The organism is Paenibacillus sp. DCT19 (assembly GCF_003268635.1).
GTDB lineage: Bacteria > Bacillota > Bacilli > Paenibacillales > Paenibacillaceae > Paenibacillus.
In genome coordinates, this window is record NZ_CP029639.1 from 75,172 (window position 1) to 132,842 (window position 57,671).

Sequence of the window (57,671 nt, forward strand, 5' to 3'; positions counted from 1 at the left end):
CGACAGATGGAGGGCGGTACACCGCAATGACACACGTGATGACAACATACGCCGACTGGACAGAGTGGGTCAAACAAGGCTGGACCATGCTGCCATATATGATGAAGTCGGATGATGAGCCGAATCATGGCGGTTTACCGTTAACCTGGGAAGAGGCTTGGCAGCAGGCCTCACCTTATGCGATGGTGTTAGAGAATGGAAAGGGCGGAAGATACACATTTCTTGGACTACATCCCGTTTCCGTTATCTCTGGCAAGGGCAGCGAAGCAATCGTCTATGACCTCGAAAAAGGAGATACAACCACGGAGAGCGGCAAGCCGCTTGATGTGTTGAAACGATGGTCAGCAGCCTACCGCGCTCCTAAGGTAGAAGGAGCACCAGATTTCGGGGGTGGCTGTGCTGGATATCTCAGCTATGATATAGCTCGATCTTTAGAGAAGTTGCCAACGATTGCTGAGGATAATCCAGAGCTACCGGACTACTGGTGGATGCGCTTTGAGGAAATCTGGGCGTATGATCACGAGCTGCAGGCTTTGTTCTGTATGGTTCATATGGCAATGCCGGAAGATCGAAGTGAACAAGCGTTATCTACGTTGTACGTTAAGGCCGAACAGCGTGCAGTCTTGATGCAAGAGCGTTGGTTGAACATATGGACAGCTGCACAAGGTGAGCATCAATTGCAAGTCTCAACGGAGCGGAAGCAGCGACTGCTCATGTCACAGAAGGAAGACGTATCGCATCTGGAAACGGAAGGTTGGAAGACAGCATTTCCCCAGCACCAGTTCGAACAAGCTGTGCATCAGGTGCAGGAATATATCCGGCAGGGAGATGTATTTCAGGTGAACCTGTCATTACGACAGGAAAAGCAGCTGAATACCAAGGCAGAGCATATCTATGAATGGCTACGTCTCGTAAACCCATCCCCATACATGGGGATGTTACGCAGTCCTGAGTTTCAACTGGTGAGTGGTTCTCCGGAGCTGCTCGTTAAGGTGGACAATGGCAAAGTCAGCGCGCGTCCCATAGCCGGTACTCGCAGACGTGGACGGGACGAGGGTGAGGATGAGCTGATGGCTTCCGAGTTGCTGAACAGCGACAAGGAACGGGCTGAGCATATTATGCTGGTTGACCTGGAGCGCAATGATATAGGGAGAATTGCAGCCTATGGATCGGTGCATGTTCCAGAGCTGATGACGATTGAGAAATACTCCCATGTGATGCATCTGGTGTCTCAGGTTGAGGGACGCTGGCAACGGGTTTATCTGCTTTTGATGTCATTGCGGCTACATTCCCAGGTGGGACGATTACCGGAGCGCCTAAGGTGCGTACGATGGAGATTATTGAGGAGCTGGAGCCAGTACGTCGTGGGCCATACACAGGTTCGATCGGATGGATGGATTACAGTGGCAATATGGAATTGAACATTGTTATTCGTACACTGGCGATCAAAGACAACGTAGGATACGTACAGGCAGGAGCAGGCATTGTTATTGATTCAGATCCATATCGTGAATATAAGGAATGCCGTAATAAGGCTAGAGCGATGATGAGAGCTGTGCAGTATAGCGAGGAATCCTTACAGGTAGAGAAGTCGCTAGAAATAACGGAATCGGTCTAATTGGTTTTAAACTAAAAAATTGAAGCAACCGTCACCGCGTTGACGGATGAATAGGAGGAGCAGGCATATGATACTGGTTATCGATAATTACGATTCCTTCACGTACAACCTGGTTCAATATCTTGGTGAACTAGGTGAGACTGTAGAAGTACGTCGCAACGATGAAATTGATCTGGCAGGTATTGAGGCCTTGGCACCTGATCATATTCTGATCTCTCCAGGCCCGTGCACTCCAACTGAAGCAGGGATCAGCTTGGCTGTTATTGATCACTTCAAGGGTAGCATTCCGATCTTTGGCGTATGTCTGGGACATCAATCCATTGGACAGGCCTTCGGCGGTAATGTGATTCGAGCAGATCGAATGATGCATGGTAAGACATCCGAGATGCATCATAACGGTACATCCGTCTTTGCTGGATTACCGTCACCTTTTACAGCTACACGTTACCATTCCTTGATTGTTGAGCGCAGCAGCTTACCAGACTGCTTAGAGATCACAGCAGAAACTGCTGAAGGTGAGATTATGGGATTGCGCCATAAAGAGTATGCGATAGAAGGCGTTCAGTTCCATCCAGAATCGATTATTACAGATCACGGTCATCAGATGTTACGTAACTTCTTGTCCGGGCGGGTGACCGTATAACATGAACTATGCCGCGATCAACGGAGACGTAATCCATATGGCGGCAGCCGTGATTCCGGTAACGGATCACGGCTTTTTATATGGACTTGGTTTGTTTGAGACATTTCGGACGTATCGTGGCGTGCCGTTTCTGCTGGAGCAGCATTTAGAGCGAATGGCTGCTGGATGTCACGAACTAGGTATTCCTTTTACGGTAACGCCGGCAGAGGTAACAGATTGGATTCAGCGTTTGTTACAAGCAAATGAGTTAGAGGATGCTTATGTGCGTTATACCATCTCAGCGGGTGAAGCTCCTCTTGGATTACCATCAGGAGATTATATTCAGCCCAATCATATCTTGATGGCCAAAGAGTTACCTCCCCTATCTCCCTCTCTCTATGAGCAGGGCAAGATGCTTCAATGTTTGACGACACCTCGCAATACGCCTGAAGGGAATGTTCGCTTCAAGTCGTTACATTATATGAACAGCATTCTTGCCAAACGGGAGTTGAATGGATATGGTGCACCAACTCAGGGCGCAGAAGGGCTGCAATTAACACGTAGCGGCTATGTGGCTGAGGGGATCGTAAGCAACGTATTTTGGATGATGCAGGGTGTGCTGTGCACACCAGCAATTGAGACGGGTATTTTACCAGGTATCACTCGTGCTGTTGTGTTGCAGTTAGCATTACAGCAAGGTATTCCTTGTAAGGAAGGATTATTTCGCTGGGATGAGCTGCTGCAAGCAGACGAGGTTTTCCTGACAGGGTCAGTAACGGAGCTTGTGCCTGTCACGGCTTTGCGTGATCAACATGGAACGGAAACCATCATTAGCAATGGACAAATAGGCTCAGTTACAGCCTTACTTCTGGGTATGTATCGAGAGAAAGCGGGGTATACTTCATGACACTTACGCCAGTTATATATGAACGAACTTATTCATTTGGCCCAGCTGAATTGAAACTTGGAGAACGGACATTAATTATGGGCATCTTGAACGTCACGCCTGATTCATTCTCCGACGGTGGGCGTTACAATCATGTTGATCTCGCTGTGGCTCATGCCATACAGATGATAGAGGACGGCGCCGATCTGATCGATATCGGTGGGGAATCTACGAGACCAGGATCACAGGTTGTGAGCTCCGAGGAGGAATTAAACCGGATTATTCCGGTAATTGAAGCGTTGCATCAGCAAGCTCCGCATATTCCGATATCCGTGGATACCTACAAGGCGGATGTAGCTCGACAGGCTATCCTGGCAGGAGCACATATCATCAATGATGTGTGGGGAGCAAAAGCCGACCCGGCTATGGCACAAACAGCAGCGGAACTTGGTTGCCCTCTGATGTTGATGCACAATCGACAGGAACGAGACTACTCCAATTATTTGCAAGATGTTGTGCAGGATATCGAGGAAAGTGTGCAGATTGCCCTGAAAGCAGGTGTACATCAGGATCAGATTATCATTGATCCGGGAATCGGCTTTGTAAAGGATCTGAAGGAGAATCTCACCTTGATGTCTTCATTAGCTATGCTGAACGAGCTAGGTTATCCTGTTCTACTAGCAACTTCACGTAAGAGGTTCATCCAGAACACCTTGGGGGTTAAGTCCGATGATGCAGTAGAGGGCACAGCTGCAACTGTAGCTTTTGGCATTGCACAAGGCTGTCAGATGGTACGTGTCCATGATGTAAAATCAATTCGTCGGACGGTAGATATGTGTGATGCCATGTTATATGCATCTCCAGGTTTGCGAAGAAAATAAGCCAGCTATATAGCAAGGGATTGTGTTTTTATTATACAAGGATAGGCGGTTATATAATGGATAGAATGGTGCTGCACCGGATGGAGTATTACGGATATCACGGGGTATTTGAGGAAGAGCGGAAGCTTGGACAGCGTTATTATATTGATCTGGAGATCGATATGGATTTGGGCGAGGCTGGACGTAATGATGACTTAACCAAAACAATCAATTATGCAGAGATTCATGAATTAGTGAAGCATGATGTCGAAAATACATCATTCCAGTTAATTGAAGCTTTAGGTGAGCATATTGCATCTTCTTTACTAGACACTTATACTATTATCAATGCATTGACAGTCAAAGTGACGAAGCCACATCCACCATTTGATATTCATTTTGGGGGCGTAACGGTAGAGCTTCGCCGCACAAGAAAGTGAGAACCGATCATGATTGCACATTCGACCTCTGATTCTTCAGAGGCTTATATTGCTTTAGGGGCCAATTTGGGCGACCGCGAGCAGACGTTGCTTGAAGCGTTAACGCTCTTGGATGCACATCCGCATATATCTGTTCTGCGCTGTTCTGCGCTCTATGAGACGGATCCTGTAGGGTATGTGAACCAGCCTGCGTTTCTTAATATGGCTATAGCTGTAACGACACAATTAACACCGGAGCAATTGCTCACGGAATTATTAGATGTTGAGAACCGGCTTGGACGTGTTCGTGATATTCGTTGGGGTCCTCGTACCGTTGATCTGGATCTACTCTGGTTCGCTGGAGAGACACGGGAGACCGAAGTACTTGAACTGCCTCACCCACGCATGGGTGAACGGGCATTTGTGTTAGTTCCTTTATCAGACGTTGTCATGAAGAATGAGCCCTCAGGCTTGTTTGACTTTGTACATGCATCGTTGTCTGTTCTCGATGGAAAGGATGGAATACAGCTTTGGAAAACGTGCAATTGGCCAATCGAATCCGGGCATTCCGGAAGCTGAAAGGTTTGACACAACAAGAGCTTGCCTCGAAGACACGCATCTCACTGGCGACGCTTGGAACCATTGAACGTGGTAATCGCAAAGTATCCGAACAGGAGCTGAATCGGATTGCAGAGATGCTGGGGATCAGTGTATCGGAGATAAGAGGCGATTAAGTCATCACTACTTGTGCCTTTGAGGGCATAACCATATAGGACTATGAATTATCGTTGATTTTATAGAGCACTTTTGATTCGTATAGATCAATTATGATCAAACGCCATGTGTACGAAATACAACCCGGAGTACAAATAACTACAACATTACGGGACTCAAGTAGAGTCCTCTACGGTTTGATGAGGAGTGTAACGACTAACATGCTGAAAATTGGTGGCATTGAAATGAAAAACCAGGTCGTACTTGCGCCGATGGCTGGTGTATGTAATCCGGCTTTTCGTTTGATTGCGAAGGAATTCGGAACAGGCCTCGTATGTGCGGAGATGGTCAGTGGTAAAGCCATCGTGCATGGCAATCAGCGCACACGTGAGATGCTGTTTGTTGATGAGCGTGAGAAACCATTAAGCCTGCAAATCTTTGGAGGCGATCGCGATTCACTTATCGAAGCAGCCAAAATCGTGGACAAAGAAACGAATGCAGACATTATCGACATTAACATGGGCTGTCCTGTGCCTAAAGTGACGAAATGTGATGCAGGTGCAAGATGGTTACTCGATCCAAATAAAATCTACGAAATGGTCTCCGCTGTCGTGGATGCTGTTGAGAAGCCAGTGACGGTTAAGATGAGGATTGGCTGGGATAGTGAGCATATCTTTGCGGTTGAGAATGCACTTGCGATTGAACGTGCTGGAGGTCAAGCGGTAAGTGTGCACGGAAGAACACGGGAGCAGCTCTATACAGGTACGGCGGATTGGTCACACATTAAGGATGTAAAAGAGGCTGTTTCGATCCCGGTAATTGGGAACGGCGATGTATCTTCACCGGAGGATGCCCGCCGTATGTTAGATGAAACAGGATGTGACGGCGTGATGATTGGTCGTGCTGCCTTGGGGAATCCATGGATGTTATACCGTACGATTCAATACTTAAGCACGGGTGAATTACTCCCTGACCCGAATGGCGAGGAGAAGATTCGTGTTGCAATCCTGCATATGGATCGCCTGATTGCATTGAAGAACGAGACGGTTGCTGTACGTGAGATGCGTAAACATCTAGCTTGGTATCTGAAAGGACTGAAAGGTTCCGCTAGGATCAAAGATATCATTATGGAAGGTACCAAACGTGATGAGATGGTGCAAATTTTGGAGGATTTTGTAGGTAGACTGAAGTTGGAAGGTAACCTAGAAACTGAACCCGTTGCAGCAGGTAATGCATCCTAAACTCGGATTGTAAAACGTTTACAGATATAAGGGGCGTAACATTGACTTTTCGAGACCGTTCCCCTATAATTTCACAGTATAAATTCGCCATGTGCGTCATAAGGTTAGTGCATCAGGAGGACGTTCTGTTTCTCCGGAGAACTTCATATAGTTTCTAAGATGTATGTGGGCGGAGCTCTGTGAACAAACGGCATGGATTCCGTTGCCATGCAATCAAATTATTCCCATGACAGGAGAATCGGTTGAGATGAGCGATAAGGAAGTTATCCTTACACCAGAAGGACTCAAGAAGCTGGAAGAAGAACTGGAAACACTAAAATCAGTGAAGCGCCGTGAAGTGGCTGAACGGATCAAAGTAGCCATCGGTTATGGAGATATCAGTGAAAACTCCGAATATGAAGATGCTAAGAATGAACAGGCTTTTATCGAAGGTCGTATCATTACATTGGAGAAATTGCTGCGTAACGCTCGAATCATTAACAGCGACGAGATCGACACAGATGCTGTAAGTATCGGTGCAACCGTTACTGTAGAAGATCTCGAGTTCGGTGATATCACAGAATATACTATTGTAGGAACTGCGGAATCTAATCCGCTTCAGAACAAAATTTCAAACGAAAGCCCTGTTGGTAAAGCAATTTTGGGTAAGAAAAAAGGTACAGTTGTTGATGTGAGCGTACCTGCTGGCGTAATTCAATATAAAATTGTAGATATTAAAAAGTAATGATAGCAATGAAGCAGTAGGACACGAAAGACAAAAGCTTCCTTAGGGAAGCTTTTTCATCATATGAGGGTTACACCTGCAATGTAAATAAGGAGATGAATACAGATCATGACGGATGAAGTCTTGAATCAGGAAACCGAACTTAGCGAGCTTTTGCAAATTCGCCGCGACAAATTGGACGAGCTCCGCAAATTGGGAATTGATCCTTTTGGCCAAAAATACGTGCGTACCGAAGAAGCCGGTTCTATTTTGAAGAAGTATGAAGAACTGACTAAGGAAGAGCTGGAAGAGAAGCAGATCGAAGTCAGTATTGCCGGACGGATTATGGCGAAGCGGGGAATGGGTAAGGCAAGCTTTGCGCATATTCAGGACCTGAGCGGCAGAATCCAGATCTATGTTCGTCAGGATACCGTGGCAGAGGACAAATACGCCGCATTCAGCCTGCTGGATCTCGGTGATATTGTTGGGGTTAGCGGTGTGATCTTCAAAACGAAAACGGGCGAAACTTCCGTTAAAGTGAAAGATCTAGAAGTGCTCTCCAAATCCCTCTATCCGCTACCGGACAAATTCCATGGCCTCACTGATGTAGAGCTGCGTTATCGTCAGCGCTATGTTGATCTAATTATGAGCCCGGATGTGCAACAGACGTTCATTTTACGTTCCAAAATCATTCAGTCCATGCGTCGTTATTTGGACTCTCTGGGATATCTGGAAGTGGAAACACCGACCTTGCATACGATCGCAGGTGGTGCTGCGGCTCGTCCGTTTATCACGCATCACAATGCGCTGGATATGGAATTGTACATGCGGATCGCAATTGAGCTTCACCTGAAACGCCTGATTGTTGGCGGATTGGAGAAAGTGTATGAGATTGGCCGTGTATACCGTAATGAAGGGATGTCGACACGTCACAATCCGGAATTCACGATGATTGAATTGTATGAAGCATATGCTGACTACAAAGATATCATGCATTTGACAGAGAATCTGGTTGCACATATTGCTCAGGAAGTATTGGGTACGCAAGTAATTCAGTATGGAGAGCATGAAGTGAATCTTAAGCCAGAATGGCGCCGGGTTACGATGGTAGATGCGGTTAAAGAAGTGGTGGGTGTAGACTTCTCCGTGCATATGACGGATGAGGAAGCACACAGTTTGGCGAAGGAGCATAACGTTCCGGTGGAGAAGCATATGACATTTGGTCATATTCTGAACGCTTTCTTCGAGCAGTTTGTAGAAGAAACGTTGATTCAGCCAACTTTCATTATGGGACATCCGCTTGAAATTTCGCCACTGGCGAAGAAAAGCGATGTAGATCCACGCTTTACGGATCGCTTCGAGTTGTTCATTGTTGGACGTGAGCATGCGAATGCCTTCACTGAGTTGAATGATCCGATTGACCAGCGTCAGCGTTTTGAAGCACAGATGCTTGAGAAGGAACACGGGAATGATGAGGCACATGAGATGGATGATGACTTCATTCGTGCGCTCGAATATGGTATGCCACCGACAGGTGGACTGGGCATCGGGATTGACCGACTGATCATGTTGCTCACAAACTCACCATCTATTCGGGATGTACTGCTCTTCCCTCATATGCGTCCACGTACACAAGATTAATAGAGGTAGTTCAAAAAGTCTCACCTTCTTGGTACTGAAAACCGCCCTTTTTGAACACACACTAATAAGGAACGTTCTATGCGTTCATAATAGAAGAGGAACCTGCCGTTCAGTTTAAGCTGAGGCAAGTTCCTCTTTAGGTTTACATAGAAGGATCGTTAGAGCGAAGGAAACATCATGATATTTTCTTAGCCTTCATATGAAGATGAAGCTAGCTCTAGCAGGACTTTTATCGCTCAGCATGCTTGTATTTTGTTAAAAGAGGTGCCCTTCATGAAGTTCAGGCTTCACTTCCCTAAATTTCTATCCCCTCCGTTGATTCTGGTTGGTGGTTTTATACTTATCATCTCCATCGGAACAATTTTGCTAATGCTTCCGATCTCTAATCAGAGCGGCGAGCACCTGGCATTCATTGATGCGTTGTTTACGGCTACCTCTGCGGCATGTGTGACCGGACTGGTTGTTGTAGATGTAGGGACAACCTTCAATTTATTTGGTCAGATTATTATTATGGTGCTTATGCAGCTCGGCGGACTGGGCTTTATGACCATTGCTACATTGTTTGCATTGGTTATGGGTAAGCGTATTTCACTTCGGGATAGGTTACTGCTCAAAGAGGCCATTAACGCGGATAGTATGGAAGGTATCGTACGTATCATTCGTAAAGTGCTGATCTTTTCTTTTACCATTGAGGGAGTGGCGGCAGTTATACTGGCACTACGTTGGGCAACAGAGATGCCTGTGATGCAGGCTGTATATTATGGCGTATTTCACTCCGTTTCGTTGTTTAATAATGGTGGGTTTGATCTCTTTGGTAATAGCTTTCAGTATTATACGGGAGACTGGTTGTTCAACCTAACGGCTTCTATTCTTGTTGTCTCGGGTGGACTCGGCTTCGTGGTTCTGAATGATCTATTCGAATATCGCAAACGTCGCCGTTTATCGCTACAGTCCAAGTTGGTGCTATCTGTATCCGGTGCATTGATCGGAATCGGAGCTATTGTCCTATTTATCTTTGAATTCACTAATGGACATACTCTGGCACCGCTGAGTTGGAGCGAGAAGGTATATGCGGCCATATTCCAGTCGGTTTCGACCCGTTCATCTGGCACAAGCACCATTGATATTACAGAGATGAGACAGGCGACGCAGTTCTTCTTCATCCTATTGATGTTTATTGGGGCTTCACCAGGATCAACTGGTGGTGGGATCAAAACGACAACATTTTTAATTATGATCGGTGCCGTATATGCCATGATTCGTGGAAATAAAGATATCGTGTTCTTCCGTCAACGTGTTCCGAAGGAACTGCTTATGCGGGCATTGACCATTATTATGGTTTCCTTAATCATCTTCATGGTCGTTGTCATGCTGTTATTGACGACAGAGGATGCGCCGTTTCTCGCGCTTATGTTTGAGGCTGCCTCGGCAATTGGGACGGTTGGACTTACAGTGGGTGTTACTCATGAGTTAACCGATTGGGGCAAAATCATTATTACATTTACCATGTTTGTTGGCCGTATTGGGCCGTTAACGATTGCTTATGCGCTCCGTCCGCGCAAAGAGAAGAAATTGTACCGTCATCCAGAAGGACGAATCATTATCGGATAATGAAAGAAACCGTCAGACAAGTGGTCTAGCCGTTATTAGGGATAACATGGCTTGTACCAATATGTCTGACGGTATTTTTGGTTTACATGGCAGAATGTATTGAATCATATGATGGTGTGGGAGCATGATTGTTTGATAACACGGGATACAAGGTGCAAGACATAAAAACGAAAGGGCTAAACAAAGTAAGAGCTTGTGAATGGTAACTTACGGCTCTTGTGACCCGCATAAGGAGGCAAGATGCAATGTGAGGACGTCATCCATAACCTTCGCATTCATCGATTCAGGTCTGAGGATGGCGTGAATGCCTAATCCATCGACTAGTGCATACAATCGTTCGATCTCAAGCTCTACGTTTAGGTCTGGGTTTGTTAACCCAAGCTCCATCAGATGAGTAATGACATAAGTAACCATCCGCCGGAGTTCGTTATAGACATTATCCGCAAGCGACTTGAGCGCCGGATCTGTTTTGGATTTTACAGTAAAAGCGAACCATACCTCCATCTCTGCAAACTTCTCGTCTGTATTAGGCAAAAGTTCTAATAATATCTTCTTCATATCCTCCAGTGGAGAACCGGTGAGTGACATCTGATGATATCGGTGTGTAACTCGTTCAGATACCAAATTCATAGCATATAGGAGCAAATCAGATTGCGTAGAGAAGTAATGACGCATTGAACCTGTAGATAGGTTAGCTTCTTTTGCAATATTACGAACAGAGGTGTGCTCCATACCATCCCTGCGTATGACGCGCCATGCCGCTTCGGCAACAAGTAAACGTTGTTTATCGTGATCAACTATTTTAGGCATGTCCTAAGTATATCATTGTTGCTTATTATAATACAATCGTGTTAAATTTTTTTTAGTACAACAGTGATAAAAAAGGGGCGGTGAAACCTTGATTGCTTATTTTATTATAGGGTGTGAGATTGCCTTCTGGGTGTTTGTGGCTGCGGGCTTGAGTGTCCGATATCTACTTGGGATGAAAAGAACGGGAATTGCTCTTCTCATGGCAACACCTATAGTAGATGTATTGTTATTAGTGGCAACGGTCATGGATCTTCAACGTGGAGCAACGGCGAGTACAATTCATGGTATTGCAGCAATCTATATAGGCGTGAGTATAGTGTATGGGCATCGCATGATCGCTTGGGCGGATCGGTACTTTCTCTATTGGTTCAAAGGCGGGGAGAATCCTCGAGGTCAGAAGGTTTATGGCAGGGAGCATGCCAACCGTGAGATTCAGGGATGGTTCAGACATTTAGCCGCTTGGTGTATTGGGTGTTTGTTTCTATATATTATGATTCTGTGGATTGGTGATGCAGATCGCACGGAAGCATTCTCAGGTCTTATAAAAATCTGGGGAATGATATTAGGGATCGACTTTATTATTAGCTTCAGCTATACGTTATGGCCACGCAAGATACCTCTTGAGAAAATGAAGTAACATTTATGATGTGATCTAAAGAGAGGTTCGATAAGCGATTAACCTTATAGAAGACAGATACATCTTCGAACCTCAATACATTTAATACACGTGAAGCTAACTTTGAAAAACAACTGATGTATATTTCTGAGGATAGAGCGGGAGTATAATATCTGTGTTTGTAGAGGGCATTTTAGAGTGGTATGTCTTATTTTAAAAATTTCTTCAAAAAAAGCTTGCGTTCCAGATCTGTACATGGTATATTCTAATTCCGGCCAAGAAAACACGAGAAACACGGTGCGGCAAGCAAATGAAATAAGCTTCGAAAGAAACTTAAAAAAAGAGCTTGCAAAGTTGGTTCGGATGTGATAAGATATAAAAGTTGCTGACGAGAAGTGATGTCGGTGCTGAAATAAGTTTGATCTTTGAAAACTGAACAACGAGTGAGTAACGATCTTGCTTGCAAGATCGACGCTAAGAAATCAGTACATGTCTTCGGACTGGATGATTTCGAAGCACAAATGAGATTTTTAATCTCGTCAGATTCAAAATGAGCTAATCGCTCTTTTCAATACTTTATTGGAGAGTTTGATCCTGGCTCAGGACGAACGCTGGCGGCATGCCTAATACATGCAAGTCGAGCGGACTTGAAGAGAAGCTTGCTTCTCTGATGGTTAGCGGCGGACGGGTGAGTAACACGTAGGCAACCTGCCCTCAAGCTTGGGACAACTACCGGAAACGGTAGCTAATACCGAATACTTGTTTTCTTCGCCTGAAGGAAACTGGAAAGACGGAGCAATCTGTCACTTGAGGATGGGCCTGCGGCGCATTAGCTAGTTGGTGAGGTAACGGCTCACCAAGGCGACGATGCGTAGCCGACCTGAGAGGGTGATCGGCCACACTGGGACTGAGACACGGCCCAGACTCCTACGGGAGGCAGCAGTAGGGAATCTTCCGCAATGGGCGAAAGCCTGACGGAGCAATGCCGCGTGAGTGATGAAGGTTTTCGGATCGTAAAGCTCTGTTGCCAGGGAAGAACGCTTAGGAGAGTAACTGCTCCTGAGGTGACGGTACCTGAGAAGAAAGCCCCGGCTAACTACGTGCCAGCAGCCGCGGTAATACGTAGGGGGCAAGCGTTGTCCGGAATTATTGGGCGTAAAGCGCGCGCAGGCGGTCATTTAAGTCTGGTGTTTAATCCCGGGGCTCAACCCCGGATCGCACTGGAAACTGGGTGACTTGAGTGCAGAAGAGGAGAGTGGAATTCCACGTGTAGCGGTGAAATGCGTAGATATGTGGAGGAACACCAGTGGCGAAGGCGACTCTCTGGGCTGTAACTGACGCTGAGGCGCGAAAGCGTGGGGAGCAAACAGGATTAGATACCCTGGTAGTCCACGCCGTAAACGATGAATGCTAGGTGTTAGGGGTTTCGATACCCTTGGTGCCGAAGTTAACACATTAAGCATTCCGCCTGGGGAGTACGGTCGCAAGACTGAAACTCAAAGGAATTGACGGGGACCCGCACAAGCAGTGGAGTATGTGGTTTAATTCGAAGCAACGCGAAGAACCTTACCAGGTCTTGACATCTGAATGACCGGTACAGAGATGTACCTTTCCTTCGGGACATTCAAGACAGGTGGTGCATGGTTGTCGTCAGCTCGTGTCGTGAGATGTTGGGTTAAGTCCCGCAACGAGCGCAACCCTTATATTTAGTTGCCAGCACTTCGGGTGGGCACTCTAGATAGACTGCCGGTGACAAACCGGAGGAAGGTGGGGATGACGTCAAATCATCATGCCCCTTATGACCTGGGCTACACACGTACTACAATGGCCGGTACAACGGGCTGCGAAACCGCGAGGTGGAGCCAATCCCAACAAAGCCGGTCTCAGTTCGGATTGCAGGCTGCAACTCGCCTGCATGAAGTCGGAATTGCTAGTAATCGCGGATCAGCATGCCGCGGTGAATACGTTCCCGGGTCTTGTACACACCGCCCGTCACACCACGAGAGTTTATAACACCCGAAGTCGGTGGGGTAACCGCAAGGAGCCAGCCGCCGAAGGTGGGATAGATGATTGGGGTGAAGTCGTAACAAGGTAGCCGTATCGGAAGGTGCGGCTGGATCACCTCCTTTCTATGGAGAATCGTTTCCCGTAGCGGAAACATTCAAATATGCAGCTTCGCTGCAAACTACTCACTCGTTGCTCAGTTTTGAGAGCTCAAACTCTCAAACAGCTTGCTTTTGCATGGAGCTTGTTCTTTGAAAACTAGATATCGAAACGAAAGTAAATGCGAATTAGAACATTCCTTTTTAGCTGAACTTGTGTAAACAAGTTTCAATAAAAACGGTAGATTGCTGGAGCGAGTGATCGAAATGGAGCGACTTTTGGATTTGGACGTAGTCCAAACCAAGCGGAGCGACAGTTCGAACACGAGCGAATGGTTAAGCTACTAAGAGCACACGGAGGATGCCTAGGCGCTAGGAGCCGATGAAGGACGTGGCGAACAACGAAACTGCCTCGGGGAGCTGTAAGCAAGCTTTGATCCGGGGGTGTCCGAATGGGGAAACCCAGCTGGGGTAATTTCCAGTTACACCTAACTGAATACATAGGTTAGTGTGAGGCATACCAGGGGAACTGAAACATCTAAGTACCTTGAGGAAGAGAAAACAATAGTGATTCCGTCAGTAGCGGCGAGCGAACGCGGAACAGCCCAAACCAGAGAGCTTGCTCTTTGGGGTTGTGGGACGTCTCACATGGAGTTACAAAGGAACCGGTTAAACGAAGAGGTCTGGAAAGGCCCGCCAAAGAAGGTAAAAGCCCTGTAATTGAAAGTCTGTTCCCTCCGAGACGGATCCCGAGTAGTGCGGGGCACGTGAAACCCCGTATGAATCCGGCAGGACCATCTGCCAAGGCTAAATACTTCCTAGCGACCGATAGTGAAGCAGTACCGTGAGGGAAAGGTGAAAAGCACCCCGGAAGGGGAGTGAAATAGAACCTGAAACCGTGTGCTTACAAAAAGTCAGAGCCCGTTTTAGGGGTGATGGCGTGCCTTTTGTAGAATGAACCGGCGAGTTACGTTCCCGTGCAAGGTTAAGGTGAAGAGCCGGAGCCGCAGCGAAAGCGAGTCTGAATAGGGCGACATAGTACGTGGACGTAGACCCGAAACCGGGTGATCTACCCCTGTCCAGGGTGAAGGTGCGGTAACACGCACTGGAGGCCCGAACCCACGCACGTTGAAAAGTGCGGGGATGAGGTGGGGTAGCGGAGAAATTCCAATCGAACTCGGAGATAGCTGGTTCTCCCCGAAATAGCTTTAGGGCTAGCCTCGGAAAACAGAGTCGTGGAGGTAGAGCACTGATTGGGTGCGGGGCCCGCAAGGGTTACCAAGCTCAGTCAAACTCCGAATGCCATAGACTTACTTCCGGGAGTCAGACAGTGAGTGCTAAGATCCATTGTCAAAAGGGAAACAGCCCAGACCATCAGCTAAGGTCCCCAAGTGTGTGTTAAGTGGGAAAGGATGTGGAGTTGCACAGACAACCAGGATGTTGGCTTAGAAGCAGCCACCATTTAAAGAGTGCGTAATAGCTCACTGGTCGAGTGACTCTGCGCCGAAAATGTAACGGGGCTAAACACACCACCGAAGCTATGGCTTGATGCTTGCATCAGGGGTAGGGGAGCGTTGTATAAGGGTTGAAGGTGTACCGTAAGGAGCGCTGGACATTATACAAGTGAGAATGCCGGTATGAGTAACGAAAAGATCAGTGAGAATCTGATCCGCCGAAAGCCTAAGGGTTCCTGAGGAAGGCTCGTCCACTCAGGGTAAGTCGGGACCTAAGGCGAGGCCGAAAGGCGTAGTCGAAGGACAACAGGTCGAAATTCCTGTACCACCGTAAGCCGTTATGAGCAATGGGGGGACGCAGTAGGGTAGTGACGCAGGCTGATGGATGCCTGTCCAAGCAGTGAGGCTGATGTGTAGGCAAATCCGCACATCGTAAGGCTGGGCTGTGATGGGGAGTGAAAATTACAGTAGCGAAGGTCATGATCTCACACTGCCAAGAAAAGCCTCTAGCCAGGTGATGGTGCCCGTACCGCAAACCGACACAGGTAGGCGAGAAGAGAATTCTAAGGCGCGCGGAAGAACTCTCGTTAAGGAACTCGGCAAAATGACCCCGTAACTTCGGGAGAAGGGGTGCCCCGGTAGTGTGAATAGCACGAGGGGGCCGCAGTGAAAAGGCCCAAGCGACTGTTTAGCAAAAACACAGGTCTGTGCGAAGCCGTAAGGCGAAGTATACGGGCTGACGCCTGCCCGGTGCTGGAAGGTTAAGGGGAGCGGTTAGGAGCAATCCGAAGCTGTGAACCGAAGCCCCAGTAAACGGCGGCCGTAACTATAACGGTCCTAAGGTAGCGAAATTCCTTGTCAGGTAAATTCTGACCCGCACGAATGGCGTAACGACTTGGGCGCTGTCTCAACGAGAGATCCGGTGAAATTTTAATACCTGTGAAGATGCAGGTTACCCGCGACAAGACGGAAAGACCCCATGGAGCTTTACTGCAGCTTGATATTGAATTTGGGTACGATCTGTACAGGATAGGTGGGAGCCTTTGAAGCCGGAGCGCCAGCTTCGGTGGAGGCACCGTTGGGATACCACCCTGATCGTATCTAGGTTCTAACCTGGTACCGTAATCCGGTGCGGGGACAGTGTCAGGTGGGCAGTTTGACTGGGGCGGTCGCCTCCTAAAGAGTAACGGAGGCGCCCAAAGGTTCCCTCAGAATGGTTGGAAATCATTCGAAGAGTGCAAAGGCATAAGGGAGCTTGACTGCGAGACCTACAAGTCGAGCAGGGACGAAAGTCGGGCTTAGTGATCCGGTGGTACCGCATGGAAGGGCCATCGCTCAACGGATAAAAGCTACCCTGGGGATAACAGGCTTATCTCCCCCAAGAGTCCACATCGACGGGGAGGTTTGGCACCTCGATGTCGGCTCATCGCATCCTGGGGCTGAAGTAGGTCCCAAGGGTTGGGCTGTTCGCCCATTAAAGCGGTACGCGAGCTGGGTTCAGAACGTCGTGAGACAGTTCGGTCCCTATCTGTCGTGGGCGTAGGAAATTTGAGAGGAGCTGTCCTTAGTACGAGAGGACCGGGATGGACGTACCGCTGGTGTACCAGTTGTTCCGCCAGGAGCACCGCTGGGTAGCTATGTACGGACGGGATAAGCGCTGAAAGCATCTAAGCGTGAAGCCCCCCTCAAGATGAGATTTCCCAGTATGTAAGACCCCTTGAAGACGACGAGGTAGATAGGCTGGGGGTGGAAGTGCAGTAATGCATGGAGCTGACCAGTACTAATCGGTCGAGGGCTTATCCAATTAGCACGTTTTAAGTCGCAGAACTTTCGTTTCGAATCTAGTTTTCAGAGAACAAATACTCTGAGATGTAAGCTACGCGTTTGGTGGCGATGGCGGAGGGGTTCCACACGTACCCATCCCGAACACGACCGTTAAGCCCTCTAGCGCCGATGGTACTTGGACCGCAGGGTCCTGGGAGAGTAGGACGCCGCCAAGCAAAGAACCACTGCCGATGTTATTCGGTGGTGGTTTTTATTTGTTTATAAACCATTATTAAGTACGGATTATATCCTCAGATAACCTCTATATTCCCCTGTAATATCGCCATTTAAGAGTGAATGGTGTTTTTGTAATACCTATACTTTGTCCACACAAGAAATACACTTGTATGCAACAGGCAGTACACCTGATATAACCATTCACTTTCCCTTGACAGGCTAAATATCGCTTTGCTAAGATGGCAATAATAAATTTTTCAGAAAACGCATTTTCGGCGTAAAATACAGCCTAGGATCTTCGGGTTTTGGACCGTAAAGCTGAGCAAACATAAGGAGGAACACCCGCGTGTGGGAAGATAAATTTGGTAAGGAAGGCTTGACCTTCGACGATGTATTGCTGGTGCCACGGAAATCCGAGACACTACCTAAAGAAGTAGATGTATCTGTACGTTTGAGCGATAGTGTAAAACTGAATATTCCATTGATTAGTGCGGGTATGGATACCGTTACAGAAGCAACATTGGCAATTGCTATTGCTCGTGAAGGCGGGATCGGGATTATTCATAAAAATATGTCTGTTGAGCAACAAGCGGAAGAAGTGGATCGTGTTAAACGCTCGGAAAGCGGCGTAATTACGAACCCATTCTCATTGACAGCGGAACACCTGGTATCTGATGCAGAAGCCGTTATGGCGAAGTACCGTATCTCCGGTGTACCTATCGTTGAGGGTGAGCAGAAGTTGGTCGGTATTCTAACTAACCGTGATTTGCGTTTCATCCACGATTACGGCATCAAAATCAGCGAAGTAATGACTCGTGAGAACCTGGTAACTGCTCCTGTAGGCACTACGCTGCAAGAAGCAGAAGGTATTCTGCAGAAGCATAAAATCGAGAAACTTCCATTGGTAGATGAGTCCAACACTTTGAAGGGTCTCATTACAATTAAAGATATTGAAAAAGCGATTCAATTCCCGAATGCAGCCAAAGATGCGCAAGGTCGTCTGTTGGTGGGTGCGGCAATTGGTATCTCTAAAGACACCTTTGAACGTGCTGATGCACTTGTACAAGCTGGTGTTGATCTAATCACTGTAGACTCCGCTCACGGTCATCACATCAACATCATTGATGCAGTTCGTCAATTGCGCGAGCGTTTCCCGAACCTTACGATTGTAGCAGGTAACGTAGCAACGGGTGAAGCAACACGTGATCTGATTGAAGCAGGGGCTTCGGTAGTAAAAGTAGGTATTGGACCTGGTTCTATCTGTACAACTCGTGTTATTGCAGGTATCGGTGTTCCTCAGGTAACAGCTGTATATGATTGTGCAACTGTAGCACGTGAGTATGGTATTCCGATTATCGCCGATGGTGGTATCAAGTACTCTGGCGAAATCACGAAGGCACTTGCAGCAGGTGCTCATGCGGTTATGCTGGGAAGCTTGTTTGCAGGTACAGAAGAGAGCCCAGGCGAATCCGAGATCTATCAAGGACGTCGCTTCAAAGTATACCGTGGTATGGGTTCAATGAGTGCGATGAAACAAGGAAGTAAGGATCGTTACTTCCAAGATGATGATAAGAAACTTGTTCCAGAAGGAATTGAGGGTCGTGTAGCTTACAAAGGTCCTTTGTCTGATACGATTCATCAACTAATCGGTGGTTTGCGTTCTGGTATGGGTTACTGTGGAACAAGCAGTCTGGATCAGCTTCGTAATGATACACATTTCATCCGGATTACTGGTGCAGGTCTGCGGGAGAGTCATCCACATGATGTACAGATTACAAAAGAGGCACCGAACTACTCGTTGTAATCGGAAGAGAGTAATTATTTCCAAGACAGGCTTGGCGATTTTCGCCGGGTCTGTCTTTTTTTGCGGATACCCCTGTGATAGAATAGAACAAGCGGTGACGATTCTTTAATGGATTAGGGCGTTGCGGCGATTTTTTGACGTGAATCTATGGGAATGATATCTGATCTGATAGGTAAGCATGCATAGGTTGACCCGCTATATAGAAGCGCGGACGTCCATCTACATAAACATGAGAGTTCATGCTGATGAAATGACAGTCAATATTGAAATTCAGGGGCGAGTATATGCTCATTCGATATAGCGCAATAGTACAACGTTACACACGGATTTAACACAGGACGGGGACTAAGAAAATATCGCGGCTCAAGCTGCACTGAAGCATCGAACGGAACGCTTCGGATTTGAAGGGAGTATTCATCTTGAAAGTCAAAACAACAAACAAAAAGAAACGCCAAATGCTCAAAAAAAGCGTTGCCTCGGTGATGCTGATTAATATGTTATGCCTGTCTGCGGTAATGCCTGTCATGGCTGCTGCGAACGGCTCAGGACAAGTCCTTACGGCAGCAGCAACGACGACAAAAACTGAAAAAACAGTTAAAATTCCAGGCGTCGATGACTTAGGGCTTGAAGTTAAGAATGCTGTACTGATGGAAGCATCCACAGGTCAGATCCTTCTTTCTGTTAATGCAGACGAAGCAAAGCCACCTGCCAGTATGACGAAGATGATGACAGAGTACATTGTTGCTGAAGAAGTGAAGCAAGGCAGACTCAGCTGGGATGACGTTGTTACCGTTAAAGAGAATGCAGCGAAAAGCATTGGCTCGCGAATCTTCCTAGCAGAAGGGGATCAGCATACGGTTAAGGAGCTCTATATCGCGATGGCGGTTGGATCGGCCAATGATGCTACCGTTGCTTTGGCTGAACGTGTTGCCGGCTCTGAAGAAGCATTTGTTAAAATGATGAATGATGAAGCAAAACGTATGGGAATGAAGGATACTTACTTCATTAACTCCACAGGACTTGATCGCGCTGATATGCCTGCAAAATTCCGTCCTGCTGAAGATAAAGAAACGATGATGTCAGCAATTGATGCAGCGATTCTCTGCAGATATATTATTTTGGATCACCCGGATTACAAAGACTTCACAACTATTCAATCCTATAAATTCCGTCCAAATGATAAAGCACCAATTATCAACTATAACTGGATGTTGGAAGAGAATAAAAATATAACCAACTTCAAAAGCTATGCCTATGAAGGTCTGGATGGAATGAAAACAGGCCACACCACAAACGCAGGAAACAACTTTACTGGTACAGCTGAGCGTGATGGTATGCGCCTGATCAGTGTAGTCATGGGTACAACATCGGAATCCGCACGTTTCAAAGAAACAAAGAAGGTACTGGATTTCGGGTTTAACAACTTCGAAGTCAAACAGGCTGTTGCTGCTAAAACAAAAGTGACCGGTTGGGAATCTGTTCCTCTGAAAAAAGGTGCAGAAACAACGGTACCTGTTGTTACAGATAATGCTGTAAGTTTTGTTGTTCCGAAAGGAACGCAAGATCTGAAAGTAACGTTTAAAGCGAACATTACTGAAGCAGACAAGTTAGTTGCTCCAATTAAAGCAGGAACTAAAGTTGGAACGGTAACTTATAGCTACAAAGCGGATGGTATTGAGCCGCAGGAGAAAACAGTGAATCTAATTACCGCAGAAGAAGCAGAGAAGGGCGGCTGGTTCCGTCTATTCTTCCGTGCTGTGAAGGACTTCTTCGTTGATCTGTTCGATGGGATCAAAAACTTGTTCTAGTTTTTTCCTGAAATCAAGTTCGTGTTTTTTTTACCGTGACAAATTGCAAGTAATTCCGACTGGATGCATTGTATATTTACAATTTTTCCGGTAAAATATCAAGTTAGAATTCTACGTATGAATCAGTAAAAAAGTCTAAATGTTCTTCTGCCCTGGTATGGTGAATTCACATTCACTATTGGGGTAAGAGCAGCACATACATTACGGGGGCTTGGAATATGGAAACAGGAACATCGCGCGTTAAAAGAGGTATGGCTGAAATGCAAAAAGGTGGCGTCATCATGGACGTTATGAATGCAGAGCAAGCTAAAATCGCTGAAGCAGCAGGTGCTACGGCGGTTATGGCTTTAGAACGTGTTCCTTCTGATATTCGTGCGGCTGGTGGAGTGGCTCGTATGGCGGATCCAACTATTGTTGAAGAAGTTATGAAGGTTGTGACTATTCCAGTCATGGCAAAAGCTCGGATTGGACACTATGTTGAAGCCAAAGTTCTAGAATCACTCGGGGTAGACTATCTGGATGAGAGTGAAGTGTTGACTCCAGCGGATGAAGTATTCCATATCGATAAGCATGAGTTCACAGTACCTTTTGTATGTGGGGCTAAAGACCTTGGGGAAGCATTGCGCCGTATTGGTGAAGGAGCTTCCATGATTCGTACGAAAGGTGAACCGGGAACAGGAAATATCGTTGAAGCTGTTCGTCATATGCGTTTCATTAACAGCCAGATTCGCAAAGTTACGAACATGTCCAAGGATGAGTTGTATGCTGAAGCGAAGAATCTGGGTGTTGCCTATGAGCTGTTGCTCGATGTACATGAGAACGGTAAGCTGCCGGTGGTTAACTTTGCAGCGGGTGGTGTAGCTACTCCTGCGGATGCAGCACTTATGATGCATCTGGGAGCTGATGGCGTATTCGTAGGTTCAGGGATTTTCAAATCCGACAGCCCTGAGAAATTCGCTCGTGCCATCGTAGAAGCAACAACGCACTACACGGATTACAAACTGATTGCTGAAGTTTCCAAAAACCTCGGAGCACCAATGAAAGGTATCGAGATTTCCAAGCTTTCGCCTTCTGAGCGTATGCAGGATCGCGGCTGGTAAGAGAAGGGGAATTGCAGATGAAGATCGGCGTTTTAGCACTTCAGGGCGCAGTAACGGAGCATATTCGTAGTGTTGAGCAAGCTGGGGCAGAGGGAGTGGCCATCAAACACATCGAGCAGCTGGATGAGTTGGATGGGCTGATCCTCCCTGGCGGTGAGAGCACGACAATTGGTAAACTGATGCGCAAATATGGCTTTATGGAAGCTATTCGTGAATTTGCAGCAGCAGGAAAACCGGTGTTTGGTACATGCGCGGGGTTGATTGTAATGGCCAAGCATATTGTAGGTCAGGAAGAAGCACATTTGGAACTGATGGATATGACCGTATCCCGTAATGCTTTTGGACGGCAGAGAGAGAGCTTTGAGACGGATTTGCCAGTCAAGGGTATTGAGGAAACGGTGAGAGCTGTATTCATTCGGGCTCCTCTGATTGAAAGCGTAGGAGAACAGGTTGAAGTTCTTTCCACATACAAGGATGAAATTGTAACAGCACGTCAGGGTCATTTGCTGGCTTGTTCTTATCATCCTGAATTGACGGACGACTATCGCTTGCATGCTTACTTTGTAGACATGGCTCGGTCATATAAGGCGTCTGTACAGAATCTATAGCAACGATGAACAACCTATGATTGCCCGGAAACGGATCGCTCCTATAATCACTCTACAGAGTGAGTGTAGGGGTTGCATCTAATCGGATGCCTGATGTTGCCCGTATCTGCTTCCAAAGCGGGAATCGCAGCATAGGGCATCTTCCGAGGTTCATGGGTTGTTTTTAGTGTTAACGAATGGTGAAAGATACAGGCTCACAAAGAACTACTGATCTACATATCAGAATCTACATTTGTGGGGCTATTAGGAGGGGTAATCGATGCTTGATGTGAAGATATTGCGGAATGAGTACGCACGTGTAGAAGAAGCACTAACGAATCGCGGCAAATCACTGGATCTCATTGCTGGATTCACCGAAATGGATACCAAACGCAGAGAACTGCTGCAAGAGAATGAAACGTTAAAAGGTCGCCGAAACACAGTATCAGGAGAAGTAGCTCGCCTGAAGAAAAACCGGGAGAACGCAGACGACCTGATCGTTGAGATGCGTGAGGTTTCCGATCGAATCAAAGCTATGGATGAAGAGGTTCGTGAATTGGAAGCGAAGATTAATGAGCTGACGATGGCGATTCCTAACATTCCGAATGAGAGTGTGCCCGTTGGGGCATCTGAAGAAGACAATGTGGAGATTCGTCGTTACGCAGAACCCAAATCATTTTCTTTCACACCAAAAGCCCACTGGGAAATTGCTCAGGATCTCGATATACTTGATTTTGAAGCAGCCGCTAAGGTAACAGGTTCCCGTTTTACGTTTTACAAAGGACTTGGTGCTCGTCTGGAGCGAGCTCTGATTAACTTCATGATGGATCTGCACAGTGATCAGCATGGATATGAAGAGATCCTGCCTCCTTATATCGTAAACCGCGATAGTCTATTTGGTACAGGACAACTGCCTAAGTTTGAAGAAGACTTGTTCAAGCTGAAAGATACAGAGTATTACCTGATTCCAACGGCTGAAGTTCCGGTAACGAACTATCATCGCGAAGAGATTCTGAACCTGGATCAGCTTCCTAAACACTTTGTTGCATACAGCTCATGTTTCCGTTCAGAAGCAGGTTCGGCTGGACGCGATACGCGTGGTCTGATTCGTCAGCATCAGTTCAATAAAGTAGAATTGTTGAAACTCTCTTCTCCAGAGACTTCTTATGAAGAATTGGAGAAAATGACTCAGAACGCAGAACGTGTATTGCAATTGTTAGAACTGCCCTACCGTGTTCTGACATTGTGCACAGCTGATATGGGCTTCACGTCAGCGAAAACCTATGATATTGAAGTATGGTTGCCGGAAAGTGACACATATCGTGAAATCTCTTCATGCTCTAACTGTGAGGATTTCCAAGCACGTCGGGCCAATATTCGTTTCCGTAGAGAAGCAAAAGCGAAGCCGGAGTTTGTACACACATTGAACGGTTCAGGGCTTGCGGTTGGACGTACAGTAGCTGCGATCCTGGAGAACTATCAACAGGAAGATGGCACGGTCGTAATTCCAGAGGTTCTTCGTCCTTATATGGGTGGAATCAGTGTCATTGCACGTCGTGCATAGTACATTGCCTGTAATATATTCTAAAGCGTGAGATCAGATCAAAATCACGAATGAAAATGAACCCGTCATCTAGGATGGCGGGTTCTATTTTTAATTGAACCAGAGCCAACCCTTTTATAACTTTACTGTAAGTTGGATACTTGGGGCTCAAATAGACCAAAATAGAAGGACTAGTTTCGATCTGCATCGTGCTTTAATTGAAGCAGGCAAATGATCATATAATGAATTTAAATAAAATTTTAAAAATATTGTTTAAAAAGCTTGCTATAATGCACATGTTTATGGTATGATGTTTCTCGTGGCAAGTTTATAAAATATTTTTTCCTGGAGAGGTACCGAAGCGGTCATAACGGGGCGGTCTTGAAAACCGTTAGGGGGCAACTCCACGTGGGTTCGAATCCCACCCTCTCCGCCATATACGTTAATAACAAGGATTTGAGCTGATGCTCAAGTCCTTTTTTGATTTTTTTTATAAGGAAACTGGCAATGCCAACCGGTTAGCGATAAGTGTAGCATAACTGGTGCGAAACCAAGCAGGGGCGAGATGCATAAAAACATCTTCATCGCCGCACTTTATAGAAGTGGAGGTGGTAAGATGAACCGCGAGTTAAACATTAATCAGTCAGAGCTTGTAGGAGCATGGCAAGAGCGTTTACCCGAAGTCCTGAATGTTGGCGATCAAGCACAAGTGATGGCAGACGAGGCCGATCAACAGGCCATTCGTATTCACATTGCGACTGCTGGACATCAGATGTACTCCTTTGACTTCAAATGCGCTTATGTGGATTCTCGGGAGGTCAATGTACAGTTAGTCGATGTGGAACGGGATGGACAGTCGACGGATGAGCGAACCGAGCCGATTCAGGAGCTTGCTCACGATTACACGCGGCATATTCATGAATGTGCCCAATCGTTACAATCTAGAACCAGACCATAACCCTAAACGGGGAAGGAGTGATTCGAGTGAGCAAAGCCAAAGCGGGAGTGGACAAAAATCTACAAAATGTAGCTGAAGACCTTGAGCAAACGGCTGTCAACAGCCACCATGCCCAGCAGATTCAGCAGGATGTGAATGATCGTCGACATCAAGATTCACTGAATCATGATAAAACGGAAGACATGAATCCATCTCATTCCTAATTTTAAAAGGGGGAACAGAACACCATGAGCAAACCTAAAGCTGTCCCTGTACCGGAGGCACAACCTAAGCAGCATAGGCAACCTTCTAAGGGGTCTTCCATGCAAGAGCCATTATCGGGTTCCAAAAAAGTAAAAAACCAAAATCATGTCGATCACCTGAACCCAGAGGGTTAAACATGCTACAGGCGTAATAGACCTGTACTCCTCAATACAATCAATAGACAACACCAAAAAAGTCCGGTGGGTAAAAGCCGGATTTTTTTGCGTATTCGTACATATCTAGCCTTTGTGAACCGTTACCATTGAAATCTGACATAGGTCTTTGTAGCCAATTTGCAGAAGAAAGATCACAAATTTCCCAAATCGTGTTTCCGTTTCAGAATAAATGGTATATCATTAATGTTGAATTATTTTTTTTAGGGGTTATCACGAGAGGAGAGAAACAAATGAAGAAACGCATGGGGGCGCTTCTGCTTACAATGTTGTTGACTGTGTCTATGGCCTTAACAGCATGCGGTACGAAGCAAGAACCAAAAGAGGCATTGAAGACGGCTGCGTCCAACGCTTCTAAACTAACTTCGTATGAAATGAGTTCCAACTTTACAATTAATGATCTGAGCTATAAACCTGGAACGGAGTCACAAGGTGATCCTACCATGACTCAGTTTATGAGCATGTTGAAAGACGCTCAGTTGAACGTGACAGGCGTTTACCAAAGTGAGCCTATGCAAACAGAAATGACGCTTGGCATTGAGCTCAAAGGTGATATGGGCATGACGTTCAATATCCCAATGGTTATGACAGCAGAGAAGCTCTATGTTAAGGTGCCAAATGTTCCATTCTTCCCTATTCCAGAAACGATCGTTAACAAGTTTGTTGAGATCGACTTGAAGGAACTGGCTGAACAAGAAGGAACAGAGTTCAATCCGCAAGCTATGGATGCTGCAAAAACACAGAAGCTCAGCAACGAAGTGATGGATGCGGTATTGGGTGAGTATGATCAAGAAAAATTCTTCAAAAACATTGCTGTAAAAGATGCAGCACTTCCTGAAGAAGTAGATGCTAAACAAGTTGTGCAATTCTCCGTTACGAATGACAATGTAAAAGAAGCAGTTACGGTATTGGTAACGAAAGCATTGCCTAAAGTAATGGATATCGTGTCCAAAGAAGAATATCGCGAAATGCTGCAATTGAGCCAAGAGGATATTGATAGAGCGAAGGAAGATCTGAAGATCACTGAGGCTGATCAAGCTGAAATGTCCAAAGATCTGGATAAATTGAAAGAAACGCTGACAATCAATAAATTCAACATTGACTTTGCCTTGGATAAACAGGACTTCCCGGTTTATCAGAAATTGGATGCTGATCTGTTGATCAAACAACCAGATACGAAGGATGAAGTTAAATTGGCCTTCACAGGTTCGAACACGTACACTAAAATCAACGAAAAACCAGAGTTTAAAATTAACATTCCAACTGGTGATAACGTGATTACAATGCAAGAGCTCGAAGAACTGATGAATTCTTCTTACGGTTACTAATACCAACGTAACCCCACCGCAAGACCGTCTATATTCAAACGGAGGAACATTCTCCGCTTTGAACATGGGCGGTTTTTTGCATGAAATGAATGTAACACGCTATACAACGGATACATGGGAATATAAACTTTAGATAGTATAAGAGAAAAGTTCGTCAGACGTACAGGAGGAGTTATAAATGATAAAACTGGATGATGAGCAGCTAGCACTCGAATTTGTTGAGCATCCGGTTCATGTCTATGGGGTTTATCGCACAATATTGGAAGCAGACAAGCTCTATGGAGGACATCGAGAGAAAAAAACAGAGAAGCGAGCATTACTACTTGTGCTTCGTGGGCAAGCTGAATTTCGTTTCACAAATACAGAGGGAGAACTGTTTCTAATCCACTTGTATCCCGGCAAGGTAATTATGGGTGGCGAAAATATGCATTTAGAGATCCAGGTCAGTGACGAGGACTTTGAATATGTATTAATTCATTATTTACCTACGCTAGTTGTGGAAGGTGGGACTACATCTATTACATCCTCTGCTGTGCATGAGCTTCAGATGAACTTGAATGACCCAGAAGTAAGGATCCAAGGAGAACTTATGCTTGCAATCTTGAACGTTGCATCCAAACCTGGATATATGGATCAGTTAGAAAAACAGACGTTATTTTATCAATTGCTCATCTCCGTATTTCGAGGGGCAAGGAATGCACGGAATCAGGAGAATGGCAAATGGATGTATGCTGCTCAGGAGTTTATTCATGCTCAATATTCCGAGCCGCTTACACTTGGCGAACTGGCAACCCAATTTGATATGAAGCCTAAATACTTCTCGCATTTATTTCAGAAATACACTGGAATGGGACCGATGCGTTACTTGATGCATTATCGTTTGAACCGTGCACAAGAATTACTTGAAATGGGGAGTTACACCGTACGGGAAGTGGCTGTTAAAGTAGGGTATGCCGATCCATACTATTTCAGCAGAGTGTTTAAATTGCACAAGGGGATTGCACCTTCAGAAGTGAGAAAGATTATGGGACATGGAAACAATCCATCCTGAATCGGACAGTATCCATTGTGTAGGTGAGTTTCACTGATATAATTGATTGATAATGATAATTGTTATCATAAATTTGCAAGTTATATTGGAGGAACTTTCGAAATGCACAGAATGGGGTATAAAGGTTGGGTCTTGGTTGTCGCATTATTTTGTTTTGTTTTACTGATGGCCGCATGCTCGGCAGCACCGAAGACAGAACAAAGTCAAAGCAATATAGAGCAGAGCACCGCTACAAACGGTGAAGGGGCAGACGAGGCAGCAACGTCCACAGAGACGGGAACTGATACGTACCCGCGTACGATCCAGACGGCTCGGGGGATATGGAAATTGAGCAGCAACCGAAAAAAATTGCACTGGCTCACTGGGGCTAAGTGATGATCTGCTAGTGTTCGATCTCGATTCCGTTGCAATTACACTCCCGTTTACAGAAGAACAATCCTTATTAAAGAGTGATATTTATAAGCCATATGTAGAGGGAATAAGCAATCTTGAGGTTGTTGGTGAGAATACACAGGTTAATCTAGAGGCATTGCTCGCTTATGAACCAGATTTGATTATAGCAGGTAATGTAACGAATAAGGACATCCTGGAACAGTTAGATCAGATTGCGCCCACGGTTGTTGTGGATGAGGAAAAACAGGATGTATTCAAAGAATGGCGTGCGGTTATTACCGAATTTGGACAAATTTTAGGGCAAGAAGATACAGCTAAAGCCTATACCGACGATTTTGAACAAAAGCTAGTTGAAGGCAAGAACAAGCTACAATCTGTTGAGGGTAGTGTTGCCTTCCTGCAGATCCGGGAGAAACAGGCCTATCTTCAATCCGCTGAATATATCACTGAGTACTACGAAGGGCTAGGGCTTACGCCTCCAGCAACAGAGGCTGCGGGTGAGCTCACTTTGGAGGGTATTGCGAAGCTCGACCCTGACTATCTTATTTTAGGATACTTCAACATGGAAGATTCGTCTTTACCCGCGGTAACGGATGAGTGGGAAAAAAGCGAGGTATGGAAAGGGCTAAAAGCCGTGAAGAATGGTCAAGTCTACAAAATAAATGGACAGGTTGCCTTCGGTTTTGGACCAGTTAGCAAAACATATGGAGTAGAGACCATAATAGAGAGCCTACAAGCAAAATAAGGTTCGAATTAAAGTGCAAATTAAAGTACGATAACGAAAAAACCGCGCCACTCCCTTCTTTGGGGGTGATGCGGTTTTCTTGTATCGCTCCATTTTTTCGGGGATCGGGTTATTGAGTGCGCCCCTATTTTACTGGTGAGTGATTAGTCTGATGCTTGTCCGTGTAGATCATCGAAGAGTACGGCATAGATCTGATGGTCTTGATATAGCCCATTAATCTTAAGATATTTACGTGCAATACCTTCTGCTTGAAAGCCGTTTTTCTCAAGCACACGTTGCGATCCTGTATTAGAAGGTAAAATGGCAGCTTGTACACGGTTGAGCTTCAGAGCGCGAAATGCGTAGGCTACAGCCAATTTCACAGCCGCAGTCATTCGTCCACCGCCCTGATAGTCGGGGTGGATGAAGTAACCCATATCTGCATAGTTGGCGACACCGTGAACAACGTTGTTTAGGCTAACTTGACCAATGAGAGTACCATCCTGAATCGTATAGATTCCGAACTGATACCCGGTTCCTTCTTCAGAAGCCTTCATTCGATCCTGAATACGTCTAGTCTGAGCCTCCAGCGTATAGAACTCATCCTCTCGTATAGGCTCTACAGATTGATAGGGAATGCGTGTAATCTGAATGAGATCTAGATAAGCTTGTGTATCTTCTAATGTTAATAAACGCAGGCTGATACCGTTCGGTGTGTCGTATAGTGTCAGTGCCATAATTACATTGCACATCCTTTCAGAATGAATGAAGTCTATTTTTTACGTAAACGTCGGAAAAATTGAGTGAGCATCGTGGAGCATTCAGGCTGGAGTACATCTGGGATGACATCTGTTCGATGATTGAAACGGGGCTCCTGCAACAGATTCATCAATGTTCCTGCACATCCTGCCTTTGGATCAGCTGTGCCATAGATTACACGTGGAACGCGTGATTGTACGATCGCACCCGCACACATAGGGCAAGGCTCAAGCGTAACGTATAGACTGCAATCTAGCAGTCGCCAAGCTCCAAGCGTTTCACTGGCCTGACGAATAGCGACCATTTCTGCATGGGCTGTCGAATCCAGTGTTGTTTCACGTAGGTTGTATCCACGCCCGACGATCCGGTTATTCTGCACGATGACAGCCCCAATAGGGACTTCCCCAAGTGCCTCCGCTTTTTGTGCCTCAGCAATGGCTTCCCGCATCCAGTACTCGTGCCTAGCATCTTCTGGAAGGTGGGAAAGATCAATATGGGAGGAAATATCATTCATTACAGTTAAAAGCTCCTTTCAAAAACGCTTATTCAGCGAACGCATATTCGGTTTGTTAACATGTTGTGTATAAGTCTGTGGATAACTACGAAGTTGCTCACATAGTTATAAACATACTATCCACAACCCTGTGGATTTGTGTACAGTTTTTGTGACTTATTTAATTGTAGACATGGAAAAATCGAAAAAACAATAAATTTCGAGCTTTTCAGCCAAACGGTAACTTTTGGGCTATGGTCAATTATCCTTTTCAAAAACACATACAACCGTTATGATGGATATAGGTTTTGCCATATATCGCCAAAGGGCACAAGCCGAGAGGTGAACAAAAAGTTGTCTATAAAAACGAAATTATCCATGATTATGTCGTGCTCAGTGCTCGTTATTTTAGTATTGAATATTGCACTGAGTTACTATACTACAGAAGAAAACCTTAGACAGGACAGCGAGAACAAAATGGTGCTGACCGCTAAACAGATTGCGATTTCTGTCGAACAGAATCAGTATAGTTCAGAATATGTAAAACGCCAGATTGGTAGTAATCTGTGGCTTGCTTCGGTTATGACTGCAGAAGAACTAGATCCGGATATTAATAATATCACAAATGAAGACCTTGTACGTGTGAGCAAAAAGGTAGGCGTGTCCCATATATCGCTCATGGAACAGACCGAGGATGATATCATTGTAACCCGTTCTTCCGATCCGCGGGAGATTGGGCTTTCTACAAAATCCATGACGTATTGGTATCAGGCCTTCCAGCAATTGTTCGAAAAGCATCAGGTCACCATTCCCCAAGGGCAAGCGCTGGATCATTTCTGGTCAGATGGATTCGAATATTCGACATCCAGTCCATCAGATATTGATATATGGGGCTACTACCATGACGGGAAGAGGAACTACATAATCAATCCCTTCTATAATAATGCCGAAGTTGATGACTATGTGAAGATCTCTGGTCCAGATGAGATTTTGAACAAAATTCGTGAAGTTAATCCTTCCATTCTTGAGATTACAGGTATTAATCCTCTAACCTTTGGTAGTCCAAGTATGAACGATGACGGAAGAGATAGTAACTTTAGCAAGTTAAACAACAAACCCATCAGATTCGGAACATATCAATATGGCACAACGGAAGAGGATCACCGTGCAGTGGTGAAGGCTATTCGTACGGGACAGAACGTGTCTTTTGTCAGCGAAACACATGATCAAAAAGTGTTAAAGAGCTTTATTCCTATTTTTACTCCCAATCAATCGTCTTATGTAATCGGAATTGTCATGGACTATAAGCAGATATCTTCGATGGTGTCAGAGCAATTGGTCAGCCATGCTTCGATCTCCCTTGTATTACTTGAGATTGTGATCTTCGGCAGTTATCTGCTCGCAGGATATATCACGCGTCCGATTCAATTGATATTGGGCAAAGTAAATGATGTCGTTGATGGGCATTTCGATTTCCGTCTAAAAGTGAAGAGGAAGGATGAGCTCGGACAGCTCGCCAATCGAATTAATGCCATGATTCGCAATCTTGGTCATTATACGAATCGCCTTAAGCAGATGTATGAAGAGAACCGCGCAGTCAAAGAGCACCTGGAATCCATTATTAATCAGACTGCGGATGCGATTCATATTACGGACCTGGATGGAAATGTACTTCGGGTAAACCGTGCTTTTGAGCAGCTGTATGGCTGGCGTAGCCGTGAAGTAGAAGGGCGAACCTTGAAGATCATCCCTCCAGAGGCAGAAGAGGAACGACGTGAGCAGCATGCTCAATTAATTGAGGGCATGTCCATCACCTCTAATGAAACGACTTGGATGAAGAAGGACGGAACTCGTGTAGAAGTGAGTGTAAGTACTGCTCCGGTTCGAGACGAAGAGGGCGAAATTACAGCACTTATCAGTGTGTCGCGAGACATCACAAGTCGCAACCGGATGGAAGAGTTGCTCAGACGTTCTGAGAAGTTAACGACTGTAGGGCAATTGGCTGCCGGCGTTGCACACGAAATTCGGAACCCACTAACCACGTTGCGAGGGTTCCTTCAACTTCAACAGCAGACGAACAAACTCAATCATCGTCATCTGGACTTAATGCTGTCAGAACTAGACCGGATCAATCTCATCGTTGGTGAGTTTCTGATCTTGGCGAAGCCACAGGCGGTTCATTTTCAAGATCGGGATATCCGTTTTATCCTTGGAGATGTGATCTCACTGCTTGATAGCCAAGCGCATCTGCATGGTGTAGAATTTGTGCTAAGTGCCTCATCCGATTCGGCTATGGTACACTGTGAAGAGAACCAATTGAAGCAGGTATTTATTAACTTGCTCAAAAATGGTATGGAGGCGATGCCTAATGGAGGAAGCATTCGAATTCGTCTTCACCATGAGGAAGAGCTGAATCGCGTAAGGATTGAGATTAAGGACGAAGGAATTGGTATTCCTGAAGAGATGATGCCGAAGCTGGGCGAGCCGTTCTTTACCAACAAAGAGTCGGGAACAGGTCTTGGTCTGATGGTAAGTCAGCGCATTATTCAATCACATAAGGGCATGATGGATATTAGAAGCGTCATGAACAAGGGGACAACGGTTATTATTGATCTTCCAGCTTCGGATAAGTTGCCAGAGCAAGCAGAAGACAATAACGGCACGGAGCAGCCCCCTACAGACGAAGAGAATTAGATGAGGTGAGATGACCTTTTGCGTATTAATAAATTTATTAGTGAGACAGGTTACTGCTCCCGGCGTGAAGCGGACAAGCTGGTCGAGAGTGGGAAAGTAACAATTAATGGAATCAAGGCAGAGCTAGGCAGTCAGGCTGAAGAAGGCGATGATGTACGCATTAATGGACAGCCGATCCGTGAGAAAAGAAAACATGTGTACATCGCGCTGAACAAGCCGGTGGGTATCACCAGTACGACGGAACAACATATCCGGGGAAACATTGTGGATTTTGTAGGCCACACAGAGCGAATCTTCCCGATCGGTCGATTGGATAAAGATTCAGAAGGCCTGATTCTCATGACCAATGATGGAGATATCGTGAATCGGATTTTAAGAGCAGAGGGTCGCCATGAGAAGGAATATATCGTTACCGTGGATCGACCAGTAACTGCAAGCTTTCTGCAGGGTATGAGTACAGGGGTCAAAATTCTTGGTGAAATGACGCTTCCTTGCAAAGTAACTCGTATCTCGGATCGAATGTTCCGGATTATACTGACCGAAGGGAAGAACCGTCAGATTCGCCGGATGTGCAGTGCATTTGGTTATGAGGTTCGTAAGCTGAAAAGGATTCGTATCATGAACATTCATCTTGGAGAGCAAGGTACGGGTAAGTGGAGGGAGTTAACTGCGGCAGAGAAGGCAGAACTCGGTAGTCTGCTTGACTACTCATTAGAATAAATACGAGATCATATTGAAAGCACAATATGGCCAGCGTTCAGAAGTCCCTAAAAGGATACTGGACGCTGGCTTTCTTCATCTGCTAATAATAGCTGTATCGAAATTCAGCAATATGAATACCGATAAAAATAGTTTTAGAAAGATTCCGCAGCAGAGCAGGGCGTAAATAAAAGTGCCACTCCCCTCGTATAGAAGGAAAGTGGCACTTATCGTTTGTTCGGAAAACTTATGCTGTTGCAGGACTTCTAGTTAGCCGAATCAACGGCTTTTACAGACGTGTTGTTGCTTTGGTATTTCCGAATAATTGAAACCTCTACACGTCGATTCTGTGCTCGTCCAACATTCGTATCATTACTAGCAATTGGGTGGTATTCTCCGTATCCGCTAGGTGTGAACTTGGAAGGATCGAGCGCTGTATTAAGCAACAGAATTTTGAGGAAGTTGAGGGCACGATCAGCACTCAAATCCCAGTTATCCTTATATTGGTTGTTCGAAATGGGAATGTTATCGGTATGGCCCGATACAACCACTTCGTATTCCGGGAACTCCTGAAGCATGCTTGAGATCGCTTTGGCCAAGGAGCGCGATTCTGGTTTCACATCGGCTCGTCCAGAGGAGAACAAAGCGTTATCACTGATTGTGATCTTCAGTTCCGACTGATTTAACTTGGTGTTAAGCTGATCGGAAAGTCCATTTTTTGAAATATACTGATCCAGACGTTCCTTGAGCTTCTCCAGATCCTCTTGCTCTTTCTGAGCCATCTGAGCATCGGTAATCTGATTTGGTGTTTTTTTCGTAATCTCCTCAGGCTGTTCTTTCTTCTTACCCAAATCAGCACCCGGAGTTTCAGGATTCATGGAGCTATAATCAAGGACACCTGATCCACCATTCAATGCGCTGCTTAGTGCGGAAGCCATTTGCTCAAACTTAGTCGCATCAAGGGAACTCATGCCGAACAACACAATAAACAGAGCGAGCAACAAGGTCATCAAGTCGGAATAAGGGAGCAACCAACTCTCATCATTATGTTCTTCATGTGGTTCGTGCTTTTTAGCCTTTTTCACCTGATGATCCCTCCTTCTCTTCCAATTGTTTACGTTCGGAAGGTGTCAGGAATACGGATAACTTTTGGTTGATAGCAATGGTGGATACACCGGATTGTATGGATAACAATCCTTCAACCATCATCAGCTTGATCTCCATTTCTTGCTTGGACATCCGCTTCAGCTTGTTAGACATCGGGTGCCACAGTACATAACCTGTGAAGATACCCAAGAGGGTAGCGATGAATGCTGCTGCAATCGCTTGAGAGAGTTTAGCCATATCGCTAAGATCCGCAAGGGCTGCGATCAAACCAACTACGGCTCCGAGAACGCCAAGTGTTGGAGCATACATACCTGCTTGGGAGAAGATCAGTGCACCACTGCGGTGGCGTTCCTCTGTCGTGTGAATATTTTCCATTAGAACATCACTGACGAAGTCTTGATCGTTCCCGTCGATAATCATTCGCATGCCGCTGCGAAGGAACTGATCGTCAATCTCTTCAACTTTTGACTCAAGTGCAAGCAAACCTTCACGACGGGTAGTGGAAGCCCAGTCCATAAACGTGCCGATTAGGGATACGCGATCGACCAATTGTTGCTGTTTGAACAAAATTCCGAAGAGCTTCGGAATTCTCTTGATTTCTGACATAGGGAAGGCCATAAAAATACTTCCCGCGGTACCAACAAATATAATCATGTAGGCTGCTGGGTTGTTGACCAGATTAATTACGGGAGCATGCTTCAACATCATACCGAATACAAGTGAAGCGAGTCCCAAAACAAGTCCAATAATTGTTGAAATGTTCATCATACACCTCATCCATGAGATAAAATTGAATCCTTTCAAGCGGCTATATTCGGGCTTCCGGACGAACGTAGAGCCGCAATTCGTTTAAAGCTTGGCACTCTTTTGGATTGCCAAAACATTTAAAACGGTCATGTATAGTATTTATCGACCAATAGGCCTTTTTTTTTAAGGGTTATTTTCAGGTATAATAAGATGAAATCAGCTCCTTAGGGGCCGAATAGGAGTGAAAAGCCAATGGGCGTAAAGCATGGACGGGATTATGAAGGAATATTGACAGATTTAACACAGGCTCTCAGTCGCATACCGGATCGGTATGTTTTCTTTGAAATGGATTCGGAAGAATGGGGCAGATTAGGCGAGACGGAGCAGCTTGAAGTCGATGAGGCACTGGCAGAGGATCTGTTCTATGCGCTAGGTGAGGAATCGGTCATTCCAGTTGGTAGCGGGGTGGTCATCCATGATAAGGATCAGCATCGGATTCATATTTTGATTGGAGAAGAAGAACTCACCTTTGTACCGCTAATTTAGTTTGCACAGAAACGTTAATTCAGGGCCATATATCATGGGAGATAAACCCCTGAAATCCTTATGGTTATTGGCTCTACCGTCGTTTGATAGATTGGATTTTGAGGCTTGTCCATGGTAAGATGATAGTCGTGAAACGGCGAATCGCACTGCGGTGAACCAACCGTTTGGGGCTAATCGGTAGTGCCAAAGGTTTCGTTGGTAGCATAGATGGATACGGAAGTAGGGCGATGTTTCCATCGTATGGGGAGGAAGATAACGTATGGTTTTTTCGCAAGAGGAAGTCGAAGCTCATCTAGGAAGGCTTGAAGGCTGGGAACTAGAGGAGGGCCGATGGATTGTCCGCAAATTTGTATTCTCTAACTACATGAAAGGAATTGCATTTGTAGACGAGGTCGCTGCGATCTCGGAAGCATTCAATCATCATCCTTTCATTACAATTGATTATACGACAGTCACGCTGCGTCTCACGTCATGGGATGAAGGTGGCATTACATCTGTAGATATTAAGGAAGCTGAGCAATTTAACGAGACATTTGAGAAAATGAGGGCGGAATAACCAACTCGGTTAGGTTCGTCTGTTAGAAATGGGTGAACGGCATGTCAGACAACAATCAGAAACATCCGCTTATCGCTGTCGTTGGTAGCCTTAATATGGATCTTGTCGTCAAAACGGATACGATTCCAGAAGAGGGAGAAACGGTCAGTGGGGAAGAGCTGCACTATCTTGCTGGCGGCAAAGGGGCTAATCAGGCAGTGGCCTCCGCTCGTCTAGGTGGGCAGACAACGATGATTGGAGCTGTAGGCACAGATGTGTTTGGTGAACGCCTGCTTCATAGCTTGCATGAGAGCGGGGTAGATGCATCACAGGTTCGTGTCATGGATGATACAGCGACGGGTACGGCCTCGATCTGGCTCTCCAATGGAGATAACCGCATTATTGTTATCCCAGGGGCGAATGGGAAGGTAGTACCGGAGATGCTGGAAGAGGCGGATACGGTGAAAAGCCTGACTACAGCCGCAGCGGTGCTGCTGCAGCTAGAGATCCCGCTGCCAGCGGTCACCCGCGCCGCTACAATAGCGGCAGAAGGCAGCGCACTGGTGGTGCTCAACCCGGCTCCCGCGGTGCCGGGTCTGCCCCAGGAGCTCCTGCGGTGCGTTGACGTCGTCACGCCGAACCGCAGCGAGCTCGCCGTGCTTACCGGCCGGGATCATCTCCGGCCGGAAGACCTGGATGCGGCGGTCGCAGAGCTCGCCGCATCCCTCGGGGCCGCCGTCGTTACGACGCTCGGCCCCGAGGGGGCTGTGTACGCGGCAGCGCCTGATGGCCGCGTACAAGCAGGGCGTGCCGGCGCGAGCCGTGCGCCCGGCTACGCCGTAAGCGCCGTCGATACGACCGGCGCTGGCGACTGCTTCAACGGCGCGCTGGCGGTAGCCCTTGCGCGCGGCGAGACGCTTGACGCGGCAGTCAGCTTCGCTATGGGCGCGGCTGCGCTATCCGTGACGAAGCTGGGTGCCCAGTCCGGAATGCCGTCTGCAGATGAAGTAGAAGCATTTCTTGCGCAGCAGGCAACGAGCAACTGAGTACATCGTCAATGTGTGCAAATACAGAGAAGAGGCTGTTACCCCGGGTAAGGAGGTAATAGCCTCTTCGTTCATCATTTACTTTTTCTCGGCGAGCCACATCGCAATGTTGGCAATTTCTTCATCTTGCAGTCGATCCTTGAACGCAGGCATGCCGCCTTTACCTTTGACGATCGTGGAGTAGATCTTCTCGACGTCATCCTGACTTCCGATGTTCGCAAGAGCCGGGCCTACGCCCCCTTGAAGCTGATCCCCATGACAGGAGATACAATTGGCTTTTACCAGTGCTTCAGCCTGTCCGGCATCCATTGTGACTTCCGGCATAGTTGGTTTAGCTTCTTGTGCAACCTCTTCTTTTCCTGGAAGCGTAAACATTAAAATAATAGCTAACGCGCACGCTGCAAAAAATACCCCGCTCATGATCCATTTGTGCATCCCTTATGTCCCCTCCAGAATGAAAGATCATCTAACTGAAACTGTCCATATCATTATAACGGAACTATCCACGACATCATAGCATTTTGTGGTAATTTTTTGAAACTTATCATATGAAACCATGAATGTGCTTAACTCTTAATGATCCTGTAAGTTAACGAGCTCCTGCATACACCATACAATAAAAAGGCTGCAAACCGGTAGGGGTTTGGCGTTCGTATGTATCTTGGGTGATAAAACCGACCTTTTCATAAACCCGAATGGCTCGGGTATTCCAGGTGAGAACTTCTAAATCAATTTCGTTTGAAGGATTCCTTCGGATCGCTTCTTGTACAATCGCAGACACAAAATCCACGCCTTGTCCATGACCGCATCGTTCGGGATGCATACCCAGCCCAATTCGGGTAACACCCACAAGTGGAAAGAACTGTGCGAATCCACAAATCTCATCATGCTTGTCAAAAATGACAGCATATTGATCTTTCCGTAGCTGCACATCCCCAAATTCGACTTCAAGTGCCTTCATCTGCTCCCAAGGAAGCCAACTATAAATATTATAAGGCGGGTCGTAATGCCAACTGCATATCTGCTGTGCGTGTTCCTCTTCCATAGGTTTAACGTGAAACGTCACAGAAGCTTCGTCCATACTTCCTGCACGCTCCTCTCATTTGTAGGATAGGTACCTCTTCAAAACGGACAAGCTCCTGAAAGGTGATGGATCGATCCTACAGATCATGTGTAAATGTATAGATATTCCTAACGCTACTCTACAGAACGTGGTGTCGTTTTGGCAAGTCTTCGTAAAATAGAAAAAAATTGAAACAAAAGATTGGTTTATTACGTTTATATTACAATAGGATGGGTAAAAACATCTTAAGGGCACGGACGAGAAAGCACAAAAAAACCGCCGGAACCATTCCTGCGGAGAATGGATCGGGCGGTTCTGTTATGCTTGGTTACAGTATGATGTTGCTCAGCTTGTCCTTAGTCACGTGCGAGTGTTTCATATGCTTCCGTGCTCATAATACGTTTAGCGCCAACATAACGGTTAGCCCAGTAGTTTTCGCTCAATGCGCTGATCGTAACGCCTTTGGAAGAAGAAGAGTGTGCGAACTTACCTTCTCCAACGAAAATACCTACGTGTGAAATTCCACTGCCAGAAGTATTAAAGAATACCAGATCGCCAGGTCTCATTTCTGAACGGGACACAGAGTCACCCATTTCGAATTGGGAGCTTGATTGGCGAGCCAAATCAATGCCAAGCTTGTCGAATACATACCGTGTAAATCCAGAGCAGTCAAAGCCGTTAAGCGTTGTTCCTCCGCTTTTGTATGTAGTTCCCATTGCTGAGTCGATTACTTCATCCATTTTTGAATCTGCGAATGCGCTGCCAGCTCCAAGTGATAATGCAAATGTGAGGCTAAGTACAGCTGCGGTTAGTTTCTTCTTGAACAAGAGATATACCCCTTCCAATGCCTGCGAGGTTAGCTTAAGGATTCGGTTGAAGGTCCCCTATGATCCCTCTGTAGCAAGATCAATTCACCCATAACTGGTTCCCCCGCTTCCCAGGTGCTAGGAATTTGGCTATGCTAGTTGTGCACCTGTGAAATCAAGAAATGACGATTAAATTTTAAGTAGTTACAAATATGAAGGTAAAGATTACAAAGTTGTTACTAAAAACTCACTGCGATTATTGTAACAGAGGAACACTGCTTTGGCAACGTTTAGCAGTAAAATTAGCAAAAAAAACCTCGACCTTTGACGGGGAAAGGTTGAGGTTTGCTTTTGTGAAGCGCTATCATCGCGTTTATGTGACATGGAGATGGTAACAAATTTTAACCTGTTTGAATCAACCTCTAGTCGACTTGGACTGCCATAAGCGGAAATGGGCACATATCTTCCATAGAGACATGAGACAGCGAGCCAGCGGATACGTTTGCTGTAATATAAGGCCAGCGAGGCCTGTTAAGAACCATGATGCTGAAGTGAAGGCACCGAAGAGAAGCAGATGCAGCCCTCCCAGAAGCACAGCGATGCCAATTACAGACACGATATGACGAAGTGCGATCCATAGAGCGTATAATATACCGTGTGCCCGGTCTTCGCCATCTGGAGCTGATGCACCGAACTGCATGTATAACATTACATGGTGAATAATCCAGCCGTACACGATCCACAGGGCGACATATGGAATGCCAGGCAGTAACAGTTGTAATGAATGGAATCCATCCATTAGAATGGCGTACAGTTTTGGTACAAGCCAGTAGGCGGGTAACAGCATCAGCAACGTTCTTATGAAGTGCAACAGTAACATCGGTTTCCATAACACTTTGATGCCACGGACAAAAGGAGTTCGTTCCTCAGATTGATTAAAATGCTGTAATGAATACAACAGCCCTGCTTGGATGAGGGGAGTGATTAGCATGCGTAACAGTAGCATGGCTCCAAGAATCCATAGATACCGATGAACCTCAGGATGAGTAGAGAGACTCAGTTGGCTCTCCATTTTGAACAACAGCGTACTGAGCTCTCCAGCATCCGTGACAGGATACCGAAGCAGCAGCGGGACTACTGCGGACTGCACTAACCGATAGATAAAGTATCCCCATACTAATTGATAGATAAATAGTAGTGCGGCTATGAACATGTGCTGACGGACGAGAAACCAGCCTTCACGTATTTTTGCTTTCACTGTCTCCACCTCACCATGACAGACTTCCGAAAATAGCTTCTATAAGCTTGGTCGTGCTCAAACTCCAGCGGAATTTAGTTGGTTCGTCCAATTTGGCTTTTAGGAAATTGTCCATATGACGGTTCTCTAGTACCACGGTGTATAGAGGGTCGGTCATGGCCCAAGAAACCGGAGAAGTATAGGTAAGCTTATAGGTGACTCGATCCTCGTTTCCGTTCCACTCCTTGTTCACGATATGCCCATCCTCGAACACAATTCGTACAGGAACCTTCATATAATTGCTTCCCTTTTTCTGAATGGTCACAGAGGATTCATACACCTCTTGATCACCCTTCTGAATCGGAGTTACGCTGATTTTCTCTACAGCGAAGTTTGCCATCCCATCGCCATATACATATTGATCAAAGTACGTAGACCATGAAGTGCGAGTAACTTGTTCCACGACCTTTTGGAAATCTGCTGAAGTGGGATGTTTGAAACGGTACTTCTTCACATAGGTAGAGAGAATGCGTTCCATTGTTTTGGAGCCGACTTGTTGTTCGATACCGAGCAAGACAAGCTTACCTCGTGTATAGACATTTGCTGCATAATGGTTCTGTGAATCAAATTTCCATGCTTCCTGTGTCAGTGGGGCGGGAGACGTGATCAAGCCTGCTTGAACAGGTAAGTTAGGGATTAGGCCATATTCTTGCTCCATTAATTTATCCTCTGCATAAGAGGTGAATCCCTCGTCGAGCCAAGCCTCCTCGAATTCATTGCTGGCGAGCATACCATAGAAATACTGATGACCAATCTCATGCACGACGGTTCGTTCCAGATCATAACCGGGTGTCGTATCATCCGCCCCGAAGGCAGTCACCAACGTTGGGTATTCCATGCCGCCTGCACCATTTCCGGTTTTCGGAGGAACGACGATTGAGAGTGTGGAGTATGGATAAGTGCCAAACCATTTGCTGTAATTCGCCAAAGCTGCCTTGGCAGCATAGAAGTAACGTTCTTTTAGATCCTGGTGTGCTGGGTCAAGATACAGTTTGATCCTTACTCCAGGAACATTGGGTGCAGAGAAAGGCTCCTCGGCATAAACAAAATGAGGTGAGGCCGCCCATGCAAAATCATGGACATCGTCGGCATAGAATTGATAGATTTTTTCTTTATTCTTCACAACCGCTTGCTGTGTTGGAAATCCTGTTGCGGCTACCTTGTATGATTCCGGTACTCGAATGCGCACGCTATAGATACCGAAGTCGGCATAAAATTCGGAATTTCCGTGATATTGGTGCAGATTCCACCCCTCGGTTGTCCGGCCTCGTCTACCTGTAGGCTCATAAACGCTAATTTTGGGAAACCATTGCCCTGCCATTACAAAATCGTCTGCGGTTCCCATGCGTGCAAAAATTTTGGGTAGCTGTACTTCAAATCGAGTGTGCAGCGTTATGCTCTCCCCGCCCTTCACCGGTTTGGGCAATCGGATTTTGATCAGAGTTTTATCTTTTATATTGCCGTCATCCGGCTGTACGTATTGCATGCGATGTAACAGCGACAGACCGTCTTCTGTTTTCATCTCCGTGATCTTCATGGAGCCATAACCGTCTGAGGGCATAACATCCCCGCGAAGCTTCCCACCAGACTCCTTCATAAAGCTAGTGTCTGAAGAGGAGAAAGCATTGGGATACAAGTGGAAATAAAGCTCGTTAACCGTTTTTTTACCTGGATGAGTCCAGGTTAGTGTCTGTGTTCCCTGTAACACATTTCCGTCCACCAACTTCACATCGATGTGATATTCCACCACACGGTCGCTGAACACTTCAGCCGTCGGGGTCTGCACGCTTTCTGGAGGTGCGGAGGTTTGAGTTTTTGCTGGAGGCTTGCCCACTTCTGGGGCGAGCACAGGCAATTCGGATGTTATGGAGCGATTGTTAACCAGCGTAATCCACGCTCCTGCAATAAGCACACACAGGGCGAGGAATGCGGTGAGCCAACTCTTGGCGCGTCGTGGAATCATCGTTAAATACCTCCCGTTGACAAGCATCTACAGCATGTATATGTTTGCAATGGGACGAATATTAGTTAAAATATTTGTATCAACCCTTGGAGGCTATAAACATGGAACAAAACGAGCAAAACGGCAAAAAACAAATTGCCTTGAATATCGTTAGTGCAAAGAGCAAACACAAAGGTTTCGGTGCGGGTTCTATTGATCTGAATAACTTATCCCCGGTCATTATTGATCAAGGCGAAGCCAAGATTGATATTGGTGCGATGCACGCGAAGAGTAAAGTGGAGCGTGGCATCAAATTTTCGACCAATCGTGAGGATGTACCTAATGGACGCCAAGTATGGCTTGTTTGGGTAGCTGTAGATCGTACAGAGCAGGGACAGCTATATGGTGGTGCAACGGCTTGTGAGATGTGGATTGATACGGAGGCTAAGCGTGGATGGAAATTGCTTGCCGATCATGTGAATCGGATGGATTATGCATTGAAACGCCGCTTTATGTTGGATGATCTGGGTCCAGAAGAACGTGCAGCACTGAAGACACTTCTGATCTCACATAATGAAGAATGGTGGAATGCTTCACCGGATGTATTGAAGGATGCTTTGTCCTAGGCAGCCTAATTTGTTTCAGTACGTTTGATTAAACTAAATCATTAGATTAAAAAAGCCCCGTTACCTTTATAGAAGGAAATGTCACCTGTTTATTACAGGAGTCAGTCCTAACATCAGGTACGGGGCTTTTTGAATGTTGTTCAAGAGCGGCTTTCCTTTTGAAGTGTCTTATAGAGGATGTTCAAAAAGTCCGCTTTTGATTACGCAGGATGCCTAAAGGCATCATCAACGTCGGATATGGAATTCAGCCGAAATAAGTAGATGCTTACGAAGGTTGTTTCCTTCAGAAACAATGTAGTTGCTCACGTAGTTTTGCCTACGCTCCGCTACTCCATTTCTATCTTCATCCCATCTTCTCGGTACTGAAAACCGACCTTTTTGAACACGCACTTATACCACATTCACCGTGAGAACGAGCCGGACAGATACTCACTCAGCGGGGCTATTGATTGCAAAGATAGGGAGCCCTTCTGCTGAAAAGTGATGATGACGCAACTACGTCATTACGTGTTTGCGTCATTCCACCCACCAACGTTTGAAATCTCTCCACCATGAATGTTTTTCTTCCTGAAGACCCTGTTGCTGCTGCACCTCACGAGTCATATCATCACTTGTGGAGTCCGAGTCGTCTGAAGCGCTGCGACATACTTCCGTTGGCTCCGTTCCATCAATAAATACTTCAAGTCGTTTCTCTGGGCAACCATTCCCAGCCAGTTTACCGGATTCAGGATCAATGTAGACACTGACAACGTTGTCAGGCACCGAAAATATTTTGGGTGGAACACTTGCAAGTGCTTGTTCCGTAAACTGGGCGAACATAGGTGCCGCGCGGCGACCATCTGCGGTGGAGATCGCTTTGCCTTGATCATACCCGACCCAGACAGCGGTCGAGAGTTCAGGGGTGAATCCGACCAGCCAGGCGTCTGTATTGGTTGTTCCTGTTTTACCTGCAACAGGTCGCTTGATGGTTGCTGAGACACGATTCCCTGTTCCACCATTTTCAAACACACTCTCCATTAACCGAGTCAACACGTAAGCAGCCGCGGGCTCAACGACCGTTTCTGCTTTGGTCTGAGGTGCTTCATATAGAACACGACCTGCGGCGTCAGTCACTTGTAAAATAGCAACAGGCGGTGTGCGCTGACCACCTGCAGCAATGACTGAAAAGGCAGATGCCATCTCCAATGGGCTAACAGGTGAGGTGCCGAGTGCAAGGGAAGGGACAGCACTCATATTGCTTGTGATCCCCAAATTTTTGGCCATACTTACAACTTGCTCTGGCCCAATCTGCATGATCGTATTAACTGCATAGATGTTGTCGGATGCTGCGATCGCCTTTCTCAGATCGATTTCACCAAGGTACTTGTCACCAAAGTTTCCGGGTTTGTACGTCTTACGATCTTCGTCGTAGTGAAACAAGGTCGGCTCGCTGTTGAACATGGATGCACTCGTGAGCTGCTTAGACTCCAGTGCAGCCAAGTACATAATGGGTTTGAATGCTGAGCCTGGCTGGCGCGTCGTTGCCAGCACGTGGTTAATCTGATTGGTACGATAATTTTTGCCACCGACCATTGCTTTGATATAGCCTGTGCGAGGGTCAATGGAGACCAGCGCAGTTTCAAGCTCACTTGCAGCGTCCATACCCTTGGATACGGCATCTTCTGCAGCCTTTTGCACACGCAGATCAAGAGTGGTGTAGATATTTAATCCCCCATGATCGAGCATCGCTTCACTGATGCCTAGTTCCTTGATGGCTAGATTCCGGATATAGTCTCGGAAATAAGGAGCTTTTTCCACCGTTTTCCGTTCACTTTCCGGTCTGAATTGGAGCATTTCCTCGTAAGCCTTATCCGCTTGTTTCTGTGTAATCTCGCCGATATCCGCCATGGCATTTAATACAATCTTCTGTCGATCCTTGGCATTCTTCATGTGATTATATGGAGAATAATAGGTTGGGCCTTTCGGAATACCTGCAAGCATAGCGCTCTCAGCGAGATCCAGTTGTTTAGCGCTTTTGCCAAAATACATGCGTGAAGCAGCCTCGATACCGTAGGCTCCATGACCATAATAGATCTCATTCAGGTACATCTGTAGAATCTCGTCCTTGCTATATTTCATTTCGAGCTGAGCGGTGTACATGGCTTCTTTGGCTTTACGGGTCCATGTTTTCTCGTGAGACAGGTACAGATTACGTGCAAGTTGTTGTGTTAGCGTACTCGCTCCTTGGGACATCTGCATGTGCTCCAGGTTAACGAGTACAGCTCGTCCCATTCCTCGAACATCGAAGCCGTAATGCTCATAGAACTTGCGATCCTCTACAGCAAGTGTGGCATGAACGAGATCTGGCGAGATATCTTGCAGTTGAACAGGTACCGAGTCTTTGCCGCCAGCAGAGAAGGTTGCGATGATGTCGCCCTGGCTGTCCAATAATCTGGAATTGCGATCAGAGTCAGCTAGGGGCAAGCTAGTGGCATATAGATAGACGAGTCCGGCTGCTGTGGCAATCAGACCAAGTACAACCAGCAAAGAGATCCTTTTGACAAATTTCCATATACGGAACCCGCGTTTGCGGGTCTTTTGGCGTGTCTGATTCATGGAACGGGCTCCTTTCTTTTCTTTCCAGTATGGGATTAGAGTGGCAGGGATATTCACTGTGCTACATAACGGTTATTAAGTATCATATTGTGGGAAAACCGTTTTGCAGTATAAACGTCTATCGCGTATAATGCAAAAGGGTAATGAAAAGAACGAGTTCGGCACAATATACAGAAGACAACGGTAGGACGAACCACACTAAATGTCACTGATTCGTTGATCTGTCAGTCGCTTTGCGCGTTCTGATCCATTTTAATCTATATATGAAGTAAAACGCGGATCTCTCCCGCAACCAGCAACCATCATGCTGTGTGGCGCCGAATGCTGAACGTGCTTGGCGAACGATTAAGCGTGTAACGCTTAATCGGGTATGGCTGATCAATACTTTACGGAAAGAAGGTAGAGATTATGGAACTATGGTTTACGGAGAAACAGACCCCTGTATTCGGGATCACCGCGAAGATTAAGCAGACTTATGTAACAGAGCAAACAGACTTTCAAGATTTGGCTATGATAGAGACTGAGGAATTCGGTAATATGCTGATCCTTGACGGTATGGTCATGACGACAGTAAAAGACGAGTTCGTGTATCATGAAATGGCTGCTCACCCTGCACTCCATACCCACCCGAATCCGAAAAAGGTATTGGTTGTTGGTGGTGGTGACGGTGGCGTAATCCGCGAAGTCATTAAGCACAGTACAGTGGAAAAAGCAGTTCTCGTTGAAATTGACGGTAAAGTGATTGAATATTCCAAAAAATATTTGCCTGAAATCGCCGGTAAGCTGGACGAGCCTAATGTGGAAGTTCTTGTGAACGACGGCTACATGCATATTATTGAACATAAAAATGAATACGATGTGATTATCGTAGACTCCACCGAGCCAGTAGGGCCAGCTGCTCCATTGTTTGAGCGCGGTTTCTACCAGGGCATTTATGAATCACTCAAAGAAGACGGAATCTTCGTTGCCCAAACGGACAACCCTTGGTTCAAGGCAGACTTAATCCAGAAGGTGAACAAAGACGTCAAAGAAATCTTCCCGATCGTACATGTGTACGGCTGTAATATTCCAACATACCCAAGCGGTCTGTGGACATTCACCATGGGTAGCAAAAAACATGACCCGCTTGCGGTGGATGAGACTCAAATTCCGGAGATGGATACGAAGTATTACTCTCCGCGTCTGCACAAAGCGGCATTTGTACTTCCTAAATTCGTGGAAGATTTAACGAAATAAAGGGGAAATCAATTAATGAAACTGGATCAAGCTTATTCAGGAAATGTATTTATTTGCAGCTCTGAGGATTATGAAAATTCCAAAGCGGTTATCTACGGTATGCCGATGGATTACACCGTCAGCTTCCGTCCGGGCTCCCGTTTTGGCCCATCTCATATCCGCCAGGCATCGGTTGGACTCGAAGAGTACAGCCCATACCTCGACAAAAGTATCGTAGACATGACGTACTTTGATGCTGGAGATCTGCTCTTGCCTTTCGGTAACGCTGGACGCAGTCTTGAAGTAATTCATGAATACATCGGTAGCCTGCTGGCTGACGACAAGTTCCCGATTGGTCTCGGCGGAGAGCATCTGGTTACTTGGCCGGTCATTCAACAAATGTATAAGAAATACCCGGATCTGATCTTGATTCATATTGATGCACACGCAGACCTTCGTGAGAACTATGAAGGAGAGCCACTGTCCCACTCTACACCAGTACGTAAAGCGGCTGAGTTGATGGGCGGCAAAAATATTTATCAATTCGGCATTCGTTCCGGTTCCCGCGAGGAATTCCAGTATGGACGCGAGAACATTAACTTCTATCCGTTTGAAGTTGCAGCTCCAATGAAGGAAGCTCTTCCGAAAATGGGCAACCGTCCAGTGTATGTGACCATTGATATCGATGTGCTTGATCCATCTGCAGCACCAGGAACAGGAACGGCAGAAGCAGGTGGCATTACATCTAAAGAACTGCTGGAAGCGATCCACATGATCGCAGGCTCTGATGTGAACGTAGTGGGATGTGATTTGGTTGAAGTTGCGCCGATCTATGATTCGACACAACAGACTCAGATTGTGGCTGCGAAAATGATTCGTGAAATGCTGCTTGGATTCGTGAAGTAATAGTTAAAATTAGCGCCTCTCTATCTACGCCTGATTGTAACCTGCGTAGAGGGGGCGTTTTTTTAAAATATAAGAGAATCAATCTACACGTATAATAGTGCAGAACCATCATTATACCGAGGGGAGTAACAAGTTAACTTAATTTAACTTTCTGCCCTGAGCTATGCTATACTGGATACATCAGCATTCAGTAATATATTAATTGATATATTACAATCACGGAGTATATGGTGATCGGGTTCGACCATATACTAAAAAAGAGTCCTTACCGCGCCAACGGTAAAGACTCTTAGGACCCGAAAGGCTGTGGATTGCCACGGCGCGCATGAATTAAATACAGTTATTCAAGCGAAACCCACCGTCAGGCTCCTAACCTATGAGGTGGGTTTTCGCTTGCTACGAAACTTTTTACGTAACCAACGGTACAGCTTTCGCCCACTCAGCACAATACTGAGGATCGCAGCAATCCATCGGATCACATCAAGCAACGCCACAAGTTTGACCATCGACGTCACCCCCTCTCGGGAAGCTGCGCCATGGTCATGAAAACATCCACCGTTATTCAAAGTCCATAAGAAATATTATAGCACGTCTGTTCCCATCCCTCTACCATGAACTGGACTGATCATACATCGTAAACCAGCACTTCAATATATGATTGGTCTGACTGGAGATAAGTCTCTGAATAGGGTATTTGTATAGAGAAAGTTCCACATGGAACAATGTTGATTGAATCTCAACTAGTAGCTTCAATGAGACGAGAGATAGATTGAAACGCTTCAGTTTGTCTATGTGCCAAAATATTTTGCCGCGTATATTGCATTAAACGAAGAATTATATTGGAATTATAAGGATGTTATTTCAAAAATGAGTAGGGTAAACACACTCTAACGTTGCTCTCGAATTGAATAGAAGGATAAGTAGACTCTCTCCAGTCACTAGAAGCACGGAAGGGTCTATTTGCAGTGTCACATTAATGGTTGAAACCTGTTCAAAAAAGATATATTGTAAGCGATAACAATATACTTTCTAGGAGGTTGAATTAATGGTTAACGTTACTTTAAAGGCAGATTCCAATCAAGGATTAATAAATCGCAATATCTATGGGCACTTTTCTGAACATCTGGGTCGTTGCATTTATGAGGGAATATGGGTCGGAGAAGACTCACCTATTCCGAATACAGAAGGCATTCGAAATGATGTATTAACAGCACTGCAAAAGCTAAATATTCCGGTGCTCCGTTGGCCTGGTGGCTGTTTTGCCGATGAGTACCACTGGAAGGATGGCGTTGGGCCGCTGAGTGAACGTGCACGAATGATCAATACGAACTGGGGCGGCGTTGAGGAGAACAATCATTTTGGAACCCATGAATTTCTGAGACTATGTGAACTGCTTGGAACGGAGCCTTATATTAGCGGTAATGTCGGAAGCGGTACAGTTCAAGAGATGCAACAATGGGTGGAATACATGACGTTTGACGGCGAATCACCAATGGCCAATTGGAGGAAGAGCAATGGTCGAGAAAAGCCATGGAAATTGACGTACTTTGGCGTAGGTAATGAGAACTGGGGATGCGGCGGCAATATGCGAGCAGAATATTACGCTGACGAATACCGCCGATATGCCACATATGTGCGCAATTATTCCGATAATCAGATTTACAAAATTGCATGTGGGCCAAACGAGGATAACTATCATTGGACAGAAGTATTAATGCGTGAAGCTCATCAGCATATGAGTGGACTCAGCTTACACTACTACACTCTCCCAACGGGCGTATGGCAGGATAAAGGTGAAGCGACTGGTTTTAATGAAAGTGATTGGTTCCAGACGTTGAAGCGCACACTTCATATGGAAGAATTAATTGTGAAACATTCTGAGATTATGGATAAGTACGACCCTGAATGTAAAGTCGGTCTGATTATAGACGAGTGGGGCACATGGTACAACGTGGAGCCAGGAACTAACCCAGGATTCCTCTATCAGCAAAATACAATGAGAGATGCCCTGGTAGCAGGTATCAATCTGAATTTATTCAATAAGTATAACAAGCGGGTGCAAATGGCGAACCTTGCACAGATCGTGAATGTGCTGCAAGCACTTGTGCTGACTGAAGGCGAGAAGATGATCCTTACGCCAACATATCACGTCTTTGATATGTATCAGGTTCATATGGATGCAGAGCGACTGGAACTGGATTATGAGAGTCCTGGATATACTTTTGGTGAAGATACAATCCCACAGCTTAGCTTGTCTGCATCACGTGATCAGGAAGGTGTAATTCATGTGACCGCATGTAATCTCAGTCATACGGATGAGCTGGAAGTGGTGTGTCAATTGCAAGCTACCGATTCTTCCGTTGCCTCAGGACGCATTCTGCATCACGGGGAGATCGGTGCATTTAATACGTTTGAGCAGCCAGAGAACGTTACTCCATCAGAATGGAAGGGTGTTACGCTGGAAAATGGTCAATTGCGATTCGTATTGCCACCTGCATCTGTTGGAGTCATTGCAATAAAGGCATAGTGCTATGAATAGCCGTTTATCTATGGAAACAGGTCAGAAATCTGAACGTTCGCTTTGCAAAGGTTGCGATGATCAATATGATGTACAGATTAGTGAAGCCAAGCTAGCGCGTCTTGTGGAGCTGGCCTCACGTTCACGTCCTGTTGTTGCAGATGCCGAATATGAGCGGAGATTATCCTCCTGTTACAGCTGTCCGGCATTACAGTACGGTAGCACTTGTCGGTATTGTGGTTGTTTGGTACAGGTACGTGCCAAATTGCTAGATTCGACCTGTCCATTCCCGTATAATTCACGATGGATCTGATTGAAGTCCTAATCTTAATTACTATATTAATGAAACAAAAGAGAGCTGCGCTGAATGAATTGTCCTCGCTAAGCAGGCAGGTGAAAAATAAAACCTGATACTGTAAGGGGGCATATCATAGGGTGCTGCTCTTCTTTTTTGCTGCTTGAGAACAAAAACTCTGAATTTGGATTTGAATTGAGCGGGTGAACTGGATATAGTTATACAGTAGAGTGTAGGATAGAAGGCTATCCGGTAATATAAGTGCGTATAGCGGTACAACGATACGGGAAGGGCTTGGTTAGATCAGCCTCTCGTTTTTGGCGCCGCCTCGAATATAATGGAGGTTAACATTCATGTCGAACATGCGACCGGTTCAGATCCGGCTGCACAGCCGCTATGAAGGTGAAGATGTGCTGCAGGAAATGCAGGGTGAAGCTGTGCTGAAAGGGTCTGTTCTCTATGTTCGTTACCAGGAACCACAGACTGGCCCAGAAGGTGGTATTACCCGAACAACATTGAAAATGGGCGGACAATCCATCAAGATTATACGTCACGGCGAGGTGGAATCGGAGCAGACGTTTGAATTAAACCGGAAGCTTCCGGGTTTTTATCGTTCCCCTTACATGGCGTTTGCCTTGTCCACGCATACACAGGAGCTGGAACTTTCCATTCAGGGATTGAACGCACGCGCAGCGTGGAGCTACGACTTTTACCGCTTTGACGAAGAATCCGGACATTTCGCGATTAGTTTGCATATACAGGAGGAACCAATTTCATGACACGTAATCCACTAGATACAATTAATGAACGGGTAAGCACGGCGATCGGCAATGCCATCGTTACTGCTGGAATCGTTACGCAGGATGAGTTACCTGCCATCACGCTTGAAGTACCTCGGGACAAATCCCACGGTGATCTAGCAACCAATGCTGCGATGCAGCTCACCAAGATTGCTAAGCGCAATCCTCGTCAGATTGCGGAAGAGATTATCGCCAACCTGGATCTGGCGGATGCTGGCATTGAGACGGCTGAGATTGCTGGGCCAGGCTTCATCAACTTCAAGTTGGACAAGAGCTACCTCTATCCTGTGCTGGAGCTTGTACAAGAGCAGGGTGAGAATTACGGAAGAATTAATGTTGGTGAAGGACGCAAAGTCGAAATGGAGTTTGTCAGTGCCAACCCAACAGGCAGCCTGCATCTGGGACATGCCCGTGGAGCAGCTGTAGGTGATGCGCTGTGCAATATTCTTGATTATGCGGGTTACAATGTAACGCGTGAATATTACATTAATGATGCGGGTAACCAGGTGTTTAATTTGGCTCGCTCCATTGAAGCACGTTATTTGCAAGAGCTAGGCCAAGATGCTGAGATGCCAGAAGACGGCTACCATGGTGAAGATATTAAAGGGTTTGCGAAGGAATTGGTTGCCGAGAAGGGAGACAGCTTGCTGTCCATGCATCCAGGAGATCGTGCCGCTTACTTCCGTGACTATGGTTTGGAGAAGGAACTGGATAAGATCAAACGCGACTTGAATCGCTTCCGCGTTAACTTTGATATCTGGTTCAGCGAGACTTCCCTGTACGATAATGGTGAAGTGCTTCGGGTTCTGGATGAATTGCGTGACCGTGACGAGATCTATGAGAAGGATGGCGCAACTTGGCTGAAAACGATGCAATATGGTGACGACAAGGAACGTGTATTGATCAAGAATGATGGTACGTACACTTACCTGACACCAGACATCGCTTACCACCGTGACAAATATGCTCGTGGCTACGACACAATGATTAACATCTGGGGAGCCGATCACCACGGATATATTCCACGGATGAAAGCTGCTATGCAAGCACTGGGTAACGATCCGGATAAACTGGTCGTGCTGATTGCACAGATGGTTAGCTTGTTCCAGAACGGTGAGAAAGTGAAAATGTCCAAGCGTACGGGTAAAGCCGTAACGATGGAAGATCTGATGGATGAAGTAGGCATTGACGCCATTCGATACTTCTTCACAATGCGCAGCATGGATTCCCATCTGGACTTTGACATGGATCTTGCTATTTCGACGTCTAATGAAAACCCGGTATTCTATGTGCAATACGCACATGCTCGGGTATGCAGTGTATACCGTCAAGCAGAAGAGCAAGGTATTGAGCTGTTGCCAATTTCTCAGATTAATCTATCTAAGCTGACAACAGAACACGAATTTGATCTTCTCCGCAAAATGGGAGAGCTGCCAGAAGAGATTGCCACTGCAGCTACGGGATATGCGCCACATCGCTTGATCCGTTACGTATATGAGCTGGCATCCCTGTTCCACAGTTACTACCGTGCAGAGCGCGTCATTACGGAAGACGCGGAGCAAACGCAAGCGCGTCTGGCGTTGATCGGTGCTGTGCGCACCGTTATCGCAACAGCGCTTCGTCTGGTTGGCGTATCCGCACCAGACAAAATGTAACCCATGCCGCGGCGGCGCATTGCCGCCTAGGCTTGGCAAAAAGTCCCCATGCACCACGCTTGCAATGTAGCGTGAGCATGGGGACTTTTTGCAGTGCAAGCAGACAGACGCATAAGCGTGCCGTGCTTGCACCCCGGGGCTGCACCGACCGCCACCGCCGCGTGTACAAGCCTTGAAGGCAACGTATACCGCATGCCGCTGTATACGTTGCCTTTCAAGGCTTGATCAGCCGATGGCGGTCGGTGCATTATGCCTCGCCCTCCTGCATAAGCCGGAGGGCGTCGATCTCGCCGCCGCGTACCTTCGTCTTCGCGGCGCTTGTTTTGCGCGCGCGCAGTGGCACGGTGGCGCGCTTGACCAGCGTTTTAATTTCGCTGGGCGAAAGACCCGGATGCTTGGCAAGTAATAGCGCGATCGCGCCACTTACGTGAGAAGTAGCCATGGAGGTGCCGCTCATCTCGTGATGCTTGCCTTGCACCCATGAAGATACAATCTTGTCGCCAGGTGCGTAGACATCTACATATGCACCACGGTTGCTGAAGGACGCAATACGCCGGTTTTTGTCCGTTGCACCCACAGATATCGTCTGCGGATACCTTGCTGGATAATCAATGCTACGGCGTTTGCCGTCGTTCCCTGACGAGGCCACGATAACAATGCCGGCATGGTATGCCCGATTAACCACATCAAGGAGAGCCTTGCTGCGAGTCTTCATGCCAAAGCTCATATTGATGATGTTTACCCGGTTACGCACACACCAGTCAATGCCAAGTACGATATCGGATACATAAGCTGATCCGTTATGATCAAAGGCCTTTACTGGATATATCAAAGACCGAGGGGCAACTCCGATCATGCCAGCCGTGCTGTTGGCTGCTGCAATCGTTCCTGCAATATGAGTTCCGTGACCGTTATCATCATGTGGCAGTAAACTGCGATTCAACAGATTAATCCCACGTGCCAGTGAATAACGCAGATCGGGGTGCTGATAATCAGCACCAGTATCAATTACGCCGATTTTGATGCGATGTCCTGTGGAGACAGACCATACTTTAGGTGCACGAATCTGCTTCACTCCCCAGGGCACGCCTTGAACGCTGGTTGGTTTATTATGGAGCGCAGTGGCATGAAGCGAGATGGAATGATCCTCTTCCAATGTGATGTCAGCGCCATAACGACTCAATTCCTCTGGGCAGCCTACATTCGCGATAATGGAGCGTGCAAGACGGGATGAACGCACTGCCTTGAGATCGGAGAACTCGCTCCGCATTCTCGAAAGTTCCATGAGACAGGCTTCATAGTGTCTTGGTTGATTGAACCGGATAAGGTACCGCCCCGCCTGTTCCGGTTCAGGGCTTTTCATTCCTTCAACTAAATGATGCAATAAGCCGGTATAGTCCATTATGGGCAGCCCCCTTCGGGATGAACATGCTGAGGTATTCTATGAATGCGCTCAGCCTGCCGCATGGGGAACTTGCCCTTTTTTATAAAAAGTCCCTCACTTCGTGTCAAAAAGGGCGCAGGGACATATGATGGATGGAGGGCTAGAGGGCTCTTGCGGGGAACCTTGGTAAGGAGCGATCCTACGAGGGTATACAGTCAGAAGACGGAGGGGACTCCGTCTTTTTCCATTTTTGCTCACCTTCTGTAGAATGGCGTCGTTGAAGTTGTTTTCCATATTATTTATCTAATCTACGTACATAAAAACTTGCTTTTTAACGCTAAATAGGTTTTACTTAGTTTTGTTAATGGATATGTTATACGTAACGATCCAGTTCGTAGGGATATAAAGTGAATTAATGTGTGAGAGGAAGTGTCTGTCAGTGAGTACCTCACTCAACTTAAAAATTGATAAAGAAAAGGTAAGAGAGATTCCTTTGGTTGACCTCGCCTTTATGGTGCTGAAAGCGGCAAATACGCCGTATTACTACCGAGATTTGATGAATGAGGTAGCGAAGCAGCGCGGAATGACTGACGAAGAAATCAACGAGTTTATCGCCCAGCTATATACCGAGATTAATATCGATGGACGCTTTGCTTGTGTCGGTACGAGTCTGTGGGGATTGAAGCGCTGGTATCCGGTTGCTGGAACGGAAGATTCCATGACGGGTGCGAAACGTCCACGTATCATCAACGATGAAGATGATGATCTGGAAGATGAAGACTTCGGTGAAGAGGAAGATAGCTACAACAGCGACGAAGACTTCGACAATACTGATGATGATCAGGACGAAGATGACGACGATGATGATGACGAAGATGACATCTTCGATGAAGATGATAGCGATGAAGAAGTTCTAGTTGAAGATGATGATTTGGAAGATGAAGACCTCGACGAAGACGATGAAGAAGAGTCCGAAAACGAGGATGATTTTGACGACGATTCCAATAAGTAAACGTCATTTTTAATGTCAATAATTTACCCGTTTTACCCCGACAGACATCCTTGACAAGCAGATGGGGTAGCGGGTAAACTATTGCATGGGCTTATGAATGAGCGACAATATATTTATGTTTTTTATAAAAGTGCCCCGTCCTGCGGGAGTACTTTTTTTTGTATTTTTAGAGGCAGAATTTTGCAAAAAGAATTGATTTCCGCATGCTCCCGGTTAACGTCCGGGGTTCGTTTTTGTATATAAAAAAACGCCAATCGATTTTTTCTGATTGATGTCCTGTAGGGGGCGAACCCAGATGAAGGCTCTCGGAAAATTTGCACCATTTTGTTGTAAAGCAGCGTTGTTCAAACGGTCTTCGTGAGAAAGAGCAGTTCGTAGAGGCAGGGAATTTCTACCATTGCTCTTTTTAACGATGATTACCTGGGAAACGGGTTACGATAACACCATATATCGCCTGAATTTCTGTACTTATATTAGGAGGGTAATAACAGTGACAAAGTATATTTTCGTGACGGGCGGAGTTGTGTCCTCCCTGGGCAAAGGAATCACGGCTGCCTCGCTAGGCAGATTGCTGAAAAACAGAGGACTCAAGGTAACAATCCAGAAATTTGACCCATATATCAACATTGACCCGGGAACAATGAGCCCGTATCAGCACGGTGAAGTATTCGTAACAGACGATGGCGCGGAAACGGATTTGGATCTGGGTCACTATGAACGGTTTATTGATATCAATCTTTCCAAAAACAGCAACGTTACAACGGGTAAAGTGTACTCTTCTGTAATCAGCAAAGAGCGTCGCGGTGAATATCTGGGCGGTACAGTACAAGTTATCCCACACATTACGAACGAGATCAAAGAGCGTGTATTCCGCGCTGGTCGTGAAGCTGGTTCGGATGTTGTAATTACGGAAATCGGCGGAACAGTGGGCGACATCGAGAGCTTGCCTTTCCTGGAAGCTATTCGTCAGATCAAGAGCGATGTAGGTCGTGACAATGTAATGTACATCCATGTAACGTTGATCCCATACATCAAGGCTGCGGGTGAAGTGAAAACAAAACCTACACAGCACAGTGTGAAGGAATTGCGCAGCATCGGTATTCAGCCAAACGTTATCGTTTGCCGTACTGAGTACGAGCTGTCCAAAGACATGAAAGCCAAAATCGCGCTCTTCTGTGACATTGATGAGAACGCCGTGGTAGAATGCCGCGATGCGAGCACATTGTATGAAGTGCCACTTAACCTGCGCGAAGAAGGCTTGGATGAGATCGTGGTAAACCACCTGAAGCTGACTACTCCTGCACCGGATATGAGCGAGTGGGAAGGGTTGGTTGACCGGATCAGCAAATTGCAACGCACGGTTGAGATTGCAATTGTTGGTAAATATGTAGCGCTTCACGATGCATATCTGAGCGTTGTTGAATCATTGTCTCATGCTGGATTTGCATCCAACGCAGAGGTGAAGATTCGCTGGGTTCATTCCGAAGATATTACAGATGAGAACGTAGGCGACCTGTTGCATGGCGTGGGTGGTATTCTTGTTCCTGGTGGATTCGGAGATCGTGGAATCGAAGGTAAAGTATCGGCAATCCGTTATGCCCGTGAGAAAAATATTCCGTTCTTCGGTATTTGCCTCGGTATGCAGGTTTCCGTTATTGAATATGCACGTTCCATCGTTGGTTTGAACGGTGCTAACAGCTCGGAGATCAATCCAGCTACTGAATTCCCAGTAATCGATCTGTTGCCAGAGCAAAAAGATATTGAAAATCTGGGTGGTACGATGCGTCTTGGTCTGTACCCTTGTAAGCTTCAAGAAGGATCTTTGGCAATGGCTTGTTATGATGACGAGCTCGTGTATGAGAGACATCGCCACCGGTATGAGTTCAACAATGAATACCGTGAAGCTATCGAGAAAGCAGGA

At 46.3% G+C, this 57,671-nt stretch carries 51 protein-coding genes, 1 tRNA gene, 3 rRNA genes, 1 pseudogene and 1 riboswitch (1 of these 57 running past the window's edge); of the genes and pseudogenes, 42 read left to right on the plus strand and 14 right to left on the minus strand.

Annotated elements, in window-relative coordinates; translation table 11 throughout:
• Window positions 1-26: 26 nt before the first annotated feature.
• The 11 genes and pseudogenes from DMB88_RS00340 (at window position 27) to DMB88_RS00390 (ending at window position 10,315) form a co-directional block, all read left to right on the plus strand.
• Window positions 27-1,618, plus strand: a pseudogene (locus DMB88_RS00340) (anthranilate synthase component I family protein).
• Between the two features lie 67 nt (window positions 1,619-1,685).
• Window positions 1,686-2,261: an aminodeoxychorismate/anthranilate synthase component II gene (gene pabA, locus DMB88_RS00345; protein WP_056697455.1), complete on the plus strand. Its 576-nt coding sequence runs from the start codon at window positions 1,686-1,688 to the stop codon at window positions 2,259-2,261.
• A 1-nt stretch (window position 2,262) separates the two neighbouring features.
• Window positions 2,263-3,147 carry an aminotransferase class IV gene (locus tag DMB88_RS00350; RefSeq protein ID WP_128099778.1) on the plus strand — a complete coding sequence of 295 codons (885 nt, stop codon included), beginning with the start codon at window positions 2,263-2,265 and terminating at the stop codon, window positions 3,145-3,147.
• Window positions 3,144-4,007 carry a dihydropteroate synthase gene (gene folP, locus DMB88_RS00355; protein ID WP_128099779.1) on the plus strand — a complete coding sequence of 288 codons (864 nt, stop codon included), beginning with the start codon at window positions 3,144-3,146 and terminating at the stop codon, window positions 4,005-4,007. Before DMB88_RS00350 ends, folP begins: the two co-directional genes overlap by 4 nt.
• Before the next feature lie 56 nt (window positions 4,008-4,063).
• Window positions 4,064-4,426, plus strand: coding sequence for a dihydroneopterin aldolase (gene folB / locus DMB88_RS00360; protein ID WP_128099780.1), 363 nt, complete (start codon window positions 4,064-4,066; stop codon window positions 4,424-4,426).
• A 9-nt stretch (window positions 4,427-4,435) separates the two neighbouring features.
• A complete protein-coding gene (gene folK, locus DMB88_RS00365) occupies window positions 4,436-4,984 on the plus strand; it encodes a 2-amino-4-hydroxy-6-hydroxymethyldihydropteridine diphosphokinase (protein WP_128099781.1) in 549 nt (182 codons plus the stop codon).
• The gene (locus DMB88_RS00370; RefSeq protein WP_128099782.1) at window positions 4,936-5,139 is read left to right on the plus strand and encodes a helix-turn-helix domain-containing protein; all 204 of its coding nucleotides are present in this window, start codon (window positions 4,936-4,938) and stop codon (window positions 5,137-5,139) included. The genes folK and DMB88_RS00370 overlap by 49 nt, the downstream gene beginning before the upstream one ends.
• Window positions 5,140-5,340: 201 nt before the next feature.
• Window positions 5,341-6,360 (plus strand): tRNA dihydrouridine synthase DusB, encoded by a 1,020-nt coding sequence (gene dusB / locus DMB88_RS00375; RefSeq protein ID WP_056697465.1) that lies wholly within the window; start codon window positions 5,341-5,343, stop codon window positions 6,358-6,360.
• A 247-nt stretch (window positions 6,361-6,607) separates the two neighbouring features.
• The gene (greA, locus tag DMB88_RS00380; protein WP_056697486.1) at window positions 6,608-7,084 is read left to right on the plus strand and encodes a transcription elongation factor GreA; all 477 of its coding nucleotides are present in this window, start codon (window positions 6,608-6,610) and stop codon (window positions 7,082-7,084) included.
• A gap of 108 nt (window positions 7,085-7,192) precedes the next feature.
• Complete coding sequence (gene lysS / locus DMB88_RS00385; RefSeq protein WP_128099783.1) at window positions 7,193-8,704, plus strand: lysine--tRNA ligase; 1,512 nt, start codon at window positions 7,193-7,195, stop codon at window positions 8,702-8,704.
• A 231-nt stretch (window positions 8,705-8,935) separates the two neighbouring features.
• A complete protein-coding gene (locus DMB88_RS00390; RefSeq protein ID WP_128099784.1) occupies window positions 8,936-10,315 on the plus strand; it encodes a TrkH family potassium uptake protein in 1,380 nt (459 codons plus the stop codon).
• A gap of 207 nt (window positions 10,316-10,522) precedes the next feature.
• Here the strand turns inward: DMB88_RS00390 and DMB88_RS00395 are convergent, their stop codons facing one another.
• Window positions 10,523-11,125, minus strand: coding sequence for a TetR/AcrR family transcriptional regulator (locus tag DMB88_RS00395; protein ID WP_128099785.1), 603 nt, complete (start codon window positions 11,123-11,125; stop codon window positions 10,523-10,525).
• An 88-nt stretch (window positions 11,126-11,213) separates the two neighbouring features.
• On the opposite strand from DMB88_RS00395, the gene DMB88_RS00400 reads away from it, so the two are divergent.
• The 17 genes from DMB88_RS00400 to DMB88_RS00470 all read left to right on the plus strand — a co-directional run bounded on the left by DMB88_RS00400 (window position 11,214) and on the right by DMB88_RS00470 (window position 29,031).
• Window positions 11,214-11,762, plus strand: coding sequence for a hypothetical protein (locus tag DMB88_RS00400; RefSeq protein ID WP_128099786.1), 549 nt, complete (start codon window positions 11,214-11,216; stop codon window positions 11,760-11,762).
• A 555-nt stretch (window positions 11,763-12,317) separates the two neighbouring features.
• Window positions 12,318-13,870 (plus strand): 16S ribosomal RNA (locus DMB88_RS00405).
• 307 nt (window positions 13,871-14,177) lie between these two features.
• Window positions 14,178-17,101 (plus strand): 23S ribosomal RNA (locus tag DMB88_RS00410).
• Window positions 17,102-17,180: 79 nt separating this feature from the next.
• A 5S ribosomal RNA gene (gene rrf / locus DMB88_RS00415) occupies window positions 17,181-17,297 on the plus strand.
• The 16S, 23S and 5S rRNA genes sit together here, the layout of an rRNA operon.
• Window positions 17,298-17,644: 347 nt before the next feature.
• On the plus strand, window positions 17,645-19,102 hold the full coding sequence (gene guaB, locus DMB88_RS00420; RefSeq protein ID WP_128099787.1) for an IMP dehydrogenase: 1,458 nt from the start codon (window positions 17,645-17,647) through the stop codon (window positions 19,100-19,102).
• 455 nt (window positions 19,103-19,557) lie between these two features.
• Window positions 19,558-20,910, plus strand: coding sequence for a D-alanyl-D-alanine carboxypeptidase family protein (locus DMB88_RS00425; RefSeq protein ID WP_174715322.1), 1,353 nt, complete (start codon window positions 19,558-19,560; stop codon window positions 20,908-20,910).
• Window positions 20,911-21,128: 218 nt separating this feature from the next.
• On the plus strand, window positions 21,129-22,010 hold the full coding sequence (gene pdxS / locus DMB88_RS00430) for a pyridoxal 5'-phosphate synthase lyase subunit PdxS (RefSeq protein WP_056698065.1): 882 nt from the start codon (window positions 21,129-21,131) through the stop codon (window positions 22,008-22,010).
• 17 nt (window positions 22,011-22,027) lie between these two features.
• Entirely contained in the window at window positions 22,028-22,618 is a 591-nt protein-coding gene (gene pdxT / locus DMB88_RS00435; RefSeq protein ID WP_128099789.1) for a pyridoxal 5'-phosphate synthase glutaminase subunit PdxT, read from the plus strand.
• A 259-nt stretch (window positions 22,619-22,877) separates the two neighbouring features.
• Window positions 22,878-24,161, plus strand: a complete 1,284-nt coding sequence (serS, locus tag DMB88_RS00440) for a serine--tRNA ligase (protein WP_128099790.1) — start codon at window positions 22,878-22,880, stop codon at window positions 24,159-24,161.
• 326 nt (window positions 24,162-24,487) lie between these two features.
• A tRNA-Ser gene (locus DMB88_RS00445) sits at window positions 24,488-24,576 on the plus strand.
• Window positions 24,577-24,756: 180 nt separating this feature from the next.
• Window positions 24,757-25,098 carry a hypothetical protein gene (locus tag DMB88_RS00450; protein WP_128099791.1) on the plus strand — a complete coding sequence of 114 codons (342 nt, stop codon included), beginning with the start codon at window positions 24,757-24,759 and terminating at the stop codon, window positions 25,096-25,098.
• 26 nt (window positions 25,099-25,124) lie between these two features.
• Complete coding sequence (locus tag DMB88_RS30075) at window positions 25,125-25,301, plus strand: hypothetical protein (RefSeq protein ID WP_164848572.1); 177 nt, start codon at window positions 25,125-25,127, stop codon at window positions 25,299-25,301.
• Window positions 25,302-25,325: 24 nt separating this feature from the next.
• Complete coding sequence (locus tag DMB88_RS00455; protein ID WP_128099792.1) at window positions 25,326-25,475, plus strand: small acid-soluble spore protein P; 150 nt, start codon at window positions 25,326-25,328, stop codon at window positions 25,473-25,475.
• 272 nt (window positions 25,476-25,747) lie between these two features.
• On the plus strand, window positions 25,748-26,842 hold the full coding sequence (locus DMB88_RS00460) for a hypothetical protein (protein ID WP_128099793.1): 1,095 nt from the start codon (window positions 25,748-25,750) through the stop codon (window positions 26,840-26,842).
• Window positions 26,843-27,020: 178 nt separating this feature from the next.
• Window positions 27,021-27,893, plus strand: a complete 873-nt coding sequence (locus DMB88_RS00465; protein WP_128099794.1) for a helix-turn-helix domain-containing protein — start codon at window positions 27,021-27,023, stop codon at window positions 27,891-27,893.
• Window positions 27,894-27,995: 102 nt separating this feature from the next.
• Window positions 27,996-28,268, plus strand: coding sequence for a hypothetical protein (locus DMB88_RS30620; protein ID WP_254438402.1), 273 nt, complete (start codon window positions 27,996-27,998; stop codon window positions 28,266-28,268).
• Between the two features lie 10 nt (window positions 28,269-28,278).
• Window positions 28,279-29,031: an ABC transporter substrate-binding protein gene (locus tag DMB88_RS00470; RefSeq protein WP_254438403.1), complete on the plus strand. Its 753-nt coding sequence runs from the start codon at window positions 28,279-28,281 to the stop codon at window positions 29,029-29,031.
• Window positions 29,032-29,174: 143 nt separating this feature from the next.
• Here DMB88_RS00470 and DMB88_RS00475 read toward each other — a convergent pair whose 3' ends face one another.
• Complete coding sequence (locus DMB88_RS00475) at window positions 29,175-29,747, minus strand: GNAT family N-acetyltransferase (RefSeq protein WP_128099795.1); 573 nt, start codon at window positions 29,745-29,747, stop codon at window positions 29,175-29,177.
• 35 nt (window positions 29,748-29,782) lie between these two features.
• Window positions 29,783-30,283, minus strand: coding sequence for a tRNA adenosine(34) deaminase TadA (gene tadA / locus DMB88_RS00480; protein WP_128099796.1), 501 nt, complete (start codon window positions 30,281-30,283; stop codon window positions 29,783-29,785).
• Window positions 30,284-30,616: 333 nt separating this feature from the next.
• Here tadA and DMB88_RS00485 point away from each other — a divergent pair, with 333 nt between their 5' ends.
• Window positions 30,617-32,956, plus strand: a complete 2,340-nt coding sequence (locus tag DMB88_RS00485; protein WP_128099797.1) for an ATP-binding protein — start codon at window positions 30,617-30,619, stop codon at window positions 32,954-32,956.
• Window positions 32,957-32,974: 18 nt separating this feature from the next.
• On the plus strand, window positions 32,975-33,676 hold the full coding sequence (rluF, locus tag DMB88_RS00490) for a 23S rRNA pseudouridine(2604) synthase RluF (RefSeq protein ID WP_128099798.1): 702 nt from the start codon (window positions 32,975-32,977) through the stop codon (window positions 33,674-33,676).
• Window positions 33,677-33,921: 245 nt separating this feature from the next.
• Here rluF and motB read toward each other — a convergent pair whose 3' ends face one another.
• Complete coding sequence (gene motB / locus DMB88_RS00495; protein WP_128099799.1) at window positions 33,922-34,740, minus strand: flagellar motor protein MotB; 819 nt, start codon at window positions 34,738-34,740, stop codon at window positions 33,922-33,924.
• Window positions 34,727-35,527, minus strand: coding sequence for a flagellar motor stator protein MotA (motA, locus tag DMB88_RS00500; protein WP_128104247.1), 801 nt, complete (start codon window positions 35,525-35,527; stop codon window positions 34,727-34,729). Before motA ends, motB begins: the two co-directional genes overlap by 14 nt.
• A 234-nt stretch (window positions 35,528-35,761) precedes the next feature.
• Between motA and DMB88_RS00505 the strand changes: the two genes are divergently transcribed.
• From DMB88_RS00505 to rbsK, 3 genes are all read left to right on the plus strand, one after another.
• Window positions 35,762-36,055, plus strand: coding sequence for a hypothetical protein (locus tag DMB88_RS00505; protein WP_128099800.1), 294 nt, complete (start codon window positions 35,762-35,764; stop codon window positions 36,053-36,055).
• Window positions 36,056-36,314: 259 nt separating this feature from the next.
• A complete protein-coding gene (locus tag DMB88_RS00510) occupies window positions 36,315-36,611 on the plus strand; it encodes a 4a-hydroxytetrahydrobiopterin dehydratase (protein ID WP_128099801.1) in 297 nt (98 codons plus the stop codon).
• Window positions 36,612-36,652: 41 nt separating this feature from the next.
• The gene (rbsK, locus tag DMB88_RS00515; RefSeq protein ID WP_128099802.1) at window positions 36,653-37,636 is read left to right on the plus strand and encodes a ribokinase; all 984 of its coding nucleotides are present in this window, start codon (window positions 36,653-36,655) and stop codon (window positions 37,634-37,636) included.
• Window positions 37,637-37,714: 78 nt separating this feature from the next.
• Here rbsK and DMB88_RS00520 read toward each other — a convergent pair whose 3' ends face one another.
• From DMB88_RS00520 to DMB88_RS00540, 5 genes are all read right to left on the minus strand, one after another.
• Entirely contained in the window at window positions 37,715-38,071 is a 357-nt protein-coding gene (locus DMB88_RS00520) for a c-type cytochrome (protein WP_128099803.1), read from the minus strand.
• Between the two features lie 154 nt (window positions 38,072-38,225).
• Window positions 38,226-38,717: a GNAT family N-acetyltransferase gene (locus tag DMB88_RS00525; RefSeq protein WP_128099804.1), complete on the minus strand. Its 492-nt coding sequence runs from the start codon at window positions 38,715-38,717 to the stop codon at window positions 38,226-38,228.
• A gap of 338 nt (window positions 38,718-39,055) precedes the next feature.
• Entirely contained in the window at window positions 39,056-39,526 is a 471-nt protein-coding gene (locus tag DMB88_RS00530; RefSeq protein ID WP_128099805.1) for a C40 family peptidase, read from the minus strand.
• Window positions 39,527-39,529: 3 nt separating this feature from the next.
• Window positions 39,530-39,667, minus strand: a riboswitch (cyclic di-AMP (ydaO/yuaA leader).
• A gap of 253 nt (window positions 39,668-39,920) precedes the next feature.
• Window positions 39,921-40,763 (minus strand): carbamoyl transferase, encoded by an 843-nt coding sequence (locus DMB88_RS00535; protein WP_128099806.1) that lies wholly within the window; start codon window positions 40,761-40,763, stop codon window positions 39,921-39,923.
• A 10-nt stretch (window positions 40,764-40,773) separates the two neighbouring features.
• Entirely contained in the window at window positions 40,774-42,765 is a 1,992-nt protein-coding gene (locus DMB88_RS00540; RefSeq protein ID WP_128099807.1) for a M1 family metallopeptidase, read from the minus strand.
• A gap of 101 nt (window positions 42,766-42,866) precedes the next feature.
• Here DMB88_RS00540 and DMB88_RS00545 point away from each other — a divergent pair, with 101 nt between their 5' ends.
• Window positions 42,867-43,370 (plus strand): YwhD family protein, encoded by a 504-nt coding sequence (locus DMB88_RS00545; protein ID WP_128099808.1) that lies wholly within the window; start codon window positions 42,867-42,869, stop codon window positions 43,368-43,370.
• A 516-nt stretch (window positions 43,371-43,886) separates the two neighbouring features.
• On the opposite strand, the gene DMB88_RS00550 is transcribed toward DMB88_RS00545, so the two are convergent.
• Entirely contained in the window at window positions 43,887-45,965 is a 2,079-nt protein-coding gene (locus tag DMB88_RS00550; RefSeq protein WP_128099809.1) for a transglycosylase domain-containing protein, read from the minus strand.
• Between the two features lie 408 nt (window positions 45,966-46,373).
• Between DMB88_RS00550 and speE the strand changes: the two genes are divergently transcribed.
• Both speE and speB read left to right on the plus strand, forming a co-directional pair.
• Window positions 46,374-47,201 carry a polyamine aminopropyltransferase gene (speE, locus tag DMB88_RS00555; protein WP_128099810.1) on the plus strand — a complete coding sequence of 276 codons (828 nt, stop codon included), beginning with the start codon at window positions 46,374-46,376 and terminating at the stop codon, window positions 47,199-47,201.
• A gap of 15 nt (window positions 47,202-47,216) precedes the next feature.
• Window positions 47,217-48,086, plus strand: coding sequence for an agmatinase (speB, locus tag DMB88_RS00560; protein ID WP_128099811.1), 870 nt, complete (start codon window positions 47,217-47,219; stop codon window positions 48,084-48,086).
• A gap of 374 nt (window positions 48,087-48,460) precedes the next feature.
• Here speB and DMB88_RS31680 read toward each other — a convergent pair whose 3' ends face one another.
• Window positions 48,461-48,592, minus strand: a complete 132-nt coding sequence (locus DMB88_RS31680; protein WP_017691304.1) for a hypothetical protein — start codon at window positions 48,590-48,592, stop codon at window positions 48,461-48,463.
• A gap of 539 nt (window positions 48,593-49,131) precedes the next feature.
• Here DMB88_RS31680 and DMB88_RS00565 point away from each other — a divergent pair.
• From DMB88_RS00565 to argS, 4 genes are all read left to right on the plus strand, one after another.
• Window positions 49,132-50,613 (plus strand): alpha-N-arabinofuranosidase, encoded by a 1,482-nt coding sequence (locus DMB88_RS00565; RefSeq protein WP_128099812.1) that lies wholly within the window; start codon window positions 49,132-49,134, stop codon window positions 50,611-50,613.
• Between the two features lie 4 nt (window positions 50,614-50,617).
• Window positions 50,618-50,917: a DUF6171 family protein gene (locus DMB88_RS00570; RefSeq protein ID WP_254438404.1), complete on the plus strand. Its 300-nt coding sequence runs from the start codon at window positions 50,618-50,620 to the stop codon at window positions 50,915-50,917.
• 335 nt (window positions 50,918-51,252) lie between these two features.
• Window positions 51,253-51,678 (plus strand): YwiB family protein, encoded by a 426-nt coding sequence (locus DMB88_RS00575; protein ID WP_128099813.1) that lies wholly within the window; start codon window positions 51,253-51,255, stop codon window positions 51,676-51,678.
• Window positions 51,675-53,354, plus strand: coding sequence for an arginine--tRNA ligase (gene argS, locus DMB88_RS00580; RefSeq protein ID WP_128099814.1), 1,680 nt, complete (start codon window positions 51,675-51,677; stop codon window positions 53,352-53,354). Before DMB88_RS00575 ends, argS begins: the two co-directional genes overlap by 4 nt.
• A 26-nt stretch (window positions 53,355-53,380) precedes the next feature.
• Here argS and DMB88_RS00585 read toward each other — a convergent pair whose 3' ends face one another.
• Both DMB88_RS00585 and DMB88_RS00590 read right to left on the minus strand, forming a co-directional pair.
• Window positions 53,381-53,602 carry a hypothetical protein gene (locus tag DMB88_RS00585; protein WP_128099815.1) on the minus strand — a complete coding sequence of 74 codons (222 nt, stop codon included), beginning with the start codon at window positions 53,600-53,602 and terminating at the stop codon, window positions 53,381-53,383.
• Window positions 53,602-54,756, minus strand: coding sequence for a S8 family peptidase (locus DMB88_RS00590; protein WP_128099816.1), 1,155 nt, complete (start codon window positions 54,754-54,756; stop codon window positions 53,602-53,604). Before DMB88_RS00590 ends, DMB88_RS00585 begins: the two co-directional genes overlap by 1 nt.
• Before the next feature lie 421 nt (window positions 54,757-55,177).
• On the opposite strand from DMB88_RS00590, the gene rpoE reads away from it, so the two are divergent.
• A complete protein-coding gene (rpoE, locus tag DMB88_RS00595) occupies window positions 55,178-55,750 on the plus strand; it encodes a DNA-directed RNA polymerase subunit delta (protein ID WP_128099817.1) in 573 nt (190 codons plus the stop codon).
• Between the two features lie 490 nt (window positions 55,751-56,240).
• Window positions 56,241-57,671, plus strand: partial view of a CTP synthase gene (locus DMB88_RS00600; protein WP_128099818.1) — the 5' portion only. The gene runs 174 nt beyond the window's last position; 1,431 of the gene's 1,605 nt are visible here — the first part of the coding sequence; the start codon lies at window positions 56,241-56,243; its stop codon lies beyond the right edge, outside the window.

Bases quoted from the DNA above. Each gene is read 5' to 3' on its own strand.
- pabA (WP_056697455.1), top strand. From the start codon at position 1,686: ATGATACTGGTTATCGATAATTACGATTCCTTCACGTACAACCTGGTT.
- DMB88_RS00350 (WP_128099778.1), top strand. From the start codon at position 2,263: ATGAACTATGCCGCGATCAACGGAGACGTAATCCATATGGCGGCAGCC.
- folP (WP_128099779.1), top strand. From the start codon at position 3,144: ATGACACTTACGCCAGTTATATATGAACGAACTTATTCATTTGGCCCA.
- folB (WP_128099780.1), top strand. From the start codon at position 4,064: ATGGATAGAATGGTGCTGCACCGGATGGAGTATTACGGATATCACGGG.
- folK (WP_128099781.1), top strand. From the start codon at position 4,436: ATGATTGCACATTCGACCTCTGATTCTTCAGAGGCTTATATTGCTTTA.
- dusB (WP_056697465.1), top strand. From the start codon at position 5,341: ATGCTGAAAATTGGTGGCATTGAAATGAAAAACCAGGTCGTACTTGCG.
- greA (WP_056697486.1), top strand. From the start codon at position 6,608: ATGAGCGATAAGGAAGTTATCCTTACACCAGAAGGACTCAAGAAGCTG.
- lysS (WP_128099783.1), top strand. From the start codon at position 7,193: ATGACGGATGAAGTCTTGAATCAGGAAACCGAACTTAGCGAGCTTTTG.
- DMB88_RS00395 (WP_128099785.1), bottom strand. From the start codon at position 11,125: ATGCCTAAAATAGTTGATCACGATAAACAACGTTTACTTGTTGCCGAA.
- DMB88_RS00425 (WP_174715322.1), top strand. From the start codon at position 19,558: ATGCTCAAAAAAAGCGTTGCCTCGGTGATGCTGATTAATATGTTATGC.
- pdxS (WP_056698065.1), top strand. From the start codon at position 21,129: ATGGAAACAGGAACATCGCGCGTTAAAAGAGGTATGGCTGAAATGCAA.
- pdxT (WP_128099789.1), top strand. From the start codon at position 22,028: ATGAAGATCGGCGTTTTAGCACTTCAGGGCGCAGTAACGGAGCATATT.
- serS (WP_128099790.1), top strand. From the start codon at position 22,878: ATGCTTGATGTGAAGATATTGCGGAATGAGTACGCACGTGTAGAAGAA.
- DMB88_RS00450 (WP_128099791.1), top strand. From the start codon at position 24,757: ATGAACCGCGAGTTAAACATTAATCAGTCAGAGCTTGTAGGAGCATGG.
- DMB88_RS00455 (WP_128099792.1), top strand. From the start codon at position 25,326: ATGAGCAAACCTAAAGCTGTCCCTGTACCGGAGGCACAACCTAAGCAG.
- DMB88_RS00460 (WP_128099793.1), top strand. From the start codon at position 25,748: ATGAAGAAACGCATGGGGGCGCTTCTGCTTACAATGTTGTTGACTGTG.
- DMB88_RS00465 (WP_128099794.1), top strand. From the start codon at position 27,021: ATGATAAAACTGGATGATGAGCAGCTAGCACTCGAATTTGTTGAGCAT.
- DMB88_RS30620 (WP_254438402.1), top strand. From the start codon at position 27,996: ATGCACAGAATGGGGTATAAAGGTTGGGTCTTGGTTGTCGCATTATTT.
- DMB88_RS00475 (WP_128099795.1), bottom strand. From the start codon at position 29,747: ATGGCACTGACACTATACGACACACCGAACGGTATCAGCCTGCGTTTA.
- tadA (WP_128099796.1), bottom strand. From the start codon at position 30,283: ATGAATGATATTTCCTCCCATATTGATCTTTCCCACCTTCCAGAAGAT.
- motA (WP_128104247.1), bottom strand. From the start codon at position 35,527: ATGAACATTTCAACAATTATTGGACTTGTTTTGGGACTCGCTTCACTT.
- DMB88_RS00505 (WP_128099800.1), top strand. From the start codon at position 35,762: ATGGGCGTAAAGCATGGACGGGATTATGAAGGAATATTGACAGATTTA.
- DMB88_RS00510 (WP_128099801.1), top strand. From the start codon at position 36,315: ATGGTTTTTTCGCAAGAGGAAGTCGAAGCTCATCTAGGAAGGCTTGAA.
- rbsK (WP_128099802.1), top strand. From the start codon at position 36,653: ATGTCAGACAACAATCAGAAACATCCGCTTATCGCTGTCGTTGGTAGC.
- DMB88_RS00520 (WP_128099803.1), bottom strand. From the start codon at position 38,071: ATGCACAAATGGATCATGAGCGGGGTATTTTTTGCAGCGTGCGCGTTA.
- DMB88_RS00525 (WP_128099804.1), bottom strand. From the start codon at position 38,717: ATGGACGAAGCTTCTGTGACGTTTCACGTTAAACCTATGGAAGAGGAA.
- DMB88_RS00540 (WP_128099807.1), bottom strand. From the start codon at position 42,765: ATGATTCCACGACGCGCCAAGAGTTGGCTCACCGCATTCCTCGCCCTG.
- DMB88_RS00545 (WP_128099808.1), top strand. From the start codon at position 42,867: ATGGAACAAAACGAGCAAAACGGCAAAAAACAAATTGCCTTGAATATC.
- DMB88_RS00550 (WP_128099809.1), bottom strand. From the start codon at position 45,965: ATGAATCAGACACGCCAAAAGACCCGCAAACGCGGGTTCCGTATATGG.
- speE (WP_128099810.1), top strand. From the start codon at position 46,374: ATGGAACTATGGTTTACGGAGAAACAGACCCCTGTATTCGGGATCACC.
- speB (WP_128099811.1), top strand. From the start codon at position 47,217: ATGAAACTGGATCAAGCTTATTCAGGAAATGTATTTATTTGCAGCTCT.
- DMB88_RS31680 (WP_017691304.1), bottom strand. From the start codon at position 48,592: ATGGTCAAACTTGTGGCGTTGCTTGATGTGATCCGATGGATTGCTGCG.
- DMB88_RS00565 (WP_128099812.1), top strand. From the start codon at position 49,132: ATGGTTAACGTTACTTTAAAGGCAGATTCCAATCAAGGATTAATAAAT.
- DMB88_RS00570 (WP_254438404.1), top strand. From the start codon at position 50,618: ATGAATAGCCGTTTATCTATGGAAACAGGTCAGAAATCTGAACGTTCG.
- DMB88_RS00575 (WP_128099813.1), top strand. From the start codon at position 51,253: ATGTCGAACATGCGACCGGTTCAGATCCGGCTGCACAGCCGCTATGAA.
- argS (WP_128099814.1), top strand. From the start codon at position 51,675: ATGACACGTAATCCACTAGATACAATTAATGAACGGGTAAGCACGGCG.
- DMB88_RS00585 (WP_128099815.1), bottom strand. From the start codon at position 53,602: ATGCACCGACCGCCATCGGCTGATCAAGCCTTGAAAGGCAACGTATAC.
- DMB88_RS00590 (WP_128099816.1), bottom strand. From the start codon at position 54,756: ATGGACTATACCGGCTTATTGCATCATTTAGTTGAAGGAATGAAAAGC.